We start from the raw sequence: 56,059 nt of genomic DNA, 5'->3' as shown, positions 1-56,059 counted from the left end.
CCTAGGGCGGCGACACCGATGAACGGCCTGGCGAGACCTCCGGCGATGGCCGCGCGAGTATCTCCGAATGCCAACCGCACACCGCCGGGCGCGGTCATGCGGCAGGCGCTACGCTCACACGGCGCCGCGTAACGGCGGGTCCGGCGCACGAACCGGAGCACTGACATGCACGTCGACATTCTCGGCATCTGCGGGACATTCATGGGCGGCATCGCGCTGCTCGCCCGCGAGCGCGGCCACCAGGTCACCGGTGCCGACGCCGCCGCCTACCCGCCCATGAGCACCATGCTCGCGGACGCCGGCGTCACGGTGCGCGAGGGCTGGGCGGCGAACGCCCTGCCAGCGGCCGACCAGGTGGTCATCGGCAACGCGCTCTCCCGCGGCAACCCGAGCGTGGAAGCCGTCCTCGACAGCGGCATGGACTATACCTCCGGGGCCCAGTGGCTTGCCGAACGCGTCCTGCGCGATCGCTGGGTGCTTGCCGTCGCCGGCACCCACGGCAAGACCACGACCGCGAGTCTGCTCGTCTGGATCCTGGAATATGCCGGCTACGACCCGGGCTACCTCATCGGCGGCGTGCCGGGAAACTTCGGCCGCTCCGCGCGGCTCGGCACGGGCGCTTTCTTCGTCATCGAAGCGGACGAGTACGACACCGCGTTCTTCGACAAGCGCAGCAAGTTCGTCCACTTCCGGCCCCGCACCCTGGTCCTGAACAACCTGGAGTACGATCACGCGGACATTTTTCCGGATCTTGCCGCAATACAGCGGCAATTCCACCACCTCGTGCGTACCGTGCCCGGTAACGGCCTGATTCTCACCAATGGCGACGACGACGCACTCGCCGAGACACTGGCGCTCGGCTGCTGGAGTGAAACCGCGCGCTTCGGCACGGGCGCCGGCAATGACTGGCGGATCGAGCCCGACGCCGACGCCTGGCGGCTTCACGGGGCGAAACCGGTACGCTACGCCACCCCGCTCGCCGGCCAACACAACGCCCGCAACGCCGCCGCCGCGCTACTCGCCGCCAGGCACGTGGGCGTGCCGCTGACCGTCGGCATCGAGGCACTGGCGGGGTTCCGCGGCGTGCGCCGGCGCCTGGAAGTTCGCGGCGAGGCGGGTGGCGTACGGGTGATCGACGACTTCGCTCACCACCCCACCGCGATCGCCGCCACCATCGAGGCCCTGCGTACGCGCGAATCCGGACGCATCCTGGCGGTGCTGGAGCCGCGTTCCAACACGATGCGCCAGGGTATCCATCAGCACCGACTGGCCACGAGCCTGGACAGCGCCGAGGCGAGCTTCGTGCTCGCCCCCGAGGACCTGCCCTGGGATCCGGACAAGGCTCTGGCATCGCTGGGCAGGCGCGCCCACACGGCAGCGAGCGTGGCGGAACTGGTGGATCGCATCGTCGCCCACGCGCGCCCGGGCGATACCGTGCTGGTCATGAGCAACGGCGGCTTCGACGGCATCCACGAGCGGCTGCTGGCGGCCCTGGGTGACGCCGCACGGGGGTCGGCATGATCGACGATGCCATCACCGTCGCCATCACGGGTGCCTCCGGCGGCGCCTACGGCCTGCGCCTCGTGCAGAGCCTGCTGGCGGCGGAGCAGCGCGTCTATCTACTGATCTCGGAGGCCGGCCGGCTCGTGCTGAAAATGGAGGAGGACCTGGCCCTCCCCGGCCGCAACCGCGAGCTGGCGACCGCGCTCTGTCGCCACCTGAACGTGCCGGAGAGCGGGTTGACCGTCTTCGGCGCCAAGGAGTGGACGGCGCCCGTTGCCTCGGGCTCGGGCGCGCCGGCGCGTATGGCTGTCTGCCCGTGCACCACGGGGAGCCTGGCGCGCATCGCAGCGGGCACCAGCGACGGCCTCATCGAGCGCGCGGCGGACGTAGTGCTCAAAGAGCGCGGCCGGCTCGTGCTGGTACCCCGGGAGACCCCCTTGTCCGAGATCCATCTCGAGAACATGCTGCGTCTCACACGCATGGGCGCGGTCATGCTGCCCGCCAACCCCGGGTTCTATAACCGGCCCGAAAGCGTCACTGCACTGGTGGACTTCGTGGTCGCCCGGGTGCTCGACCAGCTCGGCGTCGCGAACCAGCTCGCCCCGCGGTGGGGTCAGCCGGACGACTGACGCCGGGAGCACAGCCGGCCGGCACGCTCCAGCAGCCCGTCAGGCACATCCGCCGGCGTGCGGGTGACGGCCAGCACGGGCCAGCGCGGCTGCAGGCGCTGGCGTTCCGCGCCCACCAGATAGACCGGCTCCGAACGGGCGCGTGCACGCCACCATACCCACAGGACCGTGCGCTCGGCGCCGTCCTGTGCCCGAACCCAGGTACCCACCGGCGGCCGGCCAGCGGCGAACCGCGGCCAGATCGGCAACGCATCCGCCTGCGGTGCCGGACTCAGCCAGCGCAGTGCCGACTGCAGCCCCCAAGCCGGAGCCGGCTGCCATCCGCCGCGCTCCAGAGCGACGGCAAGCGCCGCGACATCGCCCAGCCAGACCGCCTCGGCGGGCGGCGCCAGGGCGAGCTCGCAGGCCTCCGTCGCACTGAGCACGGAGCGCTCCTCGGCCACCGGGTAACGCGCCAGGCGCTCCGGATAACCAATCCCCCCGGTGATGACGGCACCGGCGAGCAATGCCACCGACGCCGTGGCGAGCACCCGCCAGCGCAGCCACTCCGGACAACGGGCAGGCCCGAGCAGCCCCAGCAGCCCCCCACCCACCGCGCCCAGGGCGAAGCCCGCAATGACATCCCGCGGCCAGTGCACCCCCAGACCGATACGCGTTAGCGCTACCAGCCACGCCAACCCCACCGCGGCTGTCAGCAGCACGCCCCGGGACCGCCAGGCAGGCGGCGCCACCAGAACCACGGTTGCGACGACGAGCCCGGTGACCCCGAAACTGTGGCCGCTGGGGAACGCGTAGCCGAACGCCTCGCCGGTGAGGCCATTGGGGCGGCCCATGGCAAACAGGGCCTTGAGCGCGTAGCCCGATACCACGACCAGCGCCATGCTGCCCGCGTAAGCGCCGGCTGCGCGCCAGCGACGCGACGCCAGCAACACCGCCGTCACCGCCATGGCGGCCATGGTCACCGCCAGCGTCCCGCCGAGCTGCGTGATGAGCCACAGCAGCATACGCGACGCCCGGGTACGGTGGGCGTCGGCAATCTCGAGCAGCGTACGCTCCCATGCCGAAGGCTCCGGCAGGGCCACGGCCGTCACGCACATCACCACCAGCAGGGCGAGCGCAGCCCACCACATCAGGCCGGCGCGGTGACGCACCCCCCGCAACAGCCACCACCAGCGCCGATCGAGACGAGCGACGGCGCGGGATGCCAGCGGCCGCAACCAGCCGGGCAGCCGCCACAAAAGCCAGGCCGTCACCAGTAACGCCACCACCAGCGTGACCAGGCGTGTCGCCACGCTCGCGGCCACCGCGAGCGATGCGCCGAAGACCACGCCGGGCAGCAGATACGCCGGTGCCCAGCCGATGGCCGAGACAACGTTGACCAACAGAAAACGCCAGGCGGGCATGTCCAGCATGCCCGCCACCGCCGGGATGATGGGGCGTATCGGGCCGACGAACCGGCCGAGGAACACGCCCTTGCCGCCATGGGCGGCGAAGAACGCCATGCCCCGTTGCAGAATCTCGGGATGGTGCGTGAACGGCCAGCGCCGCCGCAGGCCGCCACGGAAGTAACGGCCAATCCAGAAACTCAGCCCATCGCCGGCGATAGCCCCCGCCACCGCCCACAGATACAGCGGCCAGAACGCCAGGTGCCCGGTCCCCACGAGCGCGCCGGCGGCGAACATGAGCACCGCACCGGGGACGAACAGCCCCACCAGGACCAGGGACTCGGCAAAGGCCACCAGCCCCAGCAGCGGACCGACCCAGCCGGCGTGCGCCTGCAGCCAGTCGAGGACCGGTCCGATCCACTCCTGCATCCGCGGTTGTTTCCTGCCCTTGGGTTCCCTCTACAGCGCGGCGAAGGCACGCTCCGCAGCGTCGAGGGTATGGTCGATGGCTACTCGGTCGTGGACGGTGGAGACGAAACCGGCCTCGAACGCCGAAGGCGCGAGATACACCCCGGCATCGAGCATGGCGTGGAAGAAACGCTTGAAGCGCTCGGCATCGCAGGCGGCAACGTCCGCGAAACCTCGCACCGCCTCCGCTTCCGTGAAGAACCAGCCCATCATCGTGCCCACCTGGTTGGTGGTGAAAGGCACTCCGGCCGCGGCGGCACGCTCGCGCAGTCCGTCCGTGAGACGACGGGTCGTTGCCTCGGCTTCCTCGAAAGCGCCGTCGCGGGTCAGCACGTCCAGCGTGGCCAGGCCCGCGGCCATCGCCACCGGATTACCGGAGAGCGTGCCCGCCTGGTAGACCGGACCTTCCGGAGCGAGATACGCCATGATCTCCGCGCGGCCGCCAAGCGCCCCCACCGGCATGCCGCCGCCGATGACCTTGCCCAGGCAGGTGATATCGGGCGTTACCCCGAAACGCGCCTGCGCGCCACCCAGCGCCGCGCGGAAACCGGTCATGACCTCGTCGAACACCAGCAGCGAGCCGGCGTCGTCGCATAGCGCCCGTAACCCGTCGAGGAACCCGGGGACGGGGGGAATGCAATTCATGTTGCCCGCCACCGGCTCCACGATCACCGCCGCGATCTCCTCGCCGTAGCGGGCGAAAACCTCACGGGCGGCGTCGATGTCGTTGAAGGGCACGGTCAGCGTCGCCGACGCCACGCCCTCGGGTACGCCGGGCGAACCGGGGATGCCCAGCGTCAGAACGCCGGAGCCAGCCTCTACCAGCAGCGGATCCACGTGCCCGTGGTAATTGCCCTGGAACTTGACGATTTTCTCCCGCCCGGTGAAACCGCGGGCCAGGCGCAGGGCGCTCATGGTCGCCTCCGTACCGGAGTTGACCATGCGGATGCGCTCGATGGAGGGCACCAGGGCCTTCACGCGGCGGGCCAGCTCGGTCTCGCCTTCGGTGGGAGCGCCGAAGCTCAACCCCCGCGCCACCGTGGCATGCACGGCCTCGAGCACTTCCGGATGGGCATGACCGACGGCGAGCGGCCCGTAGGACAGGACGTAGTCGACATAACGCCGCCCATCCACGTCCTCGATCCAGGGCCCTTCACCGCGGTGGATGAACGGCGGCTCGCCGCCAACGGAGCGGTAGGCTCGAACGGCGGAGTTGACCCCGCCGACGAGATGCTTGCGGGCCTCGGCGAACAACTCGGAGGATCGGCTCATGGTCTCGCTTCCTGAAATCGGGGTGAATGTCCCACGCCACCGCGCGCTCTCACCGCAGAGGAGCCACGCAGCGCTGTCTACTCGAAAACCGCGGCCACACGACGGGCAGCCGCAGCCACATCCGTCGACGCGAATACCGCGCTGATCACGGCCACGGCATCCGCGCCGGCGGCAACGGCCAGACCCGCATTGTCCGCGTCCACACCGCCAATGGCCACGATCGGCACGCGAAGCCGCTGGCGGGCCCGGCGCAACAACGCCAGCTCCGCGCGCGGCGCGTGCGGCTTCACCCGCGAAGGGAACACGCTGCCGAAGGCCACGTAGCTGGCGCCGGCCGCCTCGGCATCGAGGGCGCGATGGAGCTCGTTGTAGCAGGAGACGCCTATGACGGCACGGTCGCCGAGCTCACGGCGGGCGGCAGCGAGCGCCTCGTCGTCGCGGCCCAGGTGGACACCGTCGGCCTGCGCCTCGGCAGCCAGACGGATGTCGTCGTTGACCAGGAACGTCACGCCACGGTCGCGGCACAGAGCCGCCAGCGCGAGGGCCTGCTCAAGCCGGCGCGCGTCATCGTCACCCTTGTCGCGATACTGGATTACCCGGGCGCCGCCGTCGACCGCCGCCGCCACCGCATCCACCAGACGCTCCGGTGGCTGCAGCGCAGCATCGGTGATGGCGTATAGCCCACTAATGGCCGCAGCAGTCCGCATGCCCGTCAGTTTACTGCCTCGCCGAGCACCGCGGCCAGCGCCCCCCTTCATTCCCGGCCGGCGCGGGGGTACCCTTGGCGGCCTTTTCCCACCGATGAGGTTGACGCAAACCATGGAATACCGTGCCTTCATGTGCGTGGTCTGCGGATGGATCTACGAGGAAGAGAAGGGCGCCCCTGAGGCGGGCATCGAGCCCGGCACGCGCTGGGAAGACATTCCGGAAAGCTTCACCTGTCCGGAATGCGGCGCAGGCAAGGAAGACTTCGAGATGATCGAGATCTGAGCGCCCCCGGCGACTCCAACCCGTGCAATGGACACACGTTCAAAGCGGAAAGCGATCCGGAGCCGGTGCTCGGACGGCGCACGCGCTACCTGAAACTCGAGACTTGCGACGCGCAACGCCCCGTGGAGAGGGATTACGCTCGCGCTTCATCCACCCTCCGGCACTCGGCCTGCGTAACGCTTGACGCAGGAACCAAAGCGTCGACGGTAACGCCAAGCGGCTGTGCGCTTGCCACTTTGACCATTGGACTTTGCACTAGAGGAGCATCACCAGGGCGAAGACCGCCAGAACACCCACCACGCCGGCCGCCACCAGCCACGGCATCAGGCTGCCGCCGGTACGCTCCGGCGTGCGTGCCGGGCCCGCCGGCGCAGGCGCCGGACGGACGGGGCGGGGATCGCGCGGTCGGAAGCTTGCACCACCGTCGGCCGGTGCCGTCGGCGCGGCGCGGGCGGGCTCGGCGCGACGCTCGGCCATGCGCCGGTCCACGTTGAGCTCCATGAGCAGGGTCTCCGCTTCCTCCTCGGAGACATCGGCACGCGCGCCCTGCCCCTGCCCGTCCCCCGGTCTGGCGTCGGCGGCCTCGCGAATGGACTGATCGGCCTCGACCAGCATGAATTCGTCGGAGAGATCCTCGCCTTCGGTGATGGTGAGGCTGCCCCACCCTTTGGTCGGATCCACCTCCACCCGGGCATCCACCGGCGCGAACGCCGGCCGCCGGCCGGCTTGCTCATCGGCTGCAGCGACCTCGCGTGCGCGCTGCTCGGCCTCGGCGACGGCGTTCTCCAACGCCCGGCGACGCTGCTCGGACGCCTTGAACCCGCGGCGAAGCCGCGCCATCAACCCTCGCCAGCGTTCCTCGGTATGCCGGTGCTCCTCCACCAGCCGCTCGCGCTCGATATCCTGCTGCCGGCGATGCGCGCGCTCGCTTTCGAGCTCTCGCTGCAACGCAGCGATCTCGCCATCGAGGCGTTCCACCTCCTCCTCGGCGGTTCGCCACGCCGCCCGTGCGGCCTCTTGCTCGCGGGCACCGTCACGGGCATTGGCCTGCTCCATCTCCTCGAGATGACGATGCAGCTCCTCGTAACGACGCTGCGCATGCTCGGCATCGCGCCGCGCACTGGCGAGCTCGCCCTTCAGACGCGCCACCGCCTCGTCTGCGCGCTTGCGCCGGCCCGCCTCGCCGGCCTGGATGCGTACCGCCTCGTCCTCCGCCCGGCGGCGCGCCGCTTCGAGCTCACCCCGGTAGTAGGCGGCGACTTCCTCGGCGCGCGCCCGCGCCTCCTCGAGCTCCGCCTGGAGACGGGCCACCTCGTCGTCCCGCCCGCTCGTCCGCGGTTCCTCGCTCATTGCTGACTCCTGCCTCGCGCCGCTACCATGGCGCAGCCTGCGCAACCCTGCGGTTCACCGTATGGTGCCGCACGTCGTCTCCCACGACCGTGACTCAGTAGCCGCCACAATCCATCGCCGCCGCGTGCATGCCTGCCGGCAGCCGTTCCACACCGGTTTCCACGGCACCGTCCCGGTAAAGCGACAGCCACCGCCAGCCCGGCGGGCGGGTATCCAGTGTGAAATCCGCACACCCGGGGGCGAACTGGACGCAGGTGGACGGCGCGCCCAGCAAACGCAACCGCTCGTCGCCCCCGGCCCATGCCTGATGGGCATGCCCCCAGACCACGACTGCCGGCCGACCGCTCGCCGCGAGCCGGTCCACCAACTCCGGGCCGTCCGCCAGGCCGATGCGGTCCAGCCACGGCGCCCCCAGCGCCACCGGTGGATGATGCACCAGCGTCAGCACCGGCCCGCTACCGGCCGCCAACCGCCGCGTGAAAGCCTCCAACTGCGCCTCCCCGAGGCTGCCGCCGGGATCGTCGCCGCGATGGGAGTTCAACGACTCCACCTGCCAGGCGCCGACACGGCAGCTCTCGCACCAGCGCACCGGCCCGTCGTCGAAGACCCGCCGCATCACATCGGGGCCATCGTGATTGCCTGGCACCACCAGCACCGGGGCACCGGCGGCGCGCAGGCGGTCACGCAGGCGCCGATAGGCGGTGACGCTGCCGTCGTGGACCAGGTCGCCGGTGACGACGACGAGATCGACGCCGCACGCCTGTGCCAGTGCGGCCTCGAATACGTCCCGCGCGCTCGCGTCGGTGGCCACGCCGGCAAGCCGGGCGGTCTCGTCCTCGAACAGATGCGTGTCGCTGATCTGGATGACCCGAAGCGGCTTGACGCCGTTCCGTGGCTCTGTTGAGTTAGCGTCCATTGGACTTCGCGTATCCTGTTGTCCCGGGTGGCATCACCGCCGGCCCACAGGGAGGTTTACCGCATCATGAGCAATCGTACCATCGGGATGTCCGACGACCTGCTCGCGTACCTGCTCTCGGAGGGCGTTCGCGAGAACGACATCCAGCGTGCGCTGCGCGCCGAAACCGCGCGCCTGCCGCAGTCCGGCATGCAGATCGCCCCCGAGGAGGGGGCATTGCTGGCGATGCTCGTGCGCCTCACCAGCGCCCGACGAGTGGTAGAAATCGGCACCTTCACCGGATACAGCGCGCTGACGATGGCGCTGGCCATGCCCGCCGACGGCGTGCTCGTCGCCTGCGACCACAGTCGCGAGTGGACGGATGTCGGTCAACGTTACTGGCGTCAGGCGGGCGTGGACGAGCTGATCGATCTGCGCATCGGCGAGGCGGTGGATACCCTGGACACACTGCTCGACGCCGGCGGCGCCCGCCAGTACGATTTCGTGTTCATCGACGCCGACAAGAGCGGCTATCCGGACTACTACGAACGCGCCCTCAAGCTCCTGCGCCCCGGAGGCCTGGCGGCAGTGGACAACACCCTCTGGCACGGCCGTGTGAGCGACCCCACCCGACAGGACGAGGACACCCGCGCGATCCGCGCATTCAACCGGAGCCTGCGCGACGATGCCCGCATCGACCTCTGCCTGTTGCCGGTGGCCGACGGCGTCACCCTCGCCCGCAAGCGGTAGGGCCTGTGAAGAAGTAACCGACAAGAGATCCATATGAAGCGTTTCGCACTCGCGGCATTCGCCGCGTCCCTGATCCTCGCCGGCTGCGCCACGGCGCCCCAGGACGGCGGCACCGCCCCGGAGATCGCCGAGGCCCGTCAGGCCTGGCTCGATGGGGACTTCGATCGCGCCTTCCCCGCCCTGCGCGACGCAGCGGCCACCGGCCAGCCCCGCGCCCAGTATGCCGTGGGCTACATGTACTACTATGGCCAGGGCGTGGCCGAGGACACCGACAAAGCGCTCGCGTGGATACGCCGTGCCGCCGCATCCGGGGACGCCCTCGCGGTGGAGGCGCTGGGACGGCTCGCCGGCAGCGTCTCCCGCAACGAGCGCGCCCGACGCGGGTTGAGCGCCCCGCTCGACGACAAGGCAGAGGCGGCGGACGACGCCGGGCAATAGAGACGTTCGCCGCGTCTCCGAGCGCCCGGCGCCACCGGAGCCGGGCGGGGCGAAGGGCCGCGACACCGGACAGGGACAGGTATGACGGCGAATCACTGCAGGGTGACACCACGGCGGCCAGCGTCACCGGAGGCCTACCGTGCGCCTGCGTGCGCCCGCCGTCACGGCGTACAATGAGCGAATGCTCGACGCCGTGCGCTGCCACCGCCTGCTCACCGCAATCGCCAGTGCCACCGTCGCCCCCGCCGCATTGCTCGCGGCCGCGGGCGTGGCCTGGCAACTGCTATCGCTCGTCGACTTCGGTTATCCGGCCCTCTACGGAGCTCTCGACATTCAGGCCCACATCGCCGAGTACGGGCCACAGAACCGCTACCGCAGCGGTTTCGAGACTCTCACGCCACAGCAGCACCAGGCGTTGTTCGGCGACATCGTGACCGCCATCAACCATGGCGGCGAAGGTCTCGAGACACTGCGCTACCAGCCACCGAACGCGACCGCCGAGGCGTTACTGCGTCCCCCGGAGATCGCGCACCTGCGTCTGGTCGCCGATTGGGTCTCCCTGCTTCAACGCGCTGCCATAGGCGCGGGCCTGTGCCTGCTCGCCGCGGTTACCTGGCTGCGGCGGGCGGGACACGTGCCCGGCGGGCGGGCGCTCGCGGCCGGTGGCGGCCTCGCCCTCGCCGTCGGCGGCGGCCTGACGGTGGCGGCCTTCGATGCCGGTGACGGCGGCTGGTTCGCGCGGCTGCACGAATGGGCTTTCCCCTCCGGGCACCAGTGGTTTTTCTACTACCAGGAATCGCTCATGACGACGTTGATGAAGGCCCCCGACCTGTTCGGGCCGATGGCCGCCGAGCTTGCCGGCCTCACACTCGGGCTGACAGCCGCGCTACTCGCGGCCGTGCGCTGGTGGCTGCGCCATGACTGATGGCGTCGACGCACTGGTGCATGAGCTGGAGAACGTCCTGGGCGACGACGCCGTGATCACCACGCCGGCCGCAACGGCGGCGTACCTCCGTGAACGCCGGGGTCTGTTCAAAGGTCGCTGCCGGGCGGTGGTGCGCCCGGCGGATACCCGCGCGGTATCCGAAACGGTCCGCCGGTGCGCCGCCGCCGGTGTGGCCATCGTTCCCCAGGGCGGCAACACCGGCCTGTGCGGCGGCGCCGCACCGGACGCCAGCGGCGATCAGATCGTGCTGAGCCTGGAACGTCTGCGGCGCATACGCGCCATTGACCCACTGGGCCACACCCTGGTGGCCGAAGCGGGCTGCACACTCGCCGACGTGCAAGCCGCAGCCGCCGGCGCGGACCGGCTGTTTCCCCTCGACTACGCCGCCGCCGGCGAATGCTGCATCGGCGGCAACCTGGCGACCAACGCCGGTGGCATGAACGTGCTGCGCTACGGCAACGCCCGTGAGCTTGTGCTCGGCCTGGAAGTCGTCCTCGCCGATGGGCGCGTCTGGAACGGGTTGCGCGCCCTGCGCAAGGACAACAGCGGTTACGATCTCAAGGACCTGTTCGTCGGCTCCGAGGGCACGCTGGGCATCATCACCGCCGCCGTCCTGCGTCTGCACCCCCGCCCCCGGCACCGTGCCACCGCCCTGGTCGCACTGGACACCCCATCGGCGGCATTGGGTCTACTCGCCGAGCTGCGGGCGCTTACCGGCGACAGCCTCACCGCCTTCGAGCTGATGGGGCGCACCCCCGTGGAGTTCTCACTCCGCCACGGCGCGGGCTGCAGCGACCCGTTCCCACAACCGTGGCCCTGGTACGTCCTGCTGGACGTTACCAGCTCCCGACGCCACGACGACCTGCGAGGAATGCTGGAAGGGACGCTCCCGGAGCTGCCGTCACTGGCCCGCGATTACCGGATCACCGACGAAGATGCCGGGCGCGACACGCTCTGGGCACTGCGCAACAGTATCCCCGCCGCCCAGCGCCACGAAGGAGCCAGCATCAAGCACGACGTCTCGGTGCCGCTGCCGGCCATCCCCGACTTCCTCGCACGCGCGGATGCAGCCGCCCGGCAGCGGTTGCCGGGGATACGCCCTTGCGCGTTCGGTCACGTCGGTGACGGCAACATACACTTCAACCTGAGCCAGCCACCGCAGATGGCCCGTGAGGACTTCCTCGACCGCTGGGACGAGTTCAACCGGCTGATCCACGACATCGTCGCGACGCTGGACGGCTCGTTCGCCGCCGAGCATGGCGTCGGCCAGCTCAAGCCCGCCGAGGTCGCGCGGCTGAAGTCCGCTGAGGAGGTCGCGCTCATGCGCGCGATCAAGGGCGCACTCGACCCTCAGGGCACCCTCAACCCGGGGAAGGTAGTACCCGCCGGGGATACCGGCGGCCATGATCGTCACTGATTCGTCCAGACGGGGATGGGCACTCGCCCATCCCCTTGACGCTCAACGCGTCTGACTGGCGCTCAGCTCTTCGCGACCCAGGCGGAACACCATCCCTGGGCGTTCACCAGCTTGCCGGGGAACGCGCTGCACGGGCCCCATTCCGCACCGGATTCGCCGGTGAAGAGCTGGCAGTTGGCACAGTGAGCGCCTTCCTGGAAGGCCGCATTGCCCGTGGCGGTGCTGGCGTCATGGGTATAGCTCAGAGCCTTGGCCGCGGGGTCGTCCGGGCTCAGCCTGGGCATATCGTCCTGAGCGCTGGCCCGGCGCGTCACCAGGCCACCGGCGAGCGGCACCGCCGCCACGCCCAGCAGACCGGTGCGCAGAAAACGCCGTCGGCCACGGTCGGGATGGTTCTGGGACATGGTCATCTCCTTTCGTCTTGCGGGTAGCTGATTTGTCGTCTCGTGGGCCGGTGGTCCGGCCTCCTCATTTAGTGGCGCGCTTGTCCGTCGCGCCTTCATGTCTGCCCCGTCCCCAGCGATACACCGCCTGTGCCAGCGGGCATTTACCAACCATTTCGAACATGCTGCCAGGCCCCGGTGGCCTTATGCGCCGTTGTGGACGGCGTCGCTCGCCGCTCGTGTAGGGCCTTGCTACACGTCGCAATTCGCGCTGCTGATTCCCGCGACGGTTGACTCCGGCGTCGCCCCCGGCCCTGTCGTCGCGACACACCGCCCGACTGGCTCGCTGACATGTGGCATGCGCTGTAACCGGATTGGTCATCCAAGAATGTCGACAATGTAACGCCTATCCGCCGGGGCGTCATCCGCAATTCAATGACTTGCATATGCGAATGAGAACGATTACTGTTTATTGCAGACGATTCAGATGCCCGGCAATGAGAGGAGACAGGGATGAGCTACCAGATCGACGCCCGACTCAATGGCGCCAACCCCTGCCTGGAAGTCAGCGATGCCAACTCGGGGGCTGTACGGCTAATCTGGGAATATCCACGGGCGGCCGCGGATGAGGGGGAGGCCAGGGAACTGGAACGCGAAGCGGCGATCGAGGAGCTGTTTCGGCGTCTGTTCCTGCTCACAACGCAGGACTACCTGCGTAGCCAGCGCTGACGAGCGCGCTGCGAGGTGGCCGGCAGCCGATGCCGGCCACCTCGCGAGCCATGCAACCTCAAGCGGTGCGGGAAAGCTCCACGGAGAGGTTGCGCGCGAGACGCACGGTGGTCTCGTGAGGAATCTTTCCGATGGGCGCAAGGCTCACGCCGACCGGCATGCTTGGCGCCCGGCGCGCGCGATGCGCGGAAATCGTCGCCCATGCGCGCTCGATCTGCGTGAGCGACCGCTCGGTGACCTCGTCCGGCTTCTCGGTGAGCCAGGCCTCGAGTTCCGGCGCCAGGTCCACCCCCAGCCAGTGCAGGAACCGGATGTTGCGTTCGTTCTTCACCGGGCAGAGCGTCACCAGCACCTCCGGCGGCGGCGACGGCAGACCGCCGTCGACCAGCGCGTCGACGAGATCGGTGAACTGCTCCGGATGGTAGACGATCTGCGTGGTGAAGAAATCCGTGCCGGTGCGCATCTTGCGGCGCATGCGATCGGCCTCCCCCGAGCGCGTGGGGATGCAGATGTTGCCCACCCGCAGATGGCGGTCGGATATCACCTCCCGGATGAGCTCGTTGGCTTCCGGCACCGACGGGCCGGGGTAGTCCACCCCGCTCTTCTCACCGCCCACCAGCACGAAACGCCGGACGCCGTATTCCTCCCATGTCTCGCGAAACCAGTCGGCCTGGCGGTCGCGCTCCAGGTGGACCACGACGCGGTTTATCATACACTCGATGCCGAAGGTATCGCGGATGCGCCGCGCGAGCTCGCGCGGCTCCATGCGGGGCTCGAACGGCATGCGCCGCTCGCCCTTGTCACTCTTGGAACTCTCTTCACGGATTTCGGGAATATTGATCCCGTCCAGGCCCACTGACTCATGTAGGGCCGCCACCTTGGCGAGAGCCGCATCGACCCCTGCCTCGCCCTGCCGGGTAAGCGGCGGCACCACTTCGAGGTGCAGGCCTGCAGGCTGGTTAGCTGTACTCGCTGGCTGCGTCACTCGTATCACCCTTGTATGCTGCGACACAACAGGCGCTCGCAGCGCCAGAGTTCGCAGAGTCTCGGGCCCTAGCTGTGGGTCGTCAAGTTAAATCCTGAACACAATGAATTCGTTCAATCACCAGGATGAGTCAAGCTCATAGAAAGGAGGCCTCAGACATGCCCCTCTCCACCGCTCGCCTGCTCACCCTCATCACCACCATAGTGGTGCTCGCCGGCTGCGCCCAGAACCCGCAGACACTGCGCCTGAGCGTGGAACCGCCGGAACCGAACGCGAGCGTCAGTGGCGGGCCGCCGGTGGCGCTGGAAGTCGTGGACCGGCGCGAAGACAAAGCCCTGGGCGTGCTGCAGAACCGGGAAGACGAGGACGCGACGATCACCACGAGCCAGGACCTCGCCTACGTCGTGGAGCTGGCCGCCGGAGAGACGCTCTCACAGGCCGGGTTTCCACCCCAGCTTTGGTCGGACACGGCGACACCGCGCCTGCTCATAGAGATCACCGAGCTGCGACACACGGTAACCGCCGACGTGCCGCGGCGGGTGGACACTCGGATGACATTGCAGGCGCGTGCCTGGCGCGGCGGGGAGCGTTTCAACGGTCAGGCCTCGACCTCGCGGAGCGCGCGGGTGGTCACGCGCCCGGGACCGGAGCGCAACGCGGCGGACATCGCCCGGGCGGTCCAGGACGCCCTTCGCCAGCTCTTCGACCGGCGTCTGGTGGATTTCCTCGCCGGGCGCGGGTAACCGCGTCGGCCGCGCGCACGCCGCCGGCAGGGGCGACACGGCTACCGAGCCAGCCCCCCCGGGGCGGGCCGGTTCCGTGCCATCAACGGCGACGGAAACGCAGCCCCATACCGTTACCGCGGCAATAGCACACGACCGCGGCGATGCGCCTTGGTACCGCGCGCGTGCCCACGGCGGAGTAGAGCTGAACCTCCACCGGCATGCCGCGCCAGAGCATGACCCGCCCGGCATGCAGGCCGACCCCCGCACGACTGACGTCGCGGGTACGATAGCTGCCGACGGCACGGCCATAGAGGTACACGCGCACCAGCAGATCCGCGGGAAACCGGGCGACGTGACGTCGGTTCGTTCTAAGCTCGTTGGCCATGCCCCCTCCGCCCAGCAGACACGCGCTCGGACCGTTCCAGTGCCCTGAGCCGAGGGCACGCCGTATCGCCTACACAGAACACTGACTCATGCAATTGAGCATAGCCGTCGACAGCCGCGCTATTAATGCTTCGTCCGGTTCGCCCCGCCGAACGGCATGACGTCGTCGTCGGGCGGCAACTGCACGAAGCAGCCGCGATGCAGCAGCCCGTCGAGCACTTCAACGGCGCGCACGCGGGCAAGGCGGCGCCCCGGGTGGATCGTGAGCTCCATGACGAGCTCCAGCCGCCCCATCGCGTCCAGCAACGCGTCGGGCACACCGGCGATGTCGTCGCGCCTCGAAGTGGTCGGGCGAGCCCAATTGTCACCCGTCGGCACGGATGATTGACAGTTTAACGGGTGGCGGGGATACATGGAGGTAAGGACACAGCAGGAGGTCGTCCCGCGTGAGCATCGAAACCCGAACCGATGACCTCGAACGGCTGCTCGGCGTCCTTCCCCGGCCACTGCGGGAACGCCTGCGCCGCTTACCCTCCACGGATCTGCTCGAGGTGGTGCTCGACCTCGGCCGCCCGCCGCAGGCACGCCTCACCGGCGGGCCGCATGCCCTCGACGATGCACCGGTGACGCGCGAGACACTCGCCCGAGTGTGCGAGGCCGTCGGCCGTTTCACCGCGGACAACCGCGCCGGCATCGAGGGCACGCTCCACCGTATCGCCGCCATCCGCAACCGCACCGGTGAGACCGTCGGGCTGACCCTGCGCGTCGGCCGCGCCGTCTATGGCACCATCGCCCCCCTGCACGACCTCGCCGCCGATGCCTACAGCATCCTGCTGCTCGGGCCGCCGGGGGTGGGCAAGACCACCCGCCTGCGCGAGATGGCACGGGTGCTCGCCGACGACTTCGCCCGACGCGTCGTCATCGTGGATACCTCCAACGAGATCGCCGGCGACGGCGACATTCCACACCCGGCGATCGGTTCCGCGCGCCGCATGCAGGTTCCCCATCCGGATGCCCAGCACGCCGTGATGATCGAGGCGGTGGAAAACCACATGCCCGAGGTGATCGTGGTCGACGAGATCGGCACGGCCGCCGAGGCGGCCGCAGCGCGCACCATCGCCGAACGCGGCGTACAGCTCATCGGCACCGCGCATGGCACGACGCTGGAGAACCTCACGCGCAACCCCACGCTCGCCGACCTGGTCGGCGGCGTACGCACGGTCACCCTCAGCGACGAAGGCGCCCGTGCACGCGGCACCCAGAAGACCGTCAGCGAACGCGCCGGCCCGCCGACGTTCGGTGCCGTGGTGGAGATCGTCGACCGCGAACGCCTCATCGTCCACCGCGATACCGCGCGCGCCGTGGACGCGCTGCTCCGGGGCATCGCCCCACGGGGCGAACCGCGCGGCACGACCGGCGAGTCCGGCGGCGAGCCCGCCATTCCGGCACCGCCGGCGCCCCCGGTACCGGAACCGGAACCGCAACGGGTGCCAGCGCCGACGAAACCGACTCCGCAGAGCGGCAGCGAGCGCATGGTGCGCATCTATTGCTACGCGTTGAGCCGCGATTCCACCGAGCGCGTGCTGAGGGATCTGCGCCTCAACGCCCGCACCGTGGAGCAAGCCGAACGGGCGGACCTGGTGCTCGCTCTGCGCGCCCGCAGCCAGGACCGGCGCCTGCAGGAACTGATCGCCGAGACCGGGGCCCCGGTTTACGCGATCAAGCGCAATAGCACGGCGCAGATACGGCGATTGCTGCGCGACGTCTTCAACGTCGTGCCGGGCCTCAATGACGCCACGGTGGACGCCGCCGCCCGGGAAGCGGAAGCCGCCGCACAGCGCGTGATCGACGAAGGCATCGCGGTGGAGCTCACGCCGCGTTCGGCGCCATTGCGCAAGCTCCAGCACCGCATCGCCATGCGCCACCGCCTGCTCGCGCAGAGCACCGGCTGTGAGCCGGACAAGCACCTGGTGATTCAGCCCGGCACCGACTCCCCCGCGCCGGGCTGAGCCGCACCGCTCAGCCCGCGCCGCCGGCGCGAAACACGGCGCTTCGCAGTCGATTGAGCGCCGCCATGACCTCCGCGGGGCGCGGCCGCGCCAGATCGCCGGAGGGGCGCCCGGTCAACCGCTCCCAGGGCTGGGCGAGCAGCTCCCGCACCTGCGCCCCCGGATCGGTTACCCATTCACCACCGTGGGCGGCGAGCAGCGGGAGCAGCAAGCCGATGGCACGCACCTGGCTGGCATCCACGATCTGCTCGACGGCGCGCAGATCCACGTCGTCACGCCCGAATACGAGGGTGTCCTCGCCACGGGCCTTGATCCGCGGCTTGCCCCGACCGGCAGTGGGGTCCACCGAGCGCGGACGCAACGAACGCGGACGCGGTGCCGCGAGCGCGCTCTCCGCCTCCTCGCGACGTCCGGCCGCATGCTCGGCGGCGATACGGCGCGCCTCGGCGGTCACGTCCCGCGGCAGGTAGTCGTGCATCTGGATGACCGTGTCCGCGTGGGCGAAATAATCCCCCGACCCGCCCATTACCAGCACTGTCGACACCGCCAGGGTATCCCGCAGCTCACGGATGCGGTCGACGAACGGCGTGATCGGCTCGTCGCGCTTGGCCACCAACGCCTGCATGCGCTGATCGCGGATCATGAAATTGGTCGCCGAGGTATCCTCGTCCACCAGCAACGTGCCGGCACCGAGCTCCAGTGCCTCCTGCAGCGCCGCCGCCTGGCTGGTAGAGCCCGAGGCGAGCTCCGTGTCGAACGCCGTCGTGGACTTGCCGTAGGGCAGATGGTTGATGAACGGCGAGAGATCCACGGCGTGCACCGCACGGCCATCTTCGGCGCGGATCTTCACCGCCTCCGCGTCGGTGACGACCCGTTCCCGCCCGTCACCGGGGACATGATCGTAGACGCCGAGCTCCAGGGCGCGCAGCAGCGTGGACTTGCCATGGAAGCCGCCGCCGACGATGAGGGTGATGCCCCGCGGCACCCCGAGACCGCTGACTTCCCCCGCATTGGGGGCCATCAGCGTAGCCCGCAGACTCGGCGCCGACGCGAACGCCACAGCATCCGCGAGCGGGCGGTCGTCCACCCCGGAGCGCCGGGGCAGGACCGCACCGTCGGCGACGAAGGCCACCAGCCCCTGCCCGGCGAGCTGCTCGCGCAGGGCGAACTGGTCCTCGACAACGTCGCAGTGATGCGCCAGCGCCGCGGTATCGCGGTGCTCCGGTCGCAGCGCGGCACGTACGGCCCGTGGCAGGATCCGGCACAAAAGCTCCCGCGCCTGGCGGCCGAGGATGCTACGGCCACGCGCCGGCAGATTGACGGTGAAGCGCAGCTCCACCCCCTGTGGCGTGAACAGGGCTGCGGTGCGGTCAAGCACCGTCTGCGCACCGGCATCGATGGCGATGGCCGGCTCGTCACGCACGGCGCGACGGAAACAGCGCGCGAGAAAATCGCGCGCCGCCCGTGCGCGCACCCCATTGCGGACGTCGTCGGGCAGCGCCGCCTCGTCCCAGGGCATGATCACCCGCAGACGTGACGGCGCCGCATAGGGGTCGCCCTGGACGTGATCGACCCGCAGCTCGAAGTCGTCGAACCGATAACGCCCGGTGATGTCGCGATAGGCCTTGTAACCCTTGCCATCGATCCGGGCGAGCGTGCTCTGCAGCTCCTGCATGCCTCGCTCCGTGGCGCATGAGTTGAATTGGGCGCGCGCCTGCCGGCGCGTGCGTCTCGGAAGGCGGCCAGCGTGCCACAGCGAACGCGGCTGTAAAGATAGCGCTGAACGATGCCCGCGTCGTCGCCAGGCTCCGGCGAGACGGCGCTCGCAGCGCATGGCCGTGATCCGTTACGGGAATACCTGCCTGGCCCCGCCCCCCGCCAGACGTGCCCACGGAGGCTCTCGGCACCGGACTCGGCTGGTCATACCGATGCGCCGATCGGCCGGAGGCTGGCACGAATCGTCCAGCGGTTCCTCGAGCGCCGCCGTGCTGGCGCCCCCTGCGGACGGCCCGTATCCTCCCCGACGGGCACCAACATGCAGGGAGACCATCGTGCTGGAATGGATCGACTGGATGAGCGACCCGGCCGCGTGGGCGGCGCTGGTAACGCTCACTGTGATGGAGATCGTGCTCGGCATCGACAACATCGTGTTCATCTCCATCCTCGCCGACCGCCTACCCGAGCACCAGCGCCCGCGCGCCCGACAGCTCGGGCTGATGGCGGCGCTGGTCACCCGGCTGCTGCTGCTGTTCTCCATCGCCTGGCTGATGGGGCTGACCCGTGCCCTGTTCGAGGTTTTCGGTCACGGGGTCTCGGGCCGCGATCTCGTCCTCGGCGCGGGTGGGCTGTTCCTCATCTACAAGGCGACCACGGAGATTCACGCCAAGCTCGAAGGCGAAGGTGACGGCCATGCCGCAAGCGACGCGGCGGGCGCGAGCTTCGTCAGTGTCATCGTCCAGATCGGGTTGCTGGACGTGGTCTTCTCCCTGGACTCCGTCATCACCGCTGTGGGCATGGCCGACGACATCGAAGTCATGGTGGTGGCGATCATCCTCGCCGTGGGTGTGATGCTGCTGCTCGTGGGGGCGATCAACCGCGTTATCGCGGCTCACCCGACCATCAAGATGCTCGCGTTGTCGTTCCTGATGCTCATCGGCGTCGCACTGGTCGCCGACGGTGCGGGGCTGCACATTCCCAAGGGCTACATCTACTTCGCGATGGCCTTCTCCGCGGCCGTGGAGATGATGAACCTGCGTCTGCGCGCGCGGCGGCGTGAACGACAAATACATACGTAGGCACGACCGGGAGACGACCGGCACCTGGTGTGTCCTGACACGGGCGGATCAAGTTCATCGCCCCGCCGCCGATAGAAGGAAGTGGAACTCCACGATTCCCGGCAGCGAGAACGATGACAATGAGCCAATCGCGATTGACGAGGACGAGAGGCAAGGCGGCGGGTGGACGCGGCGCGTGGCGCCTGGGGCTGACCGCCAAGGTAATGGCCGCACCGGTGGTGATCCTGGTGCTGTTCGTGGTCGTCGGCGCGGTCGCGATCGCGGGCTTCCGCGCCGTCGACCGGCACATGGGGGTGGTCACCGGCGATCTCGCCCCCGACACGGCGACGGCTACGGCGATCCTGAGCGACCTTTACAGCCAGCGCCTCGCGCTCAATGCGTACATCGACACCCGCGCACGGGATAATGCGGAGGCCTTCCTCGCCAACGGCGAGCAATTCCGCGCGGAGCTCGAGCGGGCTCGCTCGCGCATCGATGACGCCCAACGCCTCGAGTTGCTGGACACGCTGGCGACGCAGCACCAGCAATACGAGACCGCGTTCAGCGAGAAGATCCGGCCGGCAACTTCCACGCTCGCGGAAGTGGCCGACCGCCTCAGCAAGGCCGGTGAAGCCGCCTCCGCCCCCCTCGACGATCTCGCGGCCATGGGCACCGGGCAGAACGACTACCTGCTCGCCTACCAGGCACAGCGCACACTGGGCATCGTCAACGAGCTGCGCACCACCGCGCGCCGCTATCTCAGCGACCGCGACGAGGCCCTGCTCGAGGAAAGCCGCAAGCTCGCCATGGACGCCCAGCGCGGTCTCAAGCAGCTCAACGCCTACATCCTCGGCGACCGCCAGGCAGAGCTTCGCGCGGCCGCCGCCGATGCCACCCGCCGCTACCAGCGCATCACCGACGAGCTCGCCGCCCAGCTCAGCACCATCGCGCGAACGAAGACCGACGTCATGGATCCGCTCGGCGGGAAAATGGTCGAGACCGCCCAAGCGCTGCAGGACAGCAGCTTCAGCGCGCTCTCCGAGGTGGCCGGCGAGGCCGGCGCGCGCACCAGCTCGGCGATGACCCTGACCGCGGCACTGGTCGGCGTGGCCACGGTCGGCGGGCTGATCCTCGCCTTCGTCATCACCCGGGGGGTGGTACGCCCGGTCCAGCGTGGCCGCCGCGAGATCACCGCGCTGCTCGACGACATGGAATCCGGGCAGGCAGACCTCTCCCGGCGCCTTACCGCCGGGCAGCACGACGAAGTGGGGGACTTCATTACCGCCGTGAACCGCTTCCTCGAGGCGCTGCAAGGGGTCGTTCGCGGCATCAGTCAGGAAACCGAGAGCCTCGCCGGCGCCTCCGAGGAGCTCACCGCCGTGACCCGCTCCACCGATGAAGGCGTGCGGCGCCAGCGCGAGGAAGTGGACCAGGTCGCCACCGCCATGAACCAGATGGCCACCACGGGGCAGGAGATTGCCCGCAATACCTCGGAGGCGGCCGAGGGCGCGGAGGGTGTCTCCAACGACAGCGGCCAGGGCCGGGAAGTGGTTCAGCGCACGGTTGATGCCATAGACGGCCTGGCACAGGAGGTGGAATCCGCTGCACAGACCGTCATGGATCTGCGCCAGGAGGCCGGCAATATCACCACGGTGCTGGACGTCATTCGTGACGTCGCCGAGCAGACCAACCTGCTCGCGCTCAACGCCGCCATCGAGGCCGCCCGGGCCGGCGAGCAGGGGCGGGGCTTCGCGGTGGTGGCCGACGAGGTCCGCACCCTGGCCCAGCGCACCCAGGAGTCCACCGGCGAGATCCAGAGCATCATCGAGCGGGTGCAGGCCGGCGCGGAGGCGGCCGCCAGCGCCATGGACAGCAGCCGCACCCGCGCCCGGAAAACAGTGGACCAGGCCGCCGAGGCTGGCGATGCTCTCGGGCGCATCAGCGAAGGGGTCAACCGCATCACCGAGATGAACACCCAGATCGCCGGTGCGGCGGAGGAACAGACCGCCACCAGCGAGAGCATCAATCAGAACGTCAGCCAGGTGAACGCCGTGGTCGAGCAGACGGTGGAGAGCATGGAACAGCTCGAGCGCGCCGGCAGCGAACTCGCCGCCATGAGCGAACGGCTGCGCGAACTGGTCGGCCGCTTCCGCGCACAATAGCCGGGTACGCGGGGGCCGCGCCCGATCCCCCGGCCGCTCGCCGGGGCGGCCTCCACTCGACCGCGTGCGCCTGAGCAGGGATACTATGCGCCGCCATGAGCGGCGGCGAACGTACCATCCTTCACGTGGACATGGACGCCTTCTTCGCGTCCGTGGAGCTGCTACGCCGGCCCGAGCTCGCCGGGCAGCCGGTGGTGGTCGGCGGCCGCGGCGACCCCAATCGCCGCGGCGTCGTCTCCACCGCCACCTATGAAGCACGCCAGTACGGCATCCACTCGGCGATGCCACTGCGGCGTGCCGTGGCACTCTGCCCCCACGCGGTGTTCCTGCCGGTGGACCTGCCAGCCTACCGGGACGCCTCGATGGCGGTGTTCGACATCCTGGAAGACGTCTCCCGCGTGCTCGAACCAGTGGGGCTGGACGAGGCCTACCTGGACGTCAGTCACCGCGACGAGCCCCCTCGACAGCTTGCGAGGACGCTCAAGAACACGATCCGCGAGCGCACCCGGCTCACCGCCTCGGTCGGCTTCGCCCCCAACCGCCTGCTGGCCAAGATCGCCTCCGATCTGGAGAAGCCCGACGGCCTCACCGAGCTGACGCTCGACGACGTGCCGGCGCGCGTATGGCCGCTGACGGTGCGCACCCTCCATGGTGTCGGCCCCCGGACCGCCGAACACCTTGCCGAGCTCGGGATCACCACCATCGGCGAGCTGGCCAATGCACCGCTGGAACGCCTTGCGCGGTTGTTTCCGGCCCGCCACGCCGAAGCGCTGCAGGCGCGAGCCCACGGCCACGACGACCGTCCCGTCGGTGCACGACGGCGGCGTAAATCCATCGGCCGGGAGACGACGTTCCAGACCGACTGCCGCTCCAGCGGGCGCCTCGCGTGGCTGGCTGCGGAAATGATCCGGGGCCTGGTACCGAAGCTGCGCGAGCGCGGCCTGCGGGCAAAGACGGTGACGGTGAAGATCCGCTATCGCGACTTCGTCACCCAGACACGCTCGTTCTCGCTGCCCGAGGCCAGCGACGACACCGATATCCTCCAGGCCGCCGCCCGGGAATGCCTCCGCCAGCACAGCCTCCACCGCGCCGTACGCCTGCTGGGCGTCACCTTCTCCCAACTCACCGACCGCCCTGAACATAGCCTGCAGCTATCGTTCGAATAGAAACGTTTCATTTCACAGACAGCGCTGGCTGCATCATCATTCTCCCCATCAATCGTTTTTCGCCTGACAATCGACAACCGGAGGCATCTCATGGATAACCGCGAAGGCCTGCGCGTACCCGAGGTCACGTTCCGCGTGCGCCGCGACAATGCCTGGCAGAGCATCAGCAGCGACGACATCTTCACCGCGAGAACGGTCGTGGTTTTCGCGCTGCCCGGTGCGTATACACCGACCTGTTCCGCCAGTCACCTGCCCCGATACAACGAGCTGGCGCCCGTACTCAAGGCGAACGGCGTGGACGAAATCGTCTGCCTGTCGGTGAACGACACCTTCGTGATGAACGAATGGGGCAAGGATCAGGAGGCGGAGAACGTCACGCTGCTGCCTGACGGCAACGGCGAATTCACCGACGGCATGGGCATGCTCGTGGACAAGTCGGAGCTCGGCTTCGGCAAACGCTCCTGGCGCTACAGCATGCTGGTGCGCGACGGCGTCATCGAGAAGCAGTTCATCGAGCCGGAGAAGCCCGGTGACCCGTTCGAGGTCTCCGACGCGGACACCATGCTCAACTACATCAATGCCGCGGCCAGGCCACCGGAGCCGGTGACGCTGTTCACGCGGCGCGGCTGCCCTCACTGCGCCCGGGCGCAGGACCTCCTCGACCAGGCCGGTATCGCCTACGAGAGCATCGAGCTGGCCCGACCGGTGACGAGCCGTTCGCTGCGTGCGGTCTCCGGCCGCAACACCACGCCGCAGGTGTTCATCGGCGGCCACCACATCGGCGGTGCGGACGAGCTCGAGCGCTACCTGCGCACGCAGCAGCGCTCCGCCGCGTAAGCGTGCCGCGACGCGCGGGTACGGGCACGACTGGACAGGGAGCCCGTGCCCGCGTGGTCCCACGCCGGCGTGTTTCCCGCTCGCGGCATGTTTCCCGCCTGCGTCACCCGGAACGCACTCAACCAAAAAAAAGCCCCCGGCCGGGGAGGCCGGGGGTGTTGCTTGCCGGGGATTGCATCGCAACAGACAGAAGGGTGTATCAGGAACGGAAACCGACGAATCGCCAGGCCGGGGAGCCCTCGAGGCGATTCGCCGTGGCCAGAGGCCGATTTTCAAGCTACGCTTCGCATGCTATCGGTGCAACGCATTTAACTTATAAGTAATATTCACCAGATGAATTTACGCGGCGTGGACCTCAACCTGCTGGCGGTATTCGATGCCATCCTCCAGGAAGGCAGCATCACCCGCGCCGCCGAGCGCCTGGACATGAGCCAGCCGGCCACGAGCAATGCCCTCAACCGGCTGCGGGCGCTGCTGCACGATCCGCTGTTCGTCCGCCAGGCCCGGGGCATGACCCCCACGCCAAGAGCTCGACAGCTCGCCGAACCGATCCGCGAGGCCCTCACCCTCATCCGCCACACCCTCTCTGAGCAGTGGCTGTTCGACTACGCTCATTCCGAGCACCGCTTTCGCGTGGCGATGAGCGACTACGGGGACTCGGTGATCCTGCCGCGGTTGCTCGATCACCTGGCGCGGGTGGCACCGGCAGTGCAGGTGGACGTGGTCGCCAACGACCAGCCCGCCGTGGCCACCGATCTGCGCAGCGGCGACCTGGACCTCGCCATCGGCAACCGCCCGGAGCTGGAGCGGGAGTTCCGCAGCGAGGGGCTGCTGGTGGAACAGTTCATCTGCATGGCCCGCGCCGACCACCCGGGAATCCGCGACCGCCTCACCCTGCGGCGATTCGCGGAGCTCCACCACGTGGACGTCAGCCACACCCGTTACCTCTCCCGGCGCATCGACGAGGCCCTGGCCGCCGAGCAATTGCGCCGCCGGGTGACAGCCACCGTGCCCAGCTTTCTTTCGGTCGCGCCCATCGTCGCCGCCACCGATCTGATCACGACCATCCCGTGGCGGGCCGCCCGGGCGTTCGCCGGCACCGGCGGCCTGCGCCTGATACCGCCGCCGGTACCGCTCGACGACGCGCCGGTACACCAGTATTGGCATGCGAGCACCGACACCGACCCGGCCAGCCAGTGGCTGCGGCGGACCATTCTGACGTTGTGTCAGCGTCTCTAGTGTCCTGTATCAGACAGTCGCGGTATTTCTGCACGTCATGGTGCCGCCGTGGCCAGGCGGCGGTGCGAAGGCGTGGCGGCCCCCACGTCGAGCGACGCCAACACGGCGACAGCGGCGCCATGACGCGCCCGAAGGGAGCGCCCCGGTCGCGCCGCGGCGGTGACGCGCCGCCTCGCCGTAGGCCCCACTACGACTCGTCGCCGCGCCTGGCCCTGGCGAGACCGGGGCACTCGGAATTGCAACGACAATCTGATTCAGGACACTAAGGGAAGGCTCATGGCCGCCACGGACAACACCATCTCCGCGGAACACCCCCACACCCTCGCTTACGCGGGACTCGTGCTCACCGCGCTGTTCTGGGCCGGCAATGCCGTGCTCGCACGCGGCGTCGTGGACGTCATTCCGCCCGTGGCCCTGTCGTTCTGGCGCTGGGCACTGGCGCTGCTGATCGTGCTGCCGGTGGGCATCGGCCCGCTGCGGCGGGACTGGCCAGTGGTACGCCGGAACTGGCGCCGGATGCTGCTGGTCGCCGGGTTGAGCGTGGGCCTGTTCAACACCCTGCTGTACCTCGCAGCGGACTCGACGACCGCGCTCAACCTCACCCTGATCAACGCCACCATGCCGATACTGGTGGCCCTGCTCGCCTGGCCGGTACTCGGCGCCCGACCACGTCCCGCCCAGGCTGGCGGTATCGCCTGCGCGCTCGCTGGCATCGTGACCATCGTCGCCGGCGGCCGGCTTGCGGCACTGCTCGCGCTGTCGTTCCGCCCCGGGGACCTGATCATGGTCGGCGCCGTGAGTGCGTGGGCGCTGTTCTCGGTGCTCCTGCGCCGCCGTCCGCTGCCCATGTCGGCGGCCGGCTTTCTCACCGCGCAGATTCTCTTCGGGCTGCCACTCATTCTGCCGGCCTACCTGCTCGAGCTGGCACTGGTCGGCGGGTTCGACCTGACACCGGCGCTGACCCTGCCTTTCGTGTATGTCGCCGTGTTCCCGGGACTGCTCGCCTACGCCTTCTGGAACCACGGCGTCGCCCGCGTGGGACCATCCAGGGCGGCGATGTTCATATACCTGGTACCGGTGTTCGCCGCCGGCCTCGCTTTCCTGCTTCTGGGCGAGTCGCTGGCGGCCTACCATGCAGTGGGGGGCGCGCTCATCCTTGCCGGACTCTATCTGGCGACTCGGGTACCGACGAACGACTGACCCCTACGGGTGGCTCGTTTCCATGTTTGGGGCTCAAGCCGGGTAGGTCGGCTGCACTTGGCAGCCGACATCTCTGCGACGGGTATGTCGGCCAGCGCTGTGCGCCCGCCGAGCTGCGGCGACTGTTCAGCGACGTTCATGCACAGCGCGCTTGACCGACAACGGCGTATCTACGCCGGCCGGGCCACCGCCGGCACCGGTGGCGGTTTGCGCCGGCGCCCGTGCGCAGTATCCTGCTGTCCCGACAACGCACTCGGCACCCGGCATGTACGAGGCCGCCTACGGACTACACACGCGCCCATTCGCGCTGCCCCCGGACCCGGGGTTTCTCTTTCTCGGCACGAGCCACCGGGAAGCGCTCGCCCACCTGGTCTACGGCGTGCGCGAGCGAACCGGGTTCGTTCAGCTCACCGGCGAAGTGGGCACGGGCAAGACCCTGCTCGCCAGAGCACTGCTGGAGCGCCTGCCCGGTGACGTGGACACGGCGTGGCTCTACCGCCCGACGGACTCGGTGGCAGGGTTCGTCGCCGCGATTCTGCGCGAGCTGGGCGAGACGCCCGCCGACGGCGCCGACAGCAACGCGCTGGTGGATCAGCTCAATCGCCGGCTACTGGCCGCCCATGCCCGCGGACGCACGACGGTGCTGCTCATCGACGAAGCCCAGACACTGGGCTCGGCACTGATCGAGCAGGTACGCCTGCTGACCAACCTGGAGACCCGCCGGGAGAAGCTTCTGCAAATTCTGCTGGTGGGCCAGCCCGAGCTACGCGACTTGCTCGCCCGCCCCGCCCTGCGTCAGGTCGCACAACGCATCACCGCACGCTACCACTTGCGGGCGTTGAGCCGCGACGAGGCCCGGGCCTATGTCCGTCACCGCCTGCGCATGGCCGGCGGCGACGAGAACCTGTTCACCGCGCCGGCCATGCGCACGCTCTATCGCGCGAGCGGCGGTATCCCGCGGCTGGTGAACGTGGTCGCCGACCGCGCGCTGCTGGGCGCCTATGGTGACGGCGCCCGCCGGGTCAGGTGGCGACACGTACGCCGCGCGGCCCGCGAGCTCGATCACCAGCACCGCCGCCCGCGACGCTGGCCGTGGGCAGCAGCCGCCGGCACCGCCGTGATGATCGCCGCCGCGGGCCTGTGGTATCTGCGCCCGGTGGGCGGCGACGCCGCCGCCCAATGGCTGACGTCCCTGGCATCCATACGGGAGAACGCCTCATACGATCGCCCGGCCGAGGCGGTGGCGGCACTTGCCGATCGTCAGGGCGTGGCGACGGCCACCGCGAACGGTGACGCCGTGGACTGCAGCGCGCTCGATGGTTCGGGTTTCGTCTGCCTGCATCTGCGCGGCGACTGGCAGGCACTCACCGGGCTGCGACGCCCCGTGCTGCTCGAGCTCGACACCGGTGGCAGCACCACCATGGTGCTCGCTGACGGCGTCACCGCCGGACAGGCCCGGCTGTACCGCGACACGGCTGCGCACACGGTCTCCCGGGACGTTCTCGCCCCGGTGTGGCAGGGTGACTTCATGGTGCTCTGGCGCCCACCGGCGCTCACCCCCATCCCGGCGACCGTCGGCGATCGGGGTGAGGCGGTGCGGTGGCTGCGCGACCGCCTGGGCGCGGAGGCACCGCCCGACCTGCAGAACCATTTCGACCGTCGCCTCGCCGAACGTCTCGGCACGTTCCAGCAACGCCACGGGTTGCCGGATCACGGGCGCCTGGACCGGGCGACGCTGCTGTACTTGCTGGAAAGTCCCGACCCCGCCATGGAGGCCCGTTGACGTGTCCTACATTCTCGACGCGCTGCGCCGCTCCGACCGGGAACGCCGCGGGCTGGGCAACGCCCCGCCTGCACGCCCGCTACGCTACCGCTCCGGGCACCGGTACCGCCTGGTCGTGCTCGCAGCGGTGGTGCTGATCGCCACCGCCATCGCCGCCGTGTACCTGTCACCATCACTGATGAGGGCGCCGGAGACGGCGCCTCCGACCGTCGACGAGGCCGGCGGCGGCAAGGCCGAAGACCACGAGGAAACGTCGGTTCTGGCACAGCTCGCCGGCGAGGCCGACTCATCCACGCAACCAGGGCGCGAGCCGGATACCGGGGCGAACGGGAATGCACAGCCTGACGCCGGATCGCAGCCGGATGCGCAACCGCCGCCGACATCCGACCCGCAACCCCAAGACCGACACGAGCCGGATCCCGAGCCGGAGCGGCCGCCGGCGCCCGAGCAGGAGTCGGACCCGGGGCCGGTACCCGAGCCTGCCCCTGCCTACGCCTCGTTGCCCACAGCGTATCGGCAGTCGCTACCGGAATTCACCATCAACGTGCATGTCTATGCCGCCGAGCCGGGACGACGCTTCCTTCTGGTGGACATGCGCCGCTACGGCGAGGGGGAAACGCTGGCGGCCGGGCCGAGGATCGAGCGTATAACCCCGGACGGGGTCGTGCTCGCCTGGCGGGAGCGCCAGTTTCACATACCGGTGGGGGGCGGGCCCCGCGGATGAGCACGATCGCGTGGATCGCCGCGGCACTGGCCCTGGCGGCAGTCTGGCAGGCAACGACCTGCGTTCGCTGTCTGCGGCGCCGGCAGCCCGCTGCGGCAACGCTGCGCGCGGGCAGCACCCTCGTGCTTCTGGCACCGCTCGTGGCGCTCGCACTGGTGGCCGCCCATCTCTACACCTGGCACCGTCTCACCGCCGAGGAAACCGTCGCCGAGCTCGCCGTGGCCCATGTCGACGGTGACCGCTATCGCGTCACCCTCACCCGAGCCGACGCGACCGAACCGGCCAGCTACCCCCTCCGGGGCGACGACTGGCGCCTGGAAGCGAGGGTGCTGCGCTGGCGCAGCACCGGGGAGCTCCTGGGGCTCGATACCCGCTACCGCCTGGAACGACTCGCCGGGCGCTATCGCGACACCGAACGTGCCCGCCGGGAACCGGCCAGCGTCCATGACCTGACGGCACCGTCGCTGCGCCCGCTGGAGACCGTCGGAGCCGGTCTCCTGAGGTACTTCCCCCTGGCCGACGCCCGCTACGGCAGCGCCACCTACCTCCCCCTCTCCGACGGCGCCCGCTACCGCGTCAGCATCGGCCGCGACGGCCTCATCGCGCGGCCAGTGAATGACGCAGCGGAGACGGCGGTTGCCAGGCGCTTCCCATAAGAAGTGACAAGTTGAAAGCGGCAAGTAACAAGTGGCCGCCCGCACATGGGTTTGCCGCCTTCCTCGTTGCCCTTGCCTCTTGCCACTTTTCCCTCTTTCGACGTCAGAAGTCGAACGAGTAAAAGATATCCAGCGCATTCGCCACGCCACTCACCGCCTCCAGGTAGAGCTGCTCGCTCAGGTAGTAGCGCAGCGTCAGGGTGTTGGCCGGTGAGAATACGCCGACGCCGTAGCGCACCAGCAGGTTGGGGGCGATGTAGCCGCTGACGGCGACCTGAGTGTCCTCTCCGGTGCCGGTTGCTTCCATCTGGAAGTCCTCGACGCCCAGCTGGTCGGCCAGCGACGAGCCCACGCTGCGTCCACCGAGCAGCCCCAGCCCGAGAGCGGCCTGGGCGACCAGCGCTTCCTCCGAGGGCGACCCGGATCCCGGCGCCCGGCCGGTTATCAGGTAGGTGAGTGCGTCGCCCTGGGCCATGGTCGGCTCGGAGAACACCGTGGCCTCGAGAGCGCCGGGCCGGCCGGTGACCCGAAGTCCGGCAAGCACCGAGTCGACCCGCCGCACCGCTTCCAGACGGATTCGCGGCTCGGCGATGGGACCGGCGAAAATGAACTCGCCCGTACGGATCTCCAGACGTTGCCCATAACGCTCGAAGGTCCCGTCCACCAGGCTGACCTCGCCAAAGGCCTCGGCCCCGTCGGTGCCCACCTGCCGGAGCTGCAGCGCACCGGTGAGGCCGGCCTCGGCGCCGAACCCGCTGAAGCGCACATCGTCGCCGAGTACCAGGTACACGTTGGTGCTGAGCTTCAGCCCGCCTTCGCTGGCGGCGTCTTCCTCACTGTCCTGCTCGGAATCGACCACCACCACGTCCTTGGAGACGGAAACCGCCTGGGCCGGAAGCTCGCGCAGCGTGATACGGCCGGTGGGTACGGACAGACGGCCGTTGACGCTGAGGGACTCGCCGTCATAGTTGATGGTCATGGCCGGGCTCAGCGCCATGCGCACCATCGGCGGATAGGCGACCTCGAGGCCGTCGCCCACCAGTGCGACGCTCGCACTCACGCCATCCGCCCAGGCGACCGAGCCGCCAATGCGCGCGGTGCCCTCGCCGCTTCGCAGCCCGCCGTCGATGTCGGCAGCGTTGCCCTGGACGGTGGCGGTAAGCTCGATATCCTCTATGGGGATAGGCAGATTGGCGATACCGACCGCACCGTCACGCAGCCGGACTTCACCGTCGAAGGCCGGCGCTCGCAGCGCCCCCGACAACTCGCCGTCCGCGGACAGCGTGCCCTCGAGACGCCGTAGCTGTGGCAGAAACGGCTGCAACAGCCCGAGCCGGACCCCGTCCACGCTCACCTGGCCCGCCACGGGCATGCCGGCGACACGCGGGTCGACCCGCGCCTCCACATCGGCAGCGCCGAGCGCCTCGGAGGCGAAGTTCAACGCGAGGTCCGCGCCGTCATCGGTGAGGTCCGCCCGCAGACTCAACGTCTCATAGGCCAGCATCGCCGGCTCGCCGCCCTCGGGCACCGGGGCGCGGATACGACCCGGCGTCGTACGCGCTTCGAGCTGCGCCCGGGGCCAGCCGGCACCCGACCACTGTACCCGGGCACTGGCATCGACCTCGGCGCTCCATGCGACCTGTGGCGGCAGCCAGGGCTTCAGCGCAGCCACCGGAAAACCACTGAGCTCAGCCGTCGCATTGGCGCCCCCCGGGCCGGCCCGCAGGGGCTCGGGCAGGCAAAGGCTCGCGCCGTCACGACGCCAGCAATGGCTGTCGAGCCGGACATCGCGGCTGGACGGGCGCCACGCGAGCGTCGGCGCACCGTCCAGCCGCCAGGCACCATCGGGCAATACCAGACGGCCGTCGGTGAGGCGCCCCGACCATGCGCCGGTGGCCGCCGTGAGTGCGCCGCGCAGGCCAAGCTGCCCGGTCACCGGGGCCTCGCCGCTCACGGCCAGCGAGAGGGCGTGATCATCCAGTGTCCCATCGAAACCGAGACGTACCTCGCCCAGCGGTTCACCGCCACGCGCCAGGCCCGCCGCGCGCAGTCGCACCTCGCTCGCGCCACGCAGCAACTCGCGCACGCGGGCATCGAGCATAAGGCGATCGACACGCACATCCTGGTACGCCAGACCGTCACCCTCGATGTCGGCATCCACCGTCGGCGTGGCCGGCGGTCCGGTGAGCGTCGCTGTCCCCGAGACGGAGCCAGCCAGCCCCGGCCACAACGCAGCCAGCTCGGGCAGATCGAGCCGTGCCCGCGCGTCCCACTGGTCGGCGAGCTCACCGTCGACGGTTACCTCGTCGGGACCGCTGCGAAGACGCAACCCGGAGAAGCGCCACACGCCGGCCGGCGTCTGGGACACACTGCCCTCGAGCGCCACCGGGTACCCCCGCAGCGTCCCCTCGATCCCGTCAACGTCCACGGAAAGCCGCAGACCTTCGGCGGTCATTGCCCCCGAGGTCGCGACCCGGCCGCCGAGCGTGCCGTCCAGGTCCTCGCGATAGCGCCCGGGCTGAAGGCCTTCGGCGTTGACCGTGGCCTGCCACTCGAGACCATCGGCCCAGGCAACCCGCCCATCCGCACTCAGGTTGCCACCCAGCACGTCACCGGCTAGCCGCTCGACCTCCGCGCTGCGCAGATCGCCTCGGGCGTCAACGCGCCAGTCTCCCGCCGGAATGGACGGCCCTTCGACCCGGGTCGCCAGTTGCGCCGACCAGCTCGTCACGTCTCCCTCCGCCGCGAGCGAGAGTGACGGCACACGGACCGTGGGCGCTCCGGCGAGCGGCCACGCCAGCTCCGAGCCCTCGAGCTCGAGACGCCACGGGACGCCCGCCGTGAACAGGCGCGCGTGGGCGTCCAGCTCGGCCTTCACGGCACCGGACAGCGCCATCGTCACGGACAGGTCAGCCAGAGACCCGTCGGCCTGCAGTTCCACCGTCTGCGGGCCAGGCAGCCCGGGCGGTGCATCACTGCGTACCCGGGCGTGCATCGTCAACGCCCAGTCGCCCCCAAGGCCTACTTCACCGTTGGCCTCGATCCGCCCCTGCGGCGTTCGCACATCGAAGGTCTCCACCTCGGCACGCCCGCCCACGGCCTCGCCGCGCACCAGCAACCGGCTTATCGGCCAGCGCTGCCCGCCCTGGACAAGCGCCGCATCAGTAAGCAGCAACCGCGAGACATGCACCGCCAGAGGCAACGACACCTCGGGAAGGGCGAGACGGAAATCCGCAGGCAGCGATGCGCTGCCGGACGACGCGACCGCGGGCTCCTGCCCCGCCCCCTGCGCGTCCGCCGCTGGTGCGGGCAGATGCACGCGCAGCCCTGACAGCTCGGTGGGGGCAAGACGCAGATCGGAAGCCCACAGCGACAGCCCGGTACGCAAACGGTCGAAGGCGATCTCGCGATCGTCGATCCGGGCACGGCTATCACGCATGACCACGCTTGCCACCGCGATACGCAGGGGCACGGCAATCGCCGTGGTACCCGTGCTGTCAGCGGCATCTTCGCCAGCGGCGGGCATGGCAGCGGTATCCACGCCAATATCCAGCCCGCGCGTGGCGAGACGGTCAATGCAGACCTCGCCATCGAGCAGGCACATTGGGCGCCATCGCAGCGTTGCCTCGTCGACGGCGACCGTCACCCCCGGCTGCCGGTAACGTACCGTGCTGACGGTCAGGCCCTGCCAAAGGCTGCCGTCGGCGACACTGAGCTCGAGGCCGCTGACGAAGCGTTCGGCCAGCGCCGCCCCCTGGCGCGCACCGGCGGTGGTCGTCACCAGCCAGGCCAATACGGCGGCAATCGCGGCGACCAGCAAAAGCGCCGCGAACAGGATGCGTCGGATCAAAGCGGTGGTCCCAGAGAGATGTGCAGGCGAAACGGCGGATCGGGTTCGCTCACGCCCCAGGCGAAATCCACGCGCACGGGCCCCACGGGCGAAATCCAGCGAATGCCGACACCGGTGCCCACTTTCATGTCGGTGTCAACGTCGTCGAAGGCGTTGCCGGCGTCGATGAACGCCGCCGCCCGCCAGCTCGGCGCGAAACGGTAACCGTATTCGGCACTGCCGGTGAGCAGATAGCGGCCGCCGATCAGATCACCGTCGTCGTCCTCGGGCGCCAGGGTCTGGTAGCCGAAACCGCGCACGCTGCTGTCACCGCCGGCAAAGAAGCGCAGGGACGACGGCACCGCCTCGAAGTCGTTGGTGGCAATGGCGCCGGCATCCATCCGCAACGAGACCTGGTGACGGTCGAGATACGTACGCAGCAATTTGGTCCCCACCAGCAGCCTCGCCATGTTGATGTCGGAGAGCAGGTGCTCTTCGGCCACTTCCAGGGAAAAGCTCTGTCGATCCCCCCAGTAGGGATCGACACCGCCGCGGGAGCGTGTGCGCGAGAAGCTGATGCCCGGCATCAGCAACAGCGTCTCGTTCTCCTGAGCGCCTTGGGTGAAGTCCTCGTAGAGCAGCCGCAACGACTGCACGCGCTCCCAGCCGGAATCGAAATGCTGCTGACGTCGCACCGCGAGCGTATAGCGCGTGCTTCGGGTGTCCTCGAAATCCTCGTTCTGCAATCCGGTCTGGAACTGCAGGCGATCGTCGAGGGGATCGCGCAGCGGAATGACGTACTCGCCGGTGACGTTCTGGCGCACCTGGGAGATACGCAGGTCCGCACCCGCAGTATGGCCCGCTGCGTTGACCCAGTGACGCTCCCAGTTCACCCGCACACGCGCGCCCTCGTCCGTGGAGAAACCGGCGCCGAAGCCCACGGTATTGGGATCGCGGGCGCTCACCTTCACGCGCACCGGCACCGCCTCACCGGGCAGCGCCTTGTCGCGCTCGGTCATCACTTCGACATCACCGAAATAGCCGCTGTCGATGAGGTTGCGGTTGAGATCGGCGATATGGTCCGTGCGGTAAGCGGTGCCCTCCTCGTAGGGCACGAGCCGCTGCAGCAGATCATCGTCGAAAGGCACCTCGCCGCGGAAATCCACCCGGCCGAGGCGATAACGGGGCCCGGTGGCGAACACCAGCGTCACGTCCGCCCAGCGTTCGGCCGTGTTCACGGCGATGCGGCTGCGCTCGAAGGCTGCATCGAAATAGCCGCGATTGAGGGCGGTACTGCGGAGCCGGCTCTTCGCCGTCTCGTAGGCGCCGTGGTCGAGCACCTCGCCACTGGTTAGTGGCAGGCCGTCGACCACCCGTTGAAAGACCCGATCGTCGCGCCCGGCACCCTGCAGGCGTACGCCGACATTGCGCAGGCGCACGGGCTCGCCGGGCGCCACCGTCGCGACCAGCCGCCAGCCGTCGTCGACGGCCTCGACCCGTGTATCGACGGTCGCGTCGTAGTAGCCCACCGCCTGCAACGCCCGGCGCGCCACCTCCACGGCTCGACGGGCATACGCCCGTGCCTCGCGTTCGCTGCCCACCTCCGGCGGTTCGGCCAGATACGCGCGCACGTTATCCAGCGCGCGCCCGGACGGGCCCTCCACGCTGACCGTCAACCCTGCGCCCCAGACGTCGTGACAGACCGCGAGGCCCACCAGCACCGCGAGCCACCAAGTTCGCCAATCCATGCTCAACAGTATGGCCGATTCGTTGTTCTTTGACCGATTGCGGCACTACAACGCACCCGCGCCGGACGGAACGGTCTCCATGCTATTCTCGGAGTTCCGACCACCGTAAGGTACGTACGTTCCTATGCACGCGAGCGAAGACGAGAGCCCGGAACGCGTCGACACCGACGAGCACCGGCTGCGGCTGCGCAACCTGCGGCTCTCCGACTACCCGGACGTCAAACACATCATGGACCGGGTGTACGCGAATCTCGGCGGTGCCTGGACGCGCAAGCAATTCGCCGCGCAGATCAACCGCTTCCCCGAGGGCCAGATCTGCATCGAGGACAACGGCCGCGTCGCCGCCGCGGTGATCTCCATGATCGTCGATTACGACCGATTCGGCGACAAGCATACCTACGAGGAAATCACCGGCAACGGCTTTCTCACCAACCACGACCCCAACGGCGACGTACTCTACGGCGTCGATGTGTTCGTGGACCCGGATTACCGGGCGATGCGCCTGGGACGACGTCTCTACGATGCCCGCAAGGAGCTGTGCCGCAGCCTCAACCTGCGGGCGATCATCGCCGGCGGGCGCATTCCCGGCTACAAGGAACATGCTGACGAGCTCAGCCCCGTGGAATACATCGAGCTGGTCAAGCGCCGCGAGATCCACGACCCGATCCTCTCCTTCCAGCTCGCCAACGATTTCCATGTGCGCCGCGTCATCACCGGCTACATGCCCGAGGATGCCGCCTCGAAGGCATACGCCACCCTCGTGCAGTGGGACAACATCTTCTACGAAGCCGATCGCAGCCCGCTGGTGGGCGGCCGCAAGACCTCCGTGCGGGTGGGCACCGTGCAGTGGCAGATGCGGCGCGTGAAGACCTTCGACGACCTGATGACCAACGTCGAGTTCTTCGTCGACGCCATGGCCGGCTACAACAGCGACTTCATCCTCTTTCCGGAGTTCTTCAACGCACCACTGCTCGCGCAGTTCAACCAGGACGACCCGGCTGAGGCGATGCGGCGGCTGGCGCAGTACACCGAGGAGATCGTCGAGGCGATGTCGCGCCTGGCGGTGACCTACAACATCAACATCATTCCCGGGTCCATGCCCGTCTATGACGGCACGGTGCTCTACAACGTCGCCTACATCTGCCGTCGCGACGGCACCACGGACAGCCAGTTCAAGCTCCACATCACCCCGGACGAGCGCTTCTACTGGGGCGTCCAGGGCGGCGACTCGCTGCGCATCTTCGACACCGACGCCGGGCGCATCGGCATTCTCGTGTGCTACGACGTGGAGTTCCCGGAGCTGGGCCGGTTGCTCGCTGACCAGGGCATGCAGATCCTTTTCGTGCCTTTCTGGACCGACACCAAGAACGCCTATCTCCGGGTGCGCCGGTGCGCCCAGGCACGGGCGATCGAGAACGAGTGCTATGTCGCCATCACCGGCAGTGTCGGCAATCTGCCGAAAGTCGAAAACATCGAGATCCAGTACTCGCAGACTGCGGTGTTCTCACCGGCTGACTTCGCCTTCCCCCACGACGGCATCGTCGCCGAATCCACGCCCAACACCGAAATGACGCTGATCACCGATCTCGACATGGACCAGCTCATGCAATTGCGCGAGGAAGGCTCGGTGCGCAACACGCGCGACCGGCGCCTGGATCTCTACCGCGTGGAGTGGCTCGAGCAGTCCGGCGAGTGAACGACGCCACTACCACCGTCGTTCGGCCACCGGGGGGTTTCCGGCGAACGGCGGTTAATCAAGGGCGGATGATGTTCTATACATGAATTGCCGGCGGAGTCCGGAATCCAGACCTCGCCCCCGTATTCTGTCCCATGGCTGCGCCCCACGCCGGCGCGGCCGTTCGCTTTTTTTTCGGGCACAGCGGGGGCGCCCCGGTTCGGGACTCCCGGGAAAGCCGGCCACTCGCCCACACGTTCGCCTGGGAGGACCCCGATGCCCACGTCACCCGATACCGAGGAGATCAGCCGGCTCTTCGAGCCCAACCGGCACGCCGCAATGGCCATGCTCAGCCAGATGGAACGCCTGGCGCACCTGCAGATGGATACCACCCGGCGCTGCGCGGATCTGTACCTGGATCAGTGTCGCGCCATGCTGTCCGTCCACGACGGTCCGTCACTGACGGAATTCGCCGAGCGCCAGCAACGTTTCGTCCGCGAGATCGGGGAAGCCGTAACCGACGAGCTTCGCACCCTCGGTGATCTCAATCGCAGTTTCGCCACGGAAATGGAACAGGTAGGCCGCGAGAGCGCCGAGGCGCTGCGCACGGCCGAAGAGAGCATGGGCGCGCAACACACTCAGTGACGCCCCCGGGCGCCCCGGACGGGCCCCGGGGCGCCACCGCCCCGGCGTTCGCCCGGGCTTCAGCGGGGGCCGAGCTTCTGTTCGGCCAGCCAGGGGATCATGCGCTCGAACGCCTGCTCGATCTGATCCAAGGAATTCGAGTAGCTGATCCGGATGGCATTGGTGGTCGTGTCGCCGAACGCATCGCCGGGAATCACGCAGACCCCGATCTCCTCGAGCATCCGCAACGCCAGCTGGGTGGCGTCCGTGTGCGGCGGCAGCGACGGGAATATGAAGAACCCGCCCTGGGGCACGTAGCCGTTGAGGTACGGTGTCTCGCCGACGAGCTGCACGACGCGGTCACGGCGCCGCCGATACTCGGCGACCATGTCGTCCACGCAAGTGCGGTCACCGCGCAGCGCGGCGACACCCGCCCACTGCCCCGGCGTATTCGCCACCGTGGTGGTGAACATGTGATAGCGGCGCAGCTTCTTGATCGCGCCCTGGCTGGAGATCAGCCAGCCGATACGCAGACCCGCCATGCTGTAGGTCTTCGAGAAGCTGGAGATGGACATCACGTGATCGAGATCCGTGGTGCAGGAGATCACGCTGGGGAATTCCATCTCGTCGAGCATGAGGTGGTCGTAGACTTCGTCCGCGAACACGTACACGCCCCGGTACGCCGCCTCCTGCACGATGGCCTCCACCGTCTCGCGGGGATAGACCGCACCGGTAGGGTTGTTCGGCGAGTTGAGCACGATCGCGAAAGTACGCATGCCGATGGCATCGATGACTTCCTGGGGATCGATCTGGTGCCCCTGCTCCGCGCGCGTGGGGATGATCTTCACCTCGCCGCCGTTCATGCGGATGAGCGGCGCGTAGAGCACGAACGTCGGGTCGGTGACGATGAACTGCCGCCCCGGCGCGGCCGTCGCCGTGAGCGCCAGGTACATGGCCTCGGTGGCCCCGGTGGTCACGAGGAAGTTGTCCTCGGAGAGCTCGCGACCGTAGCGGGCGCTGTAGTAATCCCGCAGCGCGGTGAGCAGCTCCGGCAGGCCGGCATCCAGCGTATAGCCCGTCTGCCCGGCACGCAGGGCATCGACGTACGCCTCGACGATGTGTGAGGGCGTCGGGAAGTCGGGCTGCCCGATGGACAGGTGGATGACATCCTCCATCCCGGCAGCCATATTGATCATACGGCGAATGCCGGGCATAGGGATGGCCTGCAGCGACGGGCTGAACATCGGTGCTGCAGTGTGCTCGTACTGGTCCATCTCCACCGGGTTGACCATCGCCGTGCCCCTCTTCAATGGCGTGGATTGTCAGGTCGACGTTAGTCCCCGCCACACGGGGGGTCAATAGCTGATTGCACGCCCGAAAACCGCATATTGACGCGCTTCGCGGGGGGTGGGTAACGTCCGCTGAACGAGTGCCGCCAAAGCGTTCGCCGCGACCAGCGCTCGCGGCGTCCCACCGGCGGCCGCCGCCTTTCCAGCGCCCCGGCCGTCCGGGGTGCGATAACAACCGGGAACTAGGGAGAGGAGCTCATGAGCGGTGTCACCGAGCTGGCCGGGCTGACGGCCGTCGAGATGCTGGAAGGATATGCGCACGGCGAGCTCTCGCCAGTGGAGACGACGCAGGCGGCTCTCTCCCAGATCCGGCGGCTGGATGAGCACGTCAACGCCTGGTGCCACCTCGACGAGGAGACCACCCTCGCCGAGGCCCGGCGTTCCGAGGAGCGCTGGCGCCGCGGCCAGCCCATGGGCGTCCTCGACGGCGTTCCCACCGGCATCAAGGACATGTTCCTGGTGCGCGGCTGGCCGACCCGCAAGGGCTCCCGGGTCGTGCCGGATACCCCCGGCAGCGAGGACGCGCCCATCGTCGCCAGCCTGCGCCGCAACGGCTTCGTGCCACTGGGCATGACCACGACACCGGAGTTCGGCTGGAAGGGCGTCACCGACAGTCTCCTGTGCGGCCCCACCAACAACCCCTGGGACCCGACACGCACGGCGGGCGGCTCCAGCGGCGGCAGCGCCGCAGCGGTACCACTGGGCATGGGGCCACTGGCACTCGGGACCGACGCCGGCGGGTCCATTCGCATCCCCGCCAGCTTCTCCGGGCTGGTGGGCCACAAGCCCACGCAGGGGCGGGTGCCGTTCTGGCCCACCAGCGCGTTCGGCGCGCTGGCGCATCCGGGACCGATGACCTGGACGGTGGCGGACACCGCCCTGCTGATGGACGTGCTCTGCGAGCGTGACGCCCGCGACACGACGCTGCCGCCCAATGCCACCGACTTCTTCGAAGCCATCGAGGGCGGCATTCAAGGCTGGCGTGTGGCGTTCAGCCCGACCCTGGGATACGTGGACGTGGATCCGGAGATCGCCCGGGCCGTCGCGGATGCCGCCCAGACGTTCGCGGATCTGGGCGCCCACGTCGAGGAGGTGGACCCGGGGTTCCCGGACCCGCGGGAGGCCTTCAACGTGCTCTTCTACGGCGGCGCGGCGAACGCCCTGCGCCACTTCGACGGCGAGCAACGCGCCCGGATGGACCCGAACCTGATCGCCGTGGCCGAATGGGCCGAAGAGCTCTCGCTGCTCGACTACCTCGCCGCCCAGAACGAGCGCGGCACGCTCATCGAGCGCACCAGCCGCTTCCACGAGCGCTATGACATCCTGCTCACACCCTGTCTGCCGATCACCGCGTTCGCCACCAATCGCGAGGTGCCGGAGGACTGGGCGGAGCCGCGCTGGCCGTCGTGGACGCCATTCACCTATCCGTTCAATCTCACCGGGCAGCCCGCCTGCTCGGTGCCGTGCGGCTTCACCCGCAGCGGGCTGCCCATCGGGCTCCAGGTGGTGGGCGCGCGCCATCGTGACGACCGGGTGCTGCGCGCCGCCCACAGTTACCAGTGCGCCCGGCCGCTGACCGACCGCCGGCCGGCGCTGTTCGACGACGACACGGCCTGAGCCGGCGATGCCCGGACTCAGGCAGGGAGCGAGACCATGATCGAATCGCCACTGCTGCCCCATACCCAAGGCTACATCGACGGCGAGTGGTGCACCGGGAGCGGCAAGACCATCACGGTGACCAACCCGGCCAACGCCGAGGAACTCGCGCGCATCGACGGCATGAGCGAGCGCGAGACCCTCGCGGCCATCCATGCCGCCGAAGGCGCCCTCGCCCACCGCGCCAGCCGCGACCAGCGCCGCCAGTGGCTGCTGCGCATCGCCGAGGTGCTGCAGGCCAACCGCGAGGAGGTCGGTCGCATCCTCACGCTGGAGCACGGCAAGCCCTGGAAGGAAGCCCAGGGTGAGGTGGACTACGCCGCGGGCTTCTTCCGTTACTGCGGCGAGCACATCGACGAGCTCGCGCCACGCACGCTCGACGGGCATCCCAAGAACGCCACCTGGACGGTCCACTATCGCCCGGCCGGTGTCGTGGCGCTCAGCACGCCGTGGAACTTCCCCATCGGCATGATTGCCAAGAAGCTCTCCTCGGCGCTCGCGGCGGACTGCGCCTGCATCATCAAACCGTCGTCCAAGACGCCGCTGACGATGATCGCGCTGTTCACCCTGCTCCAGCGCGAGCTCGACCTGCCCCGGGGCAAGGTGAACCTGGTCATCGGGCCGGCGGGCGCGATAACCGACACGCTCATGGAACACCCCGCGGTGCGCGTGCTCTCGTTTACCGGCTCCACCGAGGTGGGGCGGGAGCTCATCGGCAAGGCGGCCCCCGGGATCAAGCGGCTCACGCTGGAGCTCGGCGGCAACGCCCCGTTCATCGTCTTCGACGACGCCGACCTGGACGCCGCCACCGATCACCTCATCGGCAACAAGTTCCGTGGCGGCGGGCAGACCTGCGTATGCGCCAACCGTGTGTTCGTCCACCGCGACGTGGCGGAGACATTCGCCAACCGGGTCGCCGAGCGCGTGCGCAGTCTCACCGTCGGTGACGGCATGGCCGAGGGCACCGACATCGGTCCGCTCATCGACGAAAACGGCGTTGCCAAGGTCCGACGTCACATCGATGACGCCGTGGCCAAGGGGGCGACGAAAGTCGTCGAGCAGGACGTCTCCCACCTGCCGGGCACGTTCTCGCCGCCCACGGTGCTGCTGGACGTTCCGACGGAGGCGGTCTGCAACGTCGAGGAGACCTTCGGCCCTCTGGTGCCGATGGTGACCTTCGGCGACGAGGAGGAAGTCATCGCCGCGGCGAACGACACGGAATTCGGGCTGGCCGCCTACCTCTTCACCGCCGACCACGACCGCGGCCAGCGAGTGATCGAACGCCTCCATTTCGCCCACGCGACCCTCAACACCGGCACGGGCCCGACCCCGGAGGCGCCGTTCGGCGGCATGAAGCAGTCCGGCTACGGCCGCGAGGGCGGAATCGAGGGGCTGTTCGAGTTCGTCGAGGTGCAGACGGTGCCGGTGGCGGACTGAACCGCCGCCATGGCTCAGGCGTAACGGACTGCGCTGCGGCGCACCGTTACGCCGGCCAGCACCGAGGCGAGCACCACCCAGGCGAGCAGGAAACCGGCCGCACCGGTAACCGTGACACCAGCGTCCAGGAGACCGCCGAGCAGCCCCGGGGCCAGGGCTGTCGCCAGAACCATCAGCGCCTGCACCAGCGCCCGGATCGCCCCCAGGTGGCGAGTCCCGTAGAGCTCCGCCCAGAGCGCCCCCATCAGCGTGCCGGCCACCCCCATGCTGAGCCCGGCACAACCAAGATACAGCGGCGCCGCCCAGCGGCTCTCGCCGGTGACCAGCACCACCAGCCCGAGCGCCAGCGGTGCAAGGAACACCGCCAGCAGATGCTGGGCACCGACCCGGTCCACCAGCGGCCCGGCGAGCATCAGGGCCGCGACGTGGGTGACCGCGAACGCCGAAAAGCTGCTCGCCAGCCACGCCAGCGTCCACCCCTTCTCGGCGGCGAGGGGCACCTGATGGAAGAACAGCGCCGTCATGATGAACGGCGGCGCCATCACCGCCGGCAGTACGCCATAGAATCGTGGGTCGCGCAGCATGTCGCGTCGCCGCCAGTGAGCGCGACCGTCGTCACCGCACCCCTCGCTCGCCTCCCGTGCGCGATGCGCCGCGACCCGCTCGTCGTGCCCCCGCAACAGCCACAGCGCCAGCGGCAGCACGGCCACGACCAGCACCGCCCCCATGCCCAACCAGGTACCGCGCCATCCCAGCCAGCCCGCCACCGCGACGAGCACCACCGGGAACACGCCTTCCCCGAACGGCAGTCCGAGCGTGGCGATACTGATGGCTGTACCGCGCCCTTCCCGGAAGTAGCGGGCCATGGTGGTCTGCGCGGTATGCATCATCAGACCCTGGCCGCAGACCCGCAGCAGCAGGAAGGCCAGGCCGAGTGTCAGTGCCCCCTGGGCACCGGCGAGTACCAGGCAGCCCAGAAACGCGCCGAGCAGCACGGTCGCGGCGAACCAGCGCAGGTCCACACGGTCGAGCAGCCGGCCGAGCCAGATCAGACTCACGCCGCTGATCAGCGTGGCCGTGGAGTAAATAAGGCCGAACTCGCCGTTGCTGAGCGCGAACGCCTCCCGCATCTCGCCACCGAACAACGAAATGAGATAAGTCTGGCCGTAACCGGATAGTGCGGCCAGCAGAAAGCCGAAACCGAGAAAGCGGCGGTTGTCACGAATGAAACGCAGATAATTCACGCATTCCCCCGAGTGTGCGGATTGCGGCGGACGCAGACGCGAAACGCAAAAGGGGCGCCGACTCCAAGCCAGCGCCCCTGCCTGCCGAAAACGTATTGTAGAGCCGCGCGGCGGGAAGCCACGCGGCCCGGCGGGCAGCCTCGACGGGCCCTAGCGGGTCGCCTTCAGCGCCGCCTCGAACTGATCGATCGCCCAGTCCACCTGGTCGCTGTCGACGATCAGCGGCGGCACCCAGCGCACCACCTGCCCGCCCCAGGCGCCGCATTTGATCAGCAACAGCCCGCGCTTCTCGCACTCCTTGATGAGACGCGCCGAGCGGTCGCCGTCGGGGCGACCGTCACCGTCCAGCATGTACGCGCCCAGCATCAGGCCCATGCCGCTGACGTTGCCGATTTCCGGGTAGCTGGACTGCAACGCCTCCAGGCGCGAGCGCAGCTGCGCACCGCGTTCCCTGGCGTTGTCCACCAGGCCCTCATCGCGAATCACGTCGAGTGTCGCGTTCGCGGCGGCACATGCGACCGCGTTGCCACCGTAGGTACCGCCCTGGGAACCGGGCATGCCGAGCTCCATGAGCTCTTCCGGCGCAGCCATCACCGACAATGGAAAACCGCTCGCCACGCCCTTGGCGGTGACGATGACATCCGGCTCGATGCCGAAGTGCTCGAACGCCCAGTATTTGCCGGTACGGCCGTTGCCCGCCTGCACCTCGTCGAGGATCAGGAGGATATCGTGGCGCTCGCAGCGCTCCTTGAGCCCCTGCATGAAGGCCGTGTTCGCAGGGATATAGCCCGCCTCGCCCTGCACGGGCTCGATGAGCATCGCCGCGGTTTCCTTCGGCGTGCTGCGTGTCTGCAGGATGAGATCCAGCTCCTTGAGACAGAAATCCGCGGTGGTCTGTTCGTCCCAGCCATACCAGTAGGTGTCCGGGAACGGGGCGAATTCCACGCCGCCCATCATCGGCTGCAGGCACTGGCGGATCGGGGCGCTGGAGCTGGTCGTCGACAGCGACCCCATGGTGCGCCCGTGGAAACACCCCTGGAAGGCGATGATGTTGGGGCGCCCTGTGGCGTGGCGGGCGAGCCGCAACGACGCTTCCACTGCCTCGGTGCCCGCGCTGGCGTAGAAGAACGTATCGATGAGCCGCGGTGTGAGCTCACCGAGCTTCTCGGAGAGCTCGAGGATCGGGCGATGCTTGACGATGGCGTACTGGGCGTGAACGATCTCGCCGACCTGGCGACGCGCCGCCTCCACCACCTTCGGGTGACAGTGCCCGGTGCTGAGCACACCGATACCCGAACTGAAGTCCAGGTAGCGATTGCCCTGCTCGTCAAAGATGTACGCCCCTTCGCCGCGGGCAGCGACGATGTCGCTCGACTGTTTGAGAAGCGGCGAGAGGTGGCCGGTATACTGGCTCATGGAACGCCTCCTGGTCGGTTCGCAGATTCCGCGCGCCACGCGGGAATGGTTTGGTCCTGCCTCGGCCGCAGACAGTCACGCCGCGATGTGACTGGGCCAACGACCGGGTCGGCAAGTCAATCAAGGCGCGCACGCACCGCAGCGCCGATCTCGTCGGTGGGCCGCACCCGGGTGCCGTGCTCGGCGAGATCCGCCGCCACCGCCGCGCTCAGTCGCCGCCCCGCTTCGGCGGCGGCCGGATCCTCCTCACCCATCCAGTCAAGCATCATCGCGGCGGTGAGCAACATGGCCTGCGGGCCGGCGCGATTCTGGCCGGCAATATCCGGCGCACTACCGTGGGTCGGCTCGAACATGGGCGGCTGAGAGCGATCCGACGGATTCAGGTTGCACGACGGCGCCACCCCCATGCCACCGGAGAGCACGGCGGCAAGGTCGGTGAGAATATCGCCCTGGAGATTGCTCGCCACCACCACGTCGAACGCCCAGGGGCTGGTGACGAACTTCATGCAGGCGGCATCGACGAGCTCGTGGTGACCGGCGATGTCCGGGTACTCCCGCGCGACGGCCTCGAAGGCCTCGCTGTAGAGCTCTCCCCAGTACGCCAGCGCGTTGCGCTTGGTAATGAGACATACCTGCGCGCGGGAGCGGCTGCCGTCGGGCAGCGTGAACTCGCGATCGCGGCGTTGGCCCGCGGCGCGCTCCGCCGCGCGCGAACGCGCCCGCTCGAAGGCATGGCGGATGATCCGCTCGGCACCACGGCGCGTGAACACCTCGATCTGGGTGGCGACTTCCGCTGCACTGCCGGAGGCGAGCCGTCCGCCCTGACCGACGTATTCACCCTCGCTGTTCTCACGAATCACCAGCATGTCCACGTCCCGTGCCCGCGGATCGGCGAGGAACTGCGGGGCCCCGTCAAGGAGCACGGCGGGCCTTTCACACGCCCACTGGTCGAATCCCTTGCGGATGTCGAGCAGCGGTGACAGCGACACCGCATCGGAGAGACGGTAACGGTCGGGATCATCGCCCGGCCCGGGATCACCCAGTGCCCCCAGGAGAATGGCGTCGAAGGCAGCGAGACGCTCGCGCCAGTCGTCCGGCCATAGTGCCCCGTGTTCGCGGTGCCAGGCGGTGGACGGCCAATCGAAACGCTCCAGCTGAAGCGCCGGGCCGCCATGGTCGGCGAGGCGCTGGAGCGCCGCCACCGTCTCCCCCATCACCTCCGGGCCGATGCCGTCGCCGGGCAACACGGCGACGCGCCATGCCTGTCGCGCCATATTGCGTCTCCACTACCTGAGGTCAACGGGGCCAAGTACGACACAACGATAGCAGACCCGAGCCGACGAGCGGACGATATCGCTTATTGCACTGCAACATCCGGACTGCTATGTTGCATCGCAACAGCAAACCAGCAAGGAGGTGCTGTGATGTACGAAGAGATGACCCAGAAGTTTTTCGACCAGTTCCAGAACGCGGGCGAGCCGATGCGCCGTTTCGCCGAGCTGAGCCTCACGCAGGCCGAGAAGCTGGCCCATTTTCAGCTCGACGCCAGCCGCGCCTACGTGGATCTGGGCATCGAGCAGCTGCGCGCCGCCACCAGCGTCCGTGACGTGCGCGGCCTGCAGGACTACGTCAGCCGCCAGCAGGAAGTGGCGTCCACCGTGGGCCGCCGGCTCACCGACGACGTCGAGACCCTCGCCGGCATGGGCAAGGACTTCTCCGAGGCCGCCGGCAAGCTGGCCCAGGAGAACGTCGACGCCGTGCGCCCCCGCACGTCGGGCAAGGCTGCCGCGTAACCCGCCATCCCACGGGATTCCGGCAACGCCCCGCACATCGCGGGGCGTTTTCTTTGGTATCCCGTACGTTCTGGACCGGGCGACGGTCGCGCCACTCTAACGGCCGGGTCGGAACACGCCACCGCGACGCCCCACGCACCCGCTGGCACCCGCCGACGCAGCCAACGCGCACACCGCCACGCGGCGGTGATGGTCGACCGCATCAGGTTGCGGCCATGCGGTCCACGTATCGCGGTTTCGGCTTGCGCGCCAGCACCTCCACACAGTCCCCCACCCGCACGGTGCCGGTAATCCGGGGCACCAGATGCTGGCCGAAATGCACCTTCCCCGAATCGTCCCGACGAAACCCTGCCAGGGTGCGGAAAGGCTCGCGATCGGCTGCCGCTTCACCGCGCTGCGGATCGACCGTGGTGAACACGCAGCGACTGCAGGGCGCCACCACCTCGAACACCGCCTCACCGATGCGCACCTCGGCCCAGCCGTCCTCCTGAAAGGCCTCGCCGCCATCGATCACCAGGTTGGCGCGGAAGTGCAATGCCGTGACCGCGCGCGCGAGCCGGTCGTTGAGCGCATTCACACTCTCCCGGGAGACGCCGAGCAGCGGAAACCGGTCCGCAAAGCCCAGGGGCTGGTCCGGGCGCCCCTTGGTGGCACGGTGGGACTGGGGCCCCATGAACCCGAGGCGGTAACGGCCGCCGAGGCATTCACTGATCCAGGCATCGGCGTCGTCGCCGCAGGACTGCGCGGCCACGGTGTCCCGCCAGACCGTGACGTCGCTGTAGCGCGGCGCCAGCGTGTCGGTATCCACCGCCAGCGACGGCATGCCGGGAGCCTCCAGCCGCAGGCATTGGCCGTCGAAGTGCGGCTGAATACGCGTCATGGCGGGAATGCGTCGCCCGGTCACGAACCCACCATCGGCATCCGTTACCAGGAAGCGACGATCGCCCATCAGCCCGGAAGGCGCGACTTCCGCCGCCTCCAACGCCATGGGCCCACAGGATTTCACCGGGAAGACATTGATCGCCGAGACACGGGGCGGGAGACTCATCGAGATCGCTCCTTGCGTTGTTACCGCGCCCGGCAGAGTATCACCACCAGTGGTTTCGGCGCCTGCGCGGCGTGCTGGTAGAATCGAGGCATTATCTTGGAGTGGTCCGCCCCGGCGGACAGGAGCGAACCATGCAGGCCCAACCCAACGAACCGGTCGTCTTCGAGCGCGACTGTGATGCCGCGCTGATTCCCTCGGGGGATACCGGTGTGATCCCCAAGGGAGCCGAGGGCATGATCACCCAGGCCCTGGGGGGCAGCTACACGGTCTATATCCAGGGCAACCTCTTCCGGATCGACGGCAAGGACGCCGACGCCATCGGCAAGGAACCGGAGCCGGCCCCCGAGCTGCCTGACGACGCCTCGGACGCGGATGTGGAGCAGCTCGTCTGGGATCAGATGCGTCGATGCTACGACCCGGAAATCCCGATCAACATCGTGGAGCTGGGGCTGGTCTACACCTGTGATATCCGGCGCAACGAGGACGGCAGCCGGCGCGTGGACATCGACATGACCCTTACGGCACCGGGCTGTGGCATGGGCGACATCCTCGCCTACGACGTGCGCGAGAAGGTGCGTCAGGTACCCACCGTGGAGGAGGTCGCCGTGGAGATCGTCTTCGAGCCGCCCTGGTCGTTCGAGATGATGTCCGATGCCGCCAAGCTGCAGACGGGGATGATGTGACCCGTTCGCCGCGAATCGCGGACGCCGCCGACACGCGGAGGATCAGACAATGCGCAAGATGCTGACCAGCGCCGCCGTGGCGCTTACGCTGCTCGCCGGAATCGCCGGATTCTCCGGTGCCGAGCGGCTCGACCGCAGCGTCGAGGCCGTGCGCGTCCAGTGGACCACCGTTCAGGCGCTTCCGCCCGGCGAGCTCAAGCGCGCGGGCATCTCCGCGCTTCGCCACGAGACGGCACGTCTGCTGGCCCAGCACCCTGGCAACCGCGCGGTCCAGCGCTGGCACCATCGTATCGCCCGCACCCAGCAGGCGCTCTGGCGGCAGGAGCGGCGTAACGCCGAATACACGTCGTGAAGGCGGGACGGGACGCCGCCCGCAGACGCGCCCGGACACCATGATCAGGTGACCCAATGCAGAAGCAGGGCCACGGGCACGGCGGCGAGTACGTCATCCAGCATGATGCCGAGCCCACCGGTGACACGACGGTCCAGCAAGCGGATGGGCCAGGGCTTGAGAATATCCAGCACGCGAAACAGAGCGACCCCCGCGGCCACGGTGAGCACTCCCGGCGGAATGGCCCACAGGGCAATGGCGAGCCCCACGAACTCGTCCCAGACGATCGCCGGGTGATCGTGCACCCCCACCGCACGCGCCGTCACGCCACAGACCCAGCATCCCAGCGCGAAGGCGCCCGCCACCACCAGGGCATACCATAGCGCGGGCAAGTGCATCAGCGCCCAGACCAGCGGCGCGGCGGCCAAGGTGCCGGCCGTCCCCGGCGCCCGCGGCAAAAGCCCCACGCCGAACCCGAGGGCGAGCCACTGGCGTGGGTCACGAAGGTGAAAGACCGCCTTCATTCCCCGTCTCCGGAGAAGTGCTGGTAGCCAGTGCGGGGTATGGCCAGGCGCCGGCCGTGGGTGTCGTGCACCGCGACACCGGCCGGTCCCTCGACGACCTCACCGATCCGGGTAACCGGCGTTGCCGCTGCATCGGCGGCCGCACGCACCTGATCGGCTGCCGACGCAGGCGCCGTGAAAAGCAGCTCGTAATCATCCCCGCCGCTCAGAGCGTAATCCCGCGCAGCGGTGCCGCCCACGCTCGCCAGGGCCGGCGAGACCGGCAGACACTCCACGCAGACGCGGATCGCCACCGCACTGCGCGCGCTCAGGTGGCCGGCGTCGGCGAGCAGGCCATCGGAGATGTCCACCGCGGCACTCGCGACACCGCGCAGTGAACGCCCCAGGGCGACGCGCGGCTCGGGCCAGTGCAGGCGGGCGACCAGCGCTTCCACCGCCTCGCCGCTGCGCTGGCCGTTCTGCCAGAGCGTCAGGCCGGCGGCAGCCTCACCGGGAATACCGGATACCCAGAGGTCATCGCCGACGCGGGCGCCGTCGCGGCGCATCGGCCGCTCCACTTGGCCGGCCACGAACACGGAGGCCGTGATGCGCCCGCCACGCGTGGTATCCCCGCCGACCAGGGCCACCCCGTGCGCGCGGGCGAGACCGTCGAGGCCGTCGCGCAGGTCGGCGAGCCAGGATTCGTCCACATTCCGCAGCGTGAGCGCCAGTAACGCCCACGCGGGCGCCGCCCCCATGGCAGCGAGGTCGCTGAGATTCACCGCCAGCAGCTTGTGGCCAATGCTCCGTGGGGGGGCGTCCGCAGGAAAATGGACATCCTCTATGAGTGTGTCCACCGCCAGCGCGAGGGTCCCGCCACCGGCCTGCACCAGTGCGGCATCATCGCCGATGCCAAGGGACACGTCCTCACGGATCGCGCCCAGCCCGCTGAAATAGCGCTCGATGAGGCCAAACTCGCTGAGGGGCATAGGGGGTCTCGGTCGCTGAGCAGATGATGGCGCCGGCAGTTGCCAATCTTCTCAGAGGTATTGTCATGCGTCAGCCGGTCTGTGCGCCGATGGGGCCCGGTGGCGGCATTGCGCTCGCTTGACGTGACCCGGCCACGCCGGCGCGAGCGCGCCTTGCCCCCGAACCGCTGTGGCGCTCTGACACATGACAATACCGCTGAGAAGATCAGTACCAGCGGAATTCACGAATCCCCGCGAAACCATTCCGGGTAGAGCGTCCCGATGGCCTCGCCGCCGGCACGCCAGCCGTGGCACGTATCGAGCAACGCCGGGCGCCGGCTGCGAACACGGCGTTCGGGATAGATGCTCTGGAACGCTGTGGTGGCCAGCGGCCGCAGGAGCTCGAAGAGGTGGGTGCAGCCCGCCACCCCACCGACCCGTTCGCGCACCATCTCCATCCAGCCCGGGGCGATGCGCATTCCCACCAGGGACTCGAATGCCCGCGCCGCCCCCGGGCAGTCGGGAAACGGCGTCGCGTCCATGCTCGCGGCCACCTCACGGATCACGAGCCGTTCGTCCAGGGCGACGCGCAGCGCCATGTCGTGGACCGGCTCACCGGGTGACAGCTCGCCGCGCAGACGCAGGTGAAACGTCTCGGCCTTGGTGTCGACCAACGCCGCTTCCAGTTCCCAGAGCCCGTCGTCACGGCGGTAGGCGTGCACATCCACGCGGCGGTGGTGCACGGGCCGGCGCGGTGCGGGGGGTGGCAACGGCACCGTATCAGCCCCCGTCCCGCTCCAGCTCGGCGCGCCGCAGCTCGCTCTCGTGGCCCACACGGTCGAGCACGCCGTTGATGAAGCGATGGCTCTGCTCGGCGCCGAAACTCTTGGCGAGCTCCACCGCCTCGTTGAGGACTACCCGGTAGGGTACCTCCATGCGTTCCAGCAGTTCGTAGGCGCCGAGCCTGAGGATTGCCTTTTCCACCGGGTCCAGGGTGGCGAAGGGGCGGTCAAGGTGCGGATCGATGACGGCGTCGAGACGCGAGACACTCGCGGGCACGCCATGCACCAGCGCGGAGAAGTAGTCCAGGTCGATACGACCCATGCTGTACTCCTCCAGGAACTGGCGCTCGATCGTGGCCAGGTCCTGGCCGGCCACCTGCCACTGGTAGATGGCCTGCAGCGCGCGCCGGCGCGCGCGGCTGCGCCGGCGATAGTCCTGGCGGGTGGTATTCGGGCTCATCGACGCCTCAGTCCAGACGACGCAGGAGGTTGATCATCTCCAGCGCCGACAGCGCCGCCTCGGCGCCCTTGTTGCCTGCCTTGGTGCCGGCACGCTCGATGGCCTGCTCGATGCTGTCGGTGGTGAGCACCCCGAAAATCACCGGCAGGTCGGCCCCCATCTGCACCTGCGCCAGCCCCTTGGCGCACTCCCCGGCGACATAGTCGAAGTGAGGCGTGCCACCGCGAATCACACAGCCGAGCGCGACCACGGCATCGTAGTCACCCCGGCGGGCGAGACGCTGCGCGGCCAGCGGCATCTCCCAGGCTCCGGGAACGCGCACCATGTCGATGCGCGACTCGTCCACGCCGTGGCGACACAGCGTATCCACGGCCCCCTCGACCAGCCGGTCGACGATGAATGCATTGAACCGCGACGCCACCAGGGCGATGCGGGGGTTGTTGGCGGTGAAGTCGCCCTCGAGAGTATTCATGTGCGTGGCGCTCGAATAGTTGCTGTCACGAATAAAGTTGCAAGTTCAAAGGAGCAAGTTCAACGTCCGGTTCGACCAAACGTGACAGACCACCCTACCCTTACGGGCTCCCCGCACGGCAGTCGTCCCGGAGATAGCGAAGCAGCCCGGCCACGACCCGGCTGACCTCTAACGCCTGACTCAAGAGCTCGTCGGCAGCGAACGGGTCAATGACACCCAGGTCGCGAGCAAGGCGTAACTGCGCCCGAGCCTCGCCTGCGGAGCCGCGGGCAATGCTCAGGAAATGCGCGAATTCTCGCCGTGAACCGCGCTCGAATCCCTCTGCAATGTTGCTTACCACAGACACTGAAGCTCGTCTCAACTGGCGACTCAAGTCCCAATCTCTGGACAAAGCTCCCGTGCGTGTCTGCTCATAGACCGCCAGAGCGAACGCATGCGCCTTTCTCCAGGCAATCAGGTCCTCGAATGTCCGCTTCCGGCGCACACCGTCCTCCCTGAGCGGATGCGCACTTTAAACTTTACGCTTGAAACTTTGTAGCGTCCCGTCTACCGCTCGGGCTCGATGTACTCCACGACCTCCATCCCGAACCCGGACAGTCCGTGCATGCGCTTGGGCGAGGACAGCACGCGCATGCGGCGCACGCCCAGGTCGGTGAGGATCTGGGCGCCCACGCCGTAGGTGCGCAGGTCCTGGCTGCTCTGGCCCTCGCCCTTGGCGAACCCATCGTCGGTGTAACCGGCCTGCAGGCGCTGGTAGTCGCGCATGCGCGCGAGCACGTCGCCGGCGTCGCCGGGACGGCGGAGCATCACCACCACGCCGGTCTCCTCGCGGCCGAGCTGTTCCAGCGCCGGCCGCAGGGGCCAGCTCTGCTCCAGACCCGTGGCGCCGAACAGGTCGGAGAGGGTGTTCTCGATGTGCACGCGCACCAGCACCGGCTCCTCCGGCATCGGGCGGCCGCGCACCAGCGCGAAATGCAGCGCGCCGTCGACCACGTCCTGATAGGCATAGAGGTGGAAGCGACCGTATTCCGTGGGCAGCTCGCATTCGGCGACACGCTCGACGGTGCGCTCGTTGCGCACGCGGTAGGCGATGAGATCGGCGATGGTGCCGATCTTCAGCCCGTGCTCGCGGGCGAACGCCATGAGATCGTCGCGCCGCGCCATGCTGCCGTCCTCGTTGAGAACCTCGACGATCACCGACGATGGCTCGAAACCGGCGAGCCGTGCGAAATCGCAGCCCGCCTCGGTGTGACCCGCCCGGGTGAGCACGCCGCCCGGCTGAGCCATCAGCGGGAAGACATGCCCGGGCTGGACGATGTCCTCGGGGCGGGCGTGGGGGGCCACCGCCGCCTGCACGGTGCGCGCGCGGTCCGCCGCAGAGATGCCGGTGCTCACGCCGCGCGCCGCTTCGATAGACAGCGTGAAGTTGGTGCCGTGCTGGTCGCCCGTCTCGTTGACCATCAGCGGCAGGCGCAGCTGCTCGCAGCGCTCGCGGGTCAGCGTCAGACAGATCAGGCCACGGCCATAGCGCGCCATGAAGTTGATGTCGTCGGGACGCACCATCGAGGCGGCCATCAGCAGGTCACCCTCGTTCTCGCGGTCCTCGTCGTCCATGATCACCACCATGCGCCCGTCGCGCAGGTCCTCGATGATCTCCTCGGTGGTGTTGAAACCCATACTGCTGTTCTCCCACTGTCCGCTCAGCCGGCATCGAAGCCGTGACGAGCCAGGAATTCCCGCGTGATGCCGCTATCCTCGCCGTCGACCGCGCCGGTCATCAGCCGCTCCAGGTAGCGCGCGATCACGTCCACCTCCAGGTTGACGCGATCACCGCCGCGACGTGCGCCCAGGGTGGTCACAGCTGTGGTGTGCGGCACGATGTTCACCTCGAACTCCGCGCCCTCGACGACGTTGACCGTGAGACTCACGCCATCGATACAGATCGAGCCCTTCTCGGCGATGTAGCGCGCCAGCCGCGCCGGCGCCCGGAAGCGCCAGCGCTCCGAACGCCCCTCGGGCCGGCGCCAGAGCACTTCGCCGACCCCGTCGACATGGCCGCTGACGAGGTGCCCGCCAAGTGGTGTGGCAAGCGTGAGCGCTTTCTCGAGGTTCACCCGGTCGCCGGCAGCGAGATCCCCCAGCCCCGTACGCTCGAGGCTTTCCGAGGAAACATCCGCCTCGAAAACGTCCCCGTCGAGGCGCACGGCGGTCAGGCAGCAGCCGTTCACCGCGATGCTATCGCCAACCGCGACGTCGTCGACGATACCGAGCTCCGGTGCGGCGATGGTCAGGCGCTGGCCACCATCGGCGGACGTCATGCCCCGGATCTCGCCGATACACTGGACTATGCCCGTGAACATGTCAGTCCCCTCCATTCGGCGCCAGTACGAGACGCAAATCCTCTCCTACCTGCCGCGTGTCGGTCACGCGCACGGCAAGCCGGTCGGCCATTCGCTCCAGCCCGGGCAGGGCCAGCAGCGGGCGGGCGGCGTCGCCCATGAGGTGCGGAGCCAGGTAGACGATCACTTCGTCGGCGAGCCCCTCGGCCACCATCGCCCCTGACAGGGTCGGACCCGCCTCCACCATGACCTCGTTGATTTCGTCGCGGGCGAGTGCCGCGAGCACCGCCGGCAGAGCCACGCGCCCCTGCGGCCCCGGCGGCAGTGGTTGCACGGTGACGCCGGCGCGCTCGAGCGCTTGCACGCGGGCGTCATCCGGCCAGCTGCAGAACGCCGTCACGCCCCCCCCATCAGTGACCAGGCGGGCGCTTTCGGGCAGGCGCAGCCGTGGATCGAGCACATAGCGGCGAGGCTGGCGAACCTCGGCGTCGACATCCCGCGCGGTGAGCTGCGGGTCATCGTGGAGCACCGTGCCGATACCGGTGAGCATGGCGCTGCTGCGTGCGCGCAGGCGGTGAACATCGCGCCGCGCGGCGGCACCGGTGATCCAGCGGCTCTCGCCGGAAGCCATGGCGGTGCGACCATCGAGGCTCGCGGCGAGCTTCACCCGCACCCAGGGCATGCCCTCGCGCATGCGCCTGAGAAATCCGGCATTGATCGCGTTCGCCTCCTCGGCGAGCACACCGGCAGCCGTCGCCACACCGGCATCGCTCAGGCGCGCCAGCCCGCCGCCGGCGACCGCGGGATTGGGATCCTCGACGGCAGCGACCACCCGCGACACCCCGGCCGCCACCAGGGCATCGGCGCAAGGCGGTGTCCGGCCGTGGTGAGCGCAGGGTTCCAGCGTGACGTAAGCGGTTGCCCCACGCGCGGCATCGCCGGCCGCCGCCAGGGCGTTGATCTCGGCGTGGGGCTCGCCGGCGCGCCGATGCCACCCCTGCCCGATCAGGTCGTTACCGCGCACGAGCACGCAACCCACGCGCGGATTGGGGTCCGTGGTATACAGTCCACGCCGCGCCAGGCGCAGGGCGCGAGCCATCCAGGCATGATCGGCCGCGGTGATGTCATTCACGACTCGCCCACCCGTCGCGCTCACCCCTTATCGTCGGCGTCGTCGTCCGGCAGCAGCCCGAGCTGGCTGCGTCGTGCCTGCTCGGAAGGCAGGCTCTCCAGGCCTTCGATGACCTCACGGAAAGCGCTCACGTCCTGGAAGCTGCGGTACACCGAAGCGAAGCGCACGTAGGCAACCTGGTCGAGCTCGCGCAGCTCTTCCATCACCCACTCGCCGATCTGGCTCGCCGGCACCTCACGCTCGCCGGAAGACTGAATGCGCTTGCGGATACGGCTGATCGCCGCCTCGATGGCCTCGGTGGCCACCGGACGCTTCTCCAGCGCCCGCGACAGACCGGTGCGGAGCTTGTCGTCCGAGAACGGCACACGGCTGCCATCGCGCTTTACCACGCGTGGCATCAGCAGCTCGGCGCTCTCGTAGGTCGTGAACCGCTCAGCGCAGGCGCTGCACTCGCGGCGACGGCGAACCTGGTCGCCGTCGCTCGCGAGCCGCGAGTCGATCACCCGCGTTTCCTGCGCCTGGCAGAACGGGCAACGCATGGTTACCGACTCAGCCGTGCCCGTAGACGGGGAAGCGCTTGCAGATGTCGAGCACCTGGTTGCGCACGCGCTCGACCACCGCCTCGTCGCCGAGGTTGTCGAGCACATCGCAGACCCAGCCGGCGAGCTCGCGCGCCTCGGCCTCGCCGAAGCCGCGGGTGGTGATCGCCGGCGTGCCGATGCGCAGCCCCGAGGTGACGAACGGCGACTGCGGGTCGTTGGGCACGGTGTT

General features: G+C 68.9%; 54 protein-coding genes and 1 pseudogene (1 of these 55 cut by a window edge). 27 read left to right on the top strand and 28 right to left on the bottom strand.

The window, feature by feature from the left end; all coding sequences use genetic code 11:
• The 3 genes from ACPEES_RS12650 to ACPEES_RS12640 form a co-directional block, all read left to right on the top strand.
• Positions 1-5 carry the end of a hypothetical protein gene (locus ACPEES_RS12650; protein ID WP_435103858.1) on the top strand. The gene continues 496 nt to the left of window position 1, outside the view, so 5 of the gene's 501 nt are visible here — the last part of the coding sequence; the start codon falls outside the window, past its left edge; its stop codon occupies positions 3-5.
• 160 nt (positions 6-165) lie between these two features.
• Positions 166-1,521 carry a UDP-N-acetylmuramate:L-alanyl-gamma-D-glutamyl-meso-diaminopimelate ligase gene (mpl, locus tag ACPEES_RS12645; protein WP_435103857.1) on the top strand — a complete coding sequence of 452 codons (1,356 nt, stop codon included), beginning with the start codon at positions 166-168 and terminating at the stop codon, positions 1,519-1,521.
• Positions 1,518-2,132, top strand: a complete 615-nt coding sequence (locus tag ACPEES_RS12640; protein ID WP_435103856.1) for a UbiX family flavin prenyltransferase — start codon at positions 1,518-1,520, stop codon at positions 2,130-2,132. Before mpl ends, ACPEES_RS12640 begins: the two co-directional genes overlap by 4 nt.
• On the opposite strand, the gene ACPEES_RS12635 is transcribed toward ACPEES_RS12640, so the two are convergent.
• From ACPEES_RS12635 to thiE, 3 genes are all read right to left on the bottom strand, one after another.
• Positions 2,117-3,946, bottom strand: coding sequence for a VTT domain-containing protein (locus ACPEES_RS12635; RefSeq protein ID WP_435103855.1), 1,830 nt, complete (start codon positions 3,944-3,946; stop codon positions 2,117-2,119). The genes ACPEES_RS12640 and ACPEES_RS12635 overlap by 16 nt on opposite strands.
• A 30-nt stretch (positions 3,947-3,976) precedes the next feature.
• Complete coding sequence (gene hemL / locus ACPEES_RS12630; RefSeq protein ID WP_435103854.1) at positions 3,977-5,257, bottom strand: glutamate-1-semialdehyde 2,1-aminomutase; 1,281 nt, start codon at positions 5,255-5,257, stop codon at positions 3,977-3,979.
• 77 nt (positions 5,258-5,334) lie between these two features.
• Positions 5,335-5,964 carry a thiamine phosphate synthase gene (gene thiE / locus ACPEES_RS12625; RefSeq protein ID WP_435103853.1) on the bottom strand — a complete coding sequence of 210 codons (630 nt, stop codon included), beginning with the start codon at positions 5,962-5,964 and terminating at the stop codon, positions 5,335-5,337.
• Positions 5,965-6,076: 112 nt separating this feature from the next.
• Here thiE and ACPEES_RS12620 point away from each other — a divergent pair, with 112 nt between their 5' ends.
• Positions 6,077-6,247 carry a rubredoxin gene (locus tag ACPEES_RS12620; RefSeq protein ID WP_435103852.1) on the top strand — a complete coding sequence of 57 codons (171 nt, stop codon included), beginning with the start codon at positions 6,077-6,079 and terminating at the stop codon, positions 6,245-6,247.
• A 255-nt stretch (positions 6,248-6,502) separates the two neighbouring features.
• Here ACPEES_RS12620 and ACPEES_RS12615 read toward each other — a convergent pair whose 3' ends face one another.
• Both ACPEES_RS12615 and ACPEES_RS12610 read right to left on the bottom strand, forming a co-directional pair.
• A complete protein-coding gene (locus tag ACPEES_RS12615) occupies positions 6,503-7,597 on the bottom strand; it encodes a hypothetical protein (protein WP_435103851.1) in 1,095 nt (364 codons plus the stop codon).
• A gap of 94 nt (positions 7,598-7,691) precedes the next feature.
• Positions 7,692-8,513 (bottom strand): metallophosphoesterase, encoded by an 822-nt coding sequence (locus ACPEES_RS12610; protein WP_435103850.1) that lies wholly within the window; start codon positions 8,511-8,513, stop codon positions 7,692-7,694.
• A gap of 66 nt (positions 8,514-8,579) precedes the next feature.
• On the opposite strand from ACPEES_RS12610, the gene ACPEES_RS12605 reads away from it, so the two are divergent.
• The 4 genes from ACPEES_RS12605 to ACPEES_RS12590 all read left to right on the top strand — a co-directional run bounded on the left by ACPEES_RS12605 (position 8,580) and on the right by ACPEES_RS12590 (position 12,043).
• Positions 8,580-9,242 carry an O-methyltransferase gene (locus ACPEES_RS12605; protein ID WP_435103849.1) on the top strand — a complete coding sequence of 221 codons (663 nt, stop codon included), beginning with the start codon at positions 8,580-8,582 and terminating at the stop codon, positions 9,240-9,242.
• Positions 9,243-9,275: 33 nt separating this feature from the next.
• Positions 9,276-9,680 carry a hypothetical protein gene (locus ACPEES_RS12600; protein WP_435103848.1) on the top strand — a complete coding sequence of 135 codons (405 nt, stop codon included), beginning with the start codon at positions 9,276-9,278 and terminating at the stop codon, positions 9,678-9,680.
• A gap of 139 nt (positions 9,681-9,819) precedes the next feature.
• Positions 9,820-10,605 (top strand): DUF1461 domain-containing protein, encoded by a 786-nt coding sequence (locus ACPEES_RS12595; protein WP_435103847.1) that lies wholly within the window; start codon positions 9,820-9,822, stop codon positions 10,603-10,605.
• Positions 10,598-12,043 carry an FAD-binding oxidoreductase gene (locus ACPEES_RS12590; protein WP_435103846.1) on the top strand — a complete coding sequence of 482 codons (1,446 nt, stop codon included), beginning with the start codon at positions 10,598-10,600 and terminating at the stop codon, positions 12,041-12,043. The genes ACPEES_RS12595 and ACPEES_RS12590 overlap by 8 nt, the downstream gene beginning before the upstream one ends.
• A 62-nt stretch (positions 12,044-12,105) precedes the next feature.
• On the opposite strand, the gene ACPEES_RS12585 is transcribed toward ACPEES_RS12590, so the two are convergent.
• Positions 12,106-12,447, bottom strand: a complete 342-nt coding sequence (locus ACPEES_RS12585) for a high-potential iron-sulfur protein (protein ID WP_435103845.1) — start codon at positions 12,445-12,447, stop codon at positions 12,106-12,108.
• Positions 12,448-12,939: 492 nt separating this feature from the next.
• Here ACPEES_RS12585 and ACPEES_RS12580 point away from each other — a divergent pair, with 492 nt between their 5' ends.
• Entirely contained in the window at positions 12,940-13,155 is a 216-nt protein-coding gene (locus tag ACPEES_RS12580) for a hypothetical protein (protein ID WP_435103844.1), read from the top strand.
• Between the two features lie 58 nt (positions 13,156-13,213).
• Here the strand turns inward: ACPEES_RS12580 and ACPEES_RS12575 are convergent, their stop codons facing one another.
• Positions 13,214-14,140, bottom strand: a complete 927-nt coding sequence (locus ACPEES_RS12575) for a methylenetetrahydrofolate reductase (RefSeq protein WP_435103843.1) — start codon at positions 14,138-14,140, stop codon at positions 13,214-13,216.
• 158 nt (positions 14,141-14,298) lie between these two features.
• Between ACPEES_RS12575 and ACPEES_RS12570 the strand changes: the two genes are divergently transcribed.
• Positions 14,299-14,883: a YajG family lipoprotein gene (locus ACPEES_RS12570; protein ID WP_435103842.1), complete on the top strand. Its 585-nt coding sequence runs from the start codon at positions 14,299-14,301 to the stop codon at positions 14,881-14,883.
• Between the two features lie 82 nt (positions 14,884-14,965).
• Here ACPEES_RS12570 and ACPEES_RS12565 read toward each other — a convergent pair whose 3' ends face one another.
• On the bottom strand, positions 14,966-15,250 hold the full coding sequence (locus ACPEES_RS12565) for a PilZ domain-containing protein (protein ID WP_435103841.1): 285 nt from the start codon (positions 15,248-15,250) through the stop codon (positions 14,966-14,968).
• Positions 15,251-15,372: 122 nt separating this feature from the next.
• On the bottom strand, positions 15,373-15,663 hold the full coding sequence (locus ACPEES_RS12560; RefSeq protein ID WP_435103840.1) for a YcgL domain-containing protein: 291 nt from the start codon (positions 15,661-15,663) through the stop codon (positions 15,373-15,375).
• A 32-nt stretch (positions 15,664-15,695) separates the two neighbouring features.
• Here ACPEES_RS12560 and ACPEES_RS12555 point away from each other — a divergent pair, with 32 nt between their 5' ends.
• Positions 15,696-17,258, top strand: coding sequence for a R3H domain-containing nucleic acid-binding protein (locus tag ACPEES_RS12555; RefSeq protein ID WP_435103839.1), 1,563 nt, complete (start codon positions 15,696-15,698; stop codon positions 17,256-17,258).
• Between the two features lie 10 nt (positions 17,259-17,268).
• Here ACPEES_RS12555 and ACPEES_RS12550 read toward each other — a convergent pair whose 3' ends face one another.
• The gene (locus tag ACPEES_RS12550) at positions 17,269-18,933 is read right to left on the bottom strand and encodes an ABC-ATPase domain-containing protein (RefSeq protein ID WP_435103838.1); all 1,665 of its coding nucleotides are present in this window, start codon (positions 18,931-18,933) and stop codon (positions 17,269-17,271) included.
• 376 nt (positions 18,934-19,309) lie between these two features.
• Between ACPEES_RS12550 and ACPEES_RS12545 the strand changes: the two genes are divergently transcribed.
• The 9 genes from ACPEES_RS12545 to ACPEES_RS12505 all read left to right on the top strand — a co-directional run bounded on the left by ACPEES_RS12545 (position 19,310) and on the right by ACPEES_RS12505 (position 29,799).
• Complete coding sequence (locus ACPEES_RS12545; RefSeq protein ID WP_435103837.1) at positions 19,310-20,053, top strand: TerC family protein; 744 nt, start codon at positions 19,310-19,312, stop codon at positions 20,051-20,053.
• 134 nt (positions 20,054-20,187) lie between these two features.
• Positions 20,188-22,194: a methyl-accepting chemotaxis protein gene (locus tag ACPEES_RS12540; RefSeq protein WP_435103836.1), complete on the top strand. Its 2,007-nt coding sequence runs from the start codon at positions 20,188-20,190 to the stop codon at positions 22,192-22,194.
• Between the two features lie 95 nt (positions 22,195-22,289).
• Entirely contained in the window at positions 22,290-23,360 is a 1,071-nt protein-coding gene (gene dinB, locus ACPEES_RS12535) for a DNA polymerase IV (protein WP_435103835.1), read from the top strand.
• 90 nt (positions 23,361-23,450) lie between these two features.
• A complete protein-coding gene (locus ACPEES_RS12530) occupies positions 23,451-24,197 on the top strand; it encodes a glutathione peroxidase (RefSeq protein ID WP_435103834.1) in 747 nt (248 codons plus the stop codon).
• Positions 24,198-24,530: 333 nt separating this feature from the next.
• A complete protein-coding gene (locus ACPEES_RS12525; protein WP_435103833.1) occupies positions 24,531-25,436 on the top strand; it encodes a LysR family transcriptional regulator in 906 nt (301 codons plus the stop codon).
• Between the two features lie 276 nt (positions 25,437-25,712).
• Positions 25,713-26,636: a DMT family transporter gene (locus ACPEES_RS12520; RefSeq protein ID WP_435103832.1), complete on the top strand. Its 924-nt coding sequence runs from the start codon at positions 25,713-25,715 to the stop codon at positions 26,634-26,636.
• A gap of 265 nt (positions 26,637-26,901) precedes the next feature.
• Positions 26,902-28,419: an AAA family ATPase gene (locus ACPEES_RS12515; RefSeq protein ID WP_435103831.1), complete on the top strand. Its 1,518-nt coding sequence runs from the start codon at positions 26,902-26,904 to the stop codon at positions 28,417-28,419.
• Between the two features lies 1 nt (position 28,420).
• Complete coding sequence (locus ACPEES_RS12510) at positions 28,421-29,143, top strand: general secretion pathway protein GspB (protein WP_435103830.1); 723 nt, start codon at positions 28,421-28,423, stop codon at positions 29,141-29,143.
• The gene (locus ACPEES_RS12505; RefSeq protein WP_435103829.1) at positions 29,140-29,799 is read left to right on the top strand and encodes a hypothetical protein; all 660 of its coding nucleotides are present in this window, start codon (positions 29,140-29,142) and stop codon (positions 29,797-29,799) included. Before ACPEES_RS12510 ends, ACPEES_RS12505 begins: the two co-directional genes overlap by 4 nt.
• Before the next feature lie 103 nt (positions 29,800-29,902).
• Here the strand turns inward: ACPEES_RS12505 and tamB are convergent, their stop codons facing one another.
• Both tamB and ACPEES_RS12495 read right to left on the bottom strand, forming a co-directional pair.
• On the bottom strand, positions 29,903-33,649 hold the full coding sequence (gene tamB, locus ACPEES_RS12500; RefSeq protein ID WP_435103828.1) for an autotransporter assembly complex protein TamB: 3,747 nt from the start codon (positions 33,647-33,649) through the stop codon (positions 29,903-29,905).
• Entirely contained in the window at positions 33,646-35,376 is a 1,731-nt protein-coding gene (locus tag ACPEES_RS12495) for an autotransporter assembly complex protein TamA (protein WP_435103827.1), read from the bottom strand. Before ACPEES_RS12495 ends, tamB begins: the two co-directional genes overlap by 4 nt.
• 124 nt (positions 35,377-35,500) lie before the next feature.
• Between ACPEES_RS12495 and ACPEES_RS12490 the strand changes: the two genes are divergently transcribed.
• Positions 35,501-37,072: a GNAT family N-acetyltransferase gene (locus ACPEES_RS12490; protein WP_435103826.1), complete on the top strand. Its 1,572-nt coding sequence runs from the start codon at positions 35,501-35,503 to the stop codon at positions 37,070-37,072.
• A gap of 255 nt (positions 37,073-37,327) precedes the next feature.
• The gene (locus ACPEES_RS12485; RefSeq protein WP_435103825.1) at positions 37,328-37,696 is read left to right on the top strand and encodes a phasin family protein; all 369 of its coding nucleotides are present in this window, start codon (positions 37,328-37,330) and stop codon (positions 37,694-37,696) included.
• A gap of 59 nt (positions 37,697-37,755) precedes the next feature.
• Here the strand turns inward: ACPEES_RS12485 and ACPEES_RS12480 are convergent, their stop codons facing one another.
• Positions 37,756-38,967 (bottom strand): pyridoxal phosphate-dependent aminotransferase, encoded by a 1,212-nt coding sequence (locus ACPEES_RS12480; protein WP_435103824.1) that lies wholly within the window; start codon positions 38,965-38,967, stop codon positions 37,756-37,758.
• 255 nt (positions 38,968-39,222) lie between these two features.
• On the opposite strand from ACPEES_RS12480, the gene ACPEES_RS12475 reads away from it, so the two are divergent.
• Complete coding sequence (locus ACPEES_RS12475) at positions 39,223-40,641, top strand: amidase (RefSeq protein ID WP_435103823.1); 1,419 nt, start codon at positions 39,223-39,225, stop codon at positions 40,639-40,641.
• A gap of 36 nt (positions 40,642-40,677) precedes the next feature.
• A complete protein-coding gene (locus ACPEES_RS12470; protein ID WP_435103822.1) occupies positions 40,678-42,117 on the top strand; it encodes an NAD-dependent succinate-semialdehyde dehydrogenase in 1,440 nt (479 codons plus the stop codon).
• Between the two features lie 14 nt (positions 42,118-42,131).
• On the opposite strand, the gene ACPEES_RS12465 is transcribed toward ACPEES_RS12470, so the two are convergent.
• The 3 genes from ACPEES_RS12465 to ACPEES_RS12455 form a co-directional block, all read right to left on the bottom strand.
• Positions 42,132-43,361: an MFS transporter gene (locus tag ACPEES_RS12465; protein WP_435103821.1), complete on the bottom strand. Its 1,230-nt coding sequence runs from the start codon at positions 43,359-43,361 to the stop codon at positions 42,132-42,134.
• A 150-nt stretch (positions 43,362-43,511) separates the two neighbouring features.
• Positions 43,512-44,777, bottom strand: a complete 1,266-nt coding sequence (locus tag ACPEES_RS12460; RefSeq protein ID WP_435103820.1) for an aspartate aminotransferase family protein — start codon at positions 44,775-44,777, stop codon at positions 43,512-43,514.
• 116 nt (positions 44,778-44,893) lie between these two features.
• A complete protein-coding gene (locus tag ACPEES_RS12455) occupies positions 44,894-46,051 on the bottom strand; it encodes an isocitrate/isopropylmalate dehydrogenase family protein (protein ID WP_435103819.1) in 1,158 nt (385 codons plus the stop codon).
• 150 nt (positions 46,052-46,201) lie between these two features.
• On the opposite strand from ACPEES_RS12455, the gene ACPEES_RS12450 reads away from it, so the two are divergent.
• The gene (locus tag ACPEES_RS12450) at positions 46,202-46,570 is read left to right on the top strand and encodes a phasin family protein (RefSeq protein WP_435103818.1); all 369 of its coding nucleotides are present in this window, start codon (positions 46,202-46,204) and stop codon (positions 46,568-46,570) included.
• Between the two features lie 202 nt (positions 46,571-46,772).
• Here ACPEES_RS12450 and ACPEES_RS12445 read toward each other — a convergent pair whose 3' ends face one another.
• Positions 46,773-47,618, bottom strand: coding sequence for an MOSC domain-containing protein (locus ACPEES_RS12445; protein WP_435103817.1), 846 nt, complete (start codon positions 47,616-47,618; stop codon positions 46,773-46,775).
• 131 nt (positions 47,619-47,749) lie between these two features.
• Here ACPEES_RS12445 and sufT point away from each other — a divergent pair, with 131 nt between their 5' ends.
• Together sufT and ACPEES_RS12435 are read left to right on the top strand one after the other, a co-directional pair.
• Positions 47,750-48,301 (top strand): putative Fe-S cluster assembly protein SufT, encoded by a 552-nt coding sequence (gene sufT, locus ACPEES_RS12440; protein WP_435103816.1) that lies wholly within the window; start codon positions 47,750-47,752, stop codon positions 48,299-48,301.
• 49 nt (positions 48,302-48,350) lie between these two features.
• Complete coding sequence (locus ACPEES_RS12435; RefSeq protein ID WP_435103815.1) at positions 48,351-48,653, top strand: hypothetical protein; 303 nt, start codon at positions 48,351-48,353, stop codon at positions 48,651-48,653.
• A 44-nt stretch (positions 48,654-48,697) separates the two neighbouring features.
• Here ACPEES_RS12435 and ACPEES_RS12430 read toward each other — a convergent pair whose 3' ends face one another.
• From ACPEES_RS12430 to glyA, 11 genes and pseudogenes are all read right to left on the bottom strand, one after another.
• The gene (locus tag ACPEES_RS12430; RefSeq protein ID WP_435103814.1) at positions 48,698-49,156 is read right to left on the bottom strand and encodes a phosphatidylglycerophosphatase A family protein; all 459 of its coding nucleotides are present in this window, start codon (positions 49,154-49,156) and stop codon (positions 48,698-48,700) included.
• Positions 49,153-50,124, bottom strand: coding sequence for a thiamine-phosphate kinase (gene thiL, locus ACPEES_RS12425; RefSeq protein WP_435103813.1), 972 nt, complete (start codon positions 50,122-50,124; stop codon positions 49,153-49,155). Before thiL ends, ACPEES_RS12430 begins: the two co-directional genes overlap by 4 nt.
• Before the next feature lie 221 nt (positions 50,125-50,345).
• Entirely contained in the window at positions 50,346-50,879 is a 534-nt protein-coding gene (locus tag ACPEES_RS12420) for a DUF2889 domain-containing protein (protein WP_435103812.1), read from the bottom strand.
• Between the two features lie 4 nt (positions 50,880-50,883).
• A complete protein-coding gene (gene nusB / locus ACPEES_RS12415; RefSeq protein ID WP_435103811.1) occupies positions 50,884-51,345 on the bottom strand; it encodes a transcription antitermination factor NusB in 462 nt (153 codons plus the stop codon).
• 7 nt (positions 51,346-51,352) lie between these two features.
• Complete coding sequence (gene ribH, locus ACPEES_RS12410; RefSeq protein ID WP_435103810.1) at positions 51,353-51,817, bottom strand: 6,7-dimethyl-8-ribityllumazine synthase; 465 nt, start codon at positions 51,815-51,817, stop codon at positions 51,353-51,355.
• Between the two features lie 100 nt (positions 51,818-51,917).
• Complete coding sequence (locus ACPEES_RS12405) at positions 51,918-52,301, bottom strand: four helix bundle protein (RefSeq protein WP_435103809.1); 384 nt, start codon at positions 52,299-52,301, stop codon at positions 51,918-51,920.
• Between the two features lie 62 nt (positions 52,302-52,363).
• Positions 52,364-53,494 carry a bifunctional 3,4-dihydroxy-2-butanone-4-phosphate synthase/GTP cyclohydrolase II gene (ribBA, locus tag ACPEES_RS12400; protein WP_435103808.1) on the bottom strand — a complete coding sequence of 377 codons (1,131 nt, stop codon included), beginning with the start codon at positions 53,492-53,494 and terminating at the stop codon, positions 52,364-52,366.
• A 23-nt stretch (positions 53,495-53,517) separates the two neighbouring features.
• A complete protein-coding gene (locus tag ACPEES_RS12395) occupies positions 53,518-54,177 on the bottom strand; it encodes a riboflavin synthase (RefSeq protein ID WP_435103807.1) in 660 nt (219 codons plus the stop codon).
• Between the two features lies 1 nt (position 54,178).
• Positions 54,179-55,255, bottom strand: a complete 1,077-nt coding sequence (gene ribD / locus ACPEES_RS12390; protein WP_435103882.1) for a bifunctional diaminohydroxyphosphoribosylaminopyrimidine deaminase/5-amino-6-(5-phosphoribosylamino)uracil reductase RibD — start codon at positions 55,253-55,255, stop codon at positions 54,179-54,181.
• Positions 55,256-55,308: 53 nt separating this feature from the next.
• Complete coding sequence (nrdR, locus tag ACPEES_RS12385) at positions 55,309-55,827, bottom strand: transcriptional regulator NrdR (protein WP_435103806.1); 519 nt, start codon at positions 55,825-55,827, stop codon at positions 55,309-55,311.
• Positions 55,828-55,837: 10 nt separating this feature from the next.
• Positions 55,838-56,059: pseudogene (gene glyA / locus ACPEES_RS12380) on the bottom strand (serine hydroxymethyltransferase); the annotation flags it as partial.

Source organism: Arhodomonas sp. AD133, from assembly GCF_051195215.1.
Classification (GTDB): Bacteria; Pseudomonadota; Gammaproteobacteria; order Nitrococcales; family Nitrococcaceae; genus Arhodomonas.
This window is presented reverse-complemented; position numbering and strand designations above follow the sequence as displayed.

Excerpts from the sequence above, each read along its gene's own strand:
- mpl (WP_435103857.1), top strand. The coding sequence starts at position 166 with ATGCACGTCGACATTCTCGGCATCTGCGGGACATTCATGGGCGGCATC.
- ACPEES_RS12640 (WP_435103856.1), top strand. The coding sequence starts at position 1,518 with ATGATCGACGATGCCATCACCGTCGCCATCACGGGTGCCTCCGGCGGC.
- ACPEES_RS12635 (WP_435103855.1), bottom strand. The coding sequence starts at position 3,946 with ATGCAGGAGTGGATCGGACCGGTCCTCGACTGGCTGCAGGCGCACGCC.
- hemL (WP_435103854.1), bottom strand. The coding sequence starts at position 5,257 with ATGAGCCGATCCTCCGAGTTGTTCGCCGAGGCCCGCAAGCATCTCGTC.
- thiE (WP_435103853.1), bottom strand. The coding sequence starts at position 5,964 with ATGCGGACTGCTGCGGCCATTAGTGGGCTATACGCCATCACCGATGCT.
- ACPEES_RS12620 (WP_435103852.1), top strand. The coding sequence starts at position 6,077 with ATGGAATACCGTGCCTTCATGTGCGTGGTCTGCGGATGGATCTACGAG.
- ACPEES_RS12615 (WP_435103851.1), bottom strand. The coding sequence starts at position 7,597 with ATGAGCGAGGAACCGCGGACGAGCGGGCGGGACGACGAGGTGGCCCGT.
- ACPEES_RS12610 (WP_435103850.1), bottom strand. The coding sequence starts at position 8,513 with ATGGACGCTAACTCAACAGAGCCACGGAACGGCGTCAAGCCGCTTCGG.
- ACPEES_RS12605 (WP_435103849.1), top strand. The coding sequence starts at position 8,580 with ATGAGCAATCGTACCATCGGGATGTCCGACGACCTGCTCGCGTACCTG.
- ACPEES_RS12600 (WP_435103848.1), top strand. The coding sequence starts at position 9,276 with ATGAAGCGTTTCGCACTCGCGGCATTCGCCGCGTCCCTGATCCTCGCC.
- ACPEES_RS12590 (WP_435103846.1), top strand. The coding sequence starts at position 10,598 with ATGACTGATGGCGTCGACGCACTGGTGCATGAGCTGGAGAACGTCCTG.
- ACPEES_RS12585 (WP_435103845.1), bottom strand. The coding sequence starts at position 12,447 with ATGTCCCAGAACCATCCCGACCGTGGCCGACGGCGTTTTCTGCGCACC.
- ACPEES_RS12580 (WP_435103844.1), top strand. The coding sequence starts at position 12,940 with ATGAGCTACCAGATCGACGCCCGACTCAATGGCGCCAACCCCTGCCTG.
- ACPEES_RS12570 (WP_435103842.1), top strand. The coding sequence starts at position 14,299 with ATGCCCCTCTCCACCGCTCGCCTGCTCACCCTCATCACCACCATAGTG.
- ACPEES_RS12565 (WP_435103841.1), bottom strand. The coding sequence starts at position 15,250 with ATGGCCAACGAGCTTAGAACGAACCGACGTCACGTCGCCCGGTTTCCC.
- ACPEES_RS12560 (WP_435103840.1), bottom strand. The coding sequence starts at position 15,663 with ATGTATCCCCGCCACCCGTTAAACTGTCAATCATCCGTGCCGACGGGT.
- ACPEES_RS12550 (WP_435103838.1), bottom strand. The coding sequence starts at position 18,933 with ATGCAGGAGCTGCAGAGCACGCTCGCCCGGATCGATGGCAAGGGTTAC.
- dinB (WP_435103835.1), top strand. The coding sequence starts at position 22,290 with ATGAGCGGCGGCGAACGTACCATCCTTCACGTGGACATGGACGCCTTC.
- ACPEES_RS12530 (WP_435103834.1), top strand. The coding sequence starts at position 23,451 with ATGGATAACCGCGAAGGCCTGCGCGTACCCGAGGTCACGTTCCGCGTG.
- ACPEES_RS12525 (WP_435103833.1), top strand. The coding sequence starts at position 24,531 with ATGAATTTACGCGGCGTGGACCTCAACCTGCTGGCGGTATTCGATGCC.
- ACPEES_RS12520 (WP_435103832.1), top strand. The coding sequence starts at position 25,713 with ATGGCCGCCACGGACAACACCATCTCCGCGGAACACCCCCACACCCTC.
- ACPEES_RS12515 (WP_435103831.1), top strand. The coding sequence starts at position 26,902 with ATGTACGAGGCCGCCTACGGACTACACACGCGCCCATTCGCGCTGCCC.
- ACPEES_RS12505 (WP_435103829.1), top strand. The coding sequence starts at position 29,140 with ATGAGCACGATCGCGTGGATCGCCGCGGCACTGGCCCTGGCGGCAGTC.
- ACPEES_RS12495 (WP_435103827.1), bottom strand. The coding sequence starts at position 35,376 with ATGGATTGGCGAACTTGGTGGCTCGCGGTGCTGGTGGGCCTCGCGGTC.
- ACPEES_RS12490 (WP_435103826.1), top strand. The coding sequence starts at position 35,501 with ATGCACGCGAGCGAAGACGAGAGCCCGGAACGCGTCGACACCGACGAG.
- ACPEES_RS12485 (WP_435103825.1), top strand. The coding sequence starts at position 37,328 with ATGCCCACGTCACCCGATACCGAGGAGATCAGCCGGCTCTTCGAGCCC.
- ACPEES_RS12480 (WP_435103824.1), bottom strand. The coding sequence starts at position 38,967 with ATGGTCAACCCGGTGGAGATGGACCAGTACGAGCACACTGCAGCACCG.
- ACPEES_RS12475 (WP_435103823.1), top strand. The coding sequence starts at position 39,223 with ATGAGCGGTGTCACCGAGCTGGCCGGGCTGACGGCCGTCGAGATGCTG.
- ACPEES_RS12470 (WP_435103822.1), top strand. The coding sequence starts at position 40,678 with ATGATCGAATCGCCACTGCTGCCCCATACCCAAGGCTACATCGACGGC.
- ACPEES_RS12460 (WP_435103820.1), bottom strand. The coding sequence starts at position 44,777 with ATGAGCCAGTATACCGGCCACCTCTCGCCGCTTCTCAAACAGTCGAGC.
- ACPEES_RS12455 (WP_435103819.1), bottom strand. The coding sequence starts at position 46,051 with ATGGCGCGACAGGCATGGCGCGTCGCCGTGTTGCCCGGCGACGGCATC.
- ACPEES_RS12450 (WP_435103818.1), top strand. The coding sequence starts at position 46,202 with ATGTACGAAGAGATGACCCAGAAGTTTTTCGACCAGTTCCAGAACGCG.
- ACPEES_RS12445 (WP_435103817.1), bottom strand. The coding sequence starts at position 47,618 with ATGAGTCTCCCGCCCCGTGTCTCGGCGATCAATGTCTTCCCGGTGAAA.
- sufT (WP_435103816.1), top strand. The coding sequence starts at position 47,750 with ATGCAGGCCCAACCCAACGAACCGGTCGTCTTCGAGCGCGACTGTGAT.
- ACPEES_RS12435 (WP_435103815.1), top strand. The coding sequence starts at position 48,351 with ATGCGCAAGATGCTGACCAGCGCCGCCGTGGCGCTTACGCTGCTCGCC.
- ACPEES_RS12430 (WP_435103814.1), bottom strand. The coding sequence starts at position 49,156 with ATGAAGGCGGTCTTTCACCTTCGTGACCCACGCCAGTGGCTCGCCCTC.
- thiL (WP_435103813.1), bottom strand. The coding sequence starts at position 50,124 with ATGCCCCTCAGCGAGTTTGGCCTCATCGAGCGCTATTTCAGCGGGCTG.
- nusB (WP_435103811.1), bottom strand. The coding sequence starts at position 51,345 with ATGAGCCCGAATACCACCCGCCAGGACTATCGCCGGCGCAGCCGCGCG.
- ribH (WP_435103810.1), bottom strand. The coding sequence starts at position 51,817 with ATGAATACTCTCGAGGGCGACTTCACCGCCAACAACCCCCGCATCGCC.
- ribBA (WP_435103808.1), bottom strand. The coding sequence starts at position 53,494 with ATGGGTTTCAACACCACCGAGGAGATCATCGAGGACCTGCGCGACGGG.
- ACPEES_RS12395 (WP_435103807.1), bottom strand. The coding sequence starts at position 54,177 with ATGTTCACGGGCATAGTCCAGTGTATCGGCGAGATCCGGGGCATGACG.
- ribD (WP_435103882.1), bottom strand. The coding sequence starts at position 55,255 with ATGGCTCGCGCCCTGCGCCTGGCGCGGCGTGGACTGTATACCACGGAC.
- nrdR (WP_435103806.1), bottom strand. The coding sequence starts at position 55,827 with ATGCGTTGCCCGTTCTGCCAGGCGCAGGAAACGCGGGTGATCGACTCG.